Annotated in this window: 49 protein-coding genes (1 of these 49 running past the window's edge); 20 read left to right on the top strand and 29 right to left on the bottom strand. The window is 69.2% G+C overall.

Annotated features, from left to right (window positions below):
- From Ssi02_RS00565 to Ssi02_RS00550, 4 genes are all read left to right on the top strand, one after another.
- Window positions 1-3466: the 3' portion of a non-ribosomal peptide synthetase/MFS transporter gene (locus Ssi02_RS00565; RefSeq protein ID WP_204019844.1), read on the top strand. Its footprint begins 1892 nt before the window's first position; only the last 3466 of its 5358 coding nucleotides appear in the window; its start codon lies off the left edge, out of view; the stop codon is at window positions 3464-3466.
- Window positions 3467-3535: 69 nt separating this feature from the next.
- On the top strand, window positions 3536-3781 hold the full coding sequence (locus Ssi02_RS00560; RefSeq protein WP_204019808.1) for an acyl carrier protein: 246 nt from the start codon (window positions 3536-3538) through the stop codon (window positions 3779-3781).
- Window positions 3778-5148 (top strand): condensation domain-containing protein, encoded by a 1371-nt coding sequence (locus Ssi02_RS00555; protein WP_204019806.1) that lies wholly within the window; start codon window positions 3778-3780, stop codon window positions 5146-5148. Before Ssi02_RS00560 ends, Ssi02_RS00555 begins: the two co-directional genes overlap by 4 nt.
- The gene (locus Ssi02_RS00550) at window positions 5145-7109 is read left to right on the top strand and encodes a N,N-dimethylformamidase beta subunit family domain-containing protein (protein ID WP_204019803.1); all 1965 of its coding nucleotides are present in this window, start codon (window positions 5145-5147) and stop codon (window positions 7107-7109) included. The genes Ssi02_RS00555 and Ssi02_RS00550 overlap by 4 nt, the downstream gene beginning before the upstream one ends.
- Here the strand turns inward: Ssi02_RS00550 and Ssi02_RS00545 are convergent.
- Window positions 7088-7732 (bottom strand): M15 family metallopeptidase, encoded by a 645-nt coding sequence (locus Ssi02_RS00545; protein ID WP_204019800.1) that lies wholly within the window; start codon window positions 7730-7732, stop codon window positions 7088-7090. The genes Ssi02_RS00550 and Ssi02_RS00545 overlap by 22 nt on opposite strands.
- A gap of 111 nt (window positions 7733-7843) precedes the next feature.
- A complete protein-coding gene (locus tag Ssi02_RS00540; RefSeq protein ID WP_204019797.1) occupies window positions 7844-9019 on the bottom strand; it encodes an ROK family transcriptional regulator in 1176 nt (391 codons plus the stop codon).
- A gap of 214 nt (window positions 9020-9233) precedes the next feature.
- On the opposite strand from Ssi02_RS00540, the gene Ssi02_RS00535 reads away from it, so the two are divergent.
- The 4 genes from Ssi02_RS00535 (at window position 9234) to Ssi02_RS00520 (ending at window position 14045) form a co-directional block, all read left to right on the top strand.
- A complete protein-coding gene (locus tag Ssi02_RS00535; protein ID WP_204019794.1) occupies window positions 9234-10571 on the top strand; it encodes an extracellular solute-binding protein in 1338 nt (445 codons plus the stop codon).
- A gap of 2 nt (window positions 10572-10573) precedes the next feature.
- Window positions 10574-11590 (top strand): carbohydrate ABC transporter permease, encoded by a 1017-nt coding sequence (locus Ssi02_RS00530; RefSeq protein WP_204019791.1) that lies wholly within the window; start codon window positions 10574-10576, stop codon window positions 11588-11590.
- Window positions 11587-12438 carry a carbohydrate ABC transporter permease gene (locus Ssi02_RS00525; protein ID WP_204019788.1) on the top strand — a complete coding sequence of 284 codons (852 nt, stop codon included), beginning with the start codon at window positions 11587-11589 and terminating at the stop codon, window positions 12436-12438. The genes Ssi02_RS00530 and Ssi02_RS00525 overlap by 4 nt, the downstream gene beginning before the upstream one ends.
- Window positions 12439-12590: 152 nt before the next feature.
- Window positions 12591-14045, top strand: a complete 1455-nt coding sequence (locus Ssi02_RS00520) for a glycoside hydrolase family 3 protein (protein ID WP_204019785.1) — start codon at window positions 12591-12593, stop codon at window positions 14043-14045.
- A 279-nt stretch (window positions 14046-14324) separates the two neighbouring features.
- Here the strand turns inward: Ssi02_RS00520 and Ssi02_RS00515 are convergent, their stop codons facing one another.
- Window positions 14325-15677 (bottom strand): condensation domain-containing protein, encoded by a 1353-nt coding sequence (locus Ssi02_RS00515; protein ID WP_204019782.1) that lies wholly within the window; start codon window positions 15675-15677, stop codon window positions 14325-14327.
- 251 nt (window positions 15678-15928) lie between these two features.
- Window positions 15929-17107, bottom strand: coding sequence for an ROK family transcriptional regulator (locus Ssi02_RS00510; RefSeq protein WP_204019779.1), 1179 nt, complete (start codon window positions 17105-17107; stop codon window positions 15929-15931).
- Window positions 17108-17493: 386 nt separating this feature from the next.
- Here Ssi02_RS00510 and Ssi02_RS00505 point away from each other — a divergent pair, with 386 nt between their 5' ends.
- Window positions 17494-17943 carry an RrF2 family transcriptional regulator gene (locus tag Ssi02_RS00505; RefSeq protein ID WP_204019776.1) on the top strand — a complete coding sequence of 150 codons (450 nt, stop codon included), beginning with the start codon at window positions 17494-17496 and terminating at the stop codon, window positions 17941-17943.
- Window positions 17944-18333: 390 nt separating this feature from the next.
- On the opposite strand, the gene Ssi02_RS00500 is transcribed toward Ssi02_RS00505, so the two are convergent.
- The 6 genes from Ssi02_RS00500 to Ssi02_RS00475 all read right to left on the bottom strand — a co-directional run bounded on the left by Ssi02_RS00500 (window position 18334) and on the right by Ssi02_RS00475 (window position 25278).
- Window positions 18334-18687: a helix-turn-helix domain-containing protein gene (locus tag Ssi02_RS00500; protein WP_204019773.1), complete on the bottom strand. Its 354-nt coding sequence runs from the start codon at window positions 18685-18687 to the stop codon at window positions 18334-18336.
- Between the two features lie 283 nt (window positions 18688-18970).
- Window positions 18971-19483 carry a CinA family protein gene (locus Ssi02_RS00495; RefSeq protein WP_204019770.1) on the bottom strand — a complete coding sequence of 171 codons (513 nt, stop codon included), beginning with the start codon at window positions 19481-19483 and terminating at the stop codon, window positions 18971-18973.
- Window positions 19476-20063 (bottom strand): CDP-diacylglycerol--glycerol-3-phosphate 3-phosphatidyltransferase, encoded by a 588-nt coding sequence (pgsA, locus tag Ssi02_RS00490; RefSeq protein WP_204019768.1) that lies wholly within the window; start codon window positions 20061-20063, stop codon window positions 19476-19478. Before pgsA ends, Ssi02_RS00495 begins: the two co-directional genes overlap by 8 nt.
- 23 nt (window positions 20064-20086) lie before the next feature.
- A complete protein-coding gene (gene rimO, locus Ssi02_RS00485) occupies window positions 20087-21496 on the bottom strand; it encodes a 30S ribosomal protein S12 methylthiotransferase RimO (protein ID WP_204019765.1) in 1410 nt (469 codons plus the stop codon).
- A gap of 69 nt (window positions 21497-21565) precedes the next feature.
- On the bottom strand, window positions 21566-22420 hold the full coding sequence (locus Ssi02_RS00480) for a helix-turn-helix domain-containing protein (protein WP_204019763.1): 855 nt from the start codon (window positions 22418-22420) through the stop codon (window positions 21566-21568).
- Window positions 22421-22743: 323 nt separating this feature from the next.
- Window positions 22744-25278 carry an FtsK/SpoIIIE family DNA translocase gene (locus tag Ssi02_RS00475; RefSeq protein WP_204019759.1) on the bottom strand — a complete coding sequence of 845 codons (2535 nt, stop codon included), beginning with the start codon at window positions 25276-25278 and terminating at the stop codon, window positions 22744-22746.
- Between the two features lie 564 nt (window positions 25279-25842).
- On the opposite strand from Ssi02_RS00475, the gene Ssi02_RS00470 reads away from it, so the two are divergent.
- The 4 genes from Ssi02_RS00470 (at window position 25843) to Ssi02_RS00455 (ending at window position 29338) form a co-directional block, all read left to right on the top strand.
- Complete coding sequence (locus Ssi02_RS00470; RefSeq protein ID WP_204019757.1) at window positions 25843-26166, top strand: putative quinol monooxygenase; 324 nt, start codon at window positions 25843-25845, stop codon at window positions 26164-26166.
- Window positions 26167-26783: 617 nt separating this feature from the next.
- Window positions 26784-27701: a sugar kinase gene (locus tag Ssi02_RS00465; protein WP_204019754.1), complete on the top strand. Its 918-nt coding sequence runs from the start codon at window positions 26784-26786 to the stop codon at window positions 27699-27701.
- 81 nt (window positions 27702-27782) lie between these two features.
- Window positions 27783-28415 (top strand): pyridoxamine 5'-phosphate oxidase family protein, encoded by a 633-nt coding sequence (locus tag Ssi02_RS00460; protein ID WP_275410556.1) that lies wholly within the window; start codon window positions 27783-27785, stop codon window positions 28413-28415.
- A 458-nt stretch (window positions 28416-28873) separates the two neighbouring features.
- Window positions 28874-29338, top strand: coding sequence for an NlpC/P60 family protein (locus Ssi02_RS00455; RefSeq protein WP_204019751.1), 465 nt, complete (start codon window positions 28874-28876; stop codon window positions 29336-29338).
- Window positions 29339-29404: 66 nt separating this feature from the next.
- On the opposite strand, the gene Ssi02_RS00450 is transcribed toward Ssi02_RS00455, so the two are convergent.
- The 6 genes from Ssi02_RS00450 to dapA all read right to left on the bottom strand — a co-directional run bounded on the left by Ssi02_RS00450 (window position 29405) and on the right by dapA (window position 36619).
- A complete protein-coding gene (locus Ssi02_RS00450) occupies window positions 29405-30166 on the bottom strand; it encodes an ABC transporter permease (RefSeq protein ID WP_239128475.1) in 762 nt (253 codons plus the stop codon).
- A 32-nt stretch (window positions 30167-30198) separates the two neighbouring features.
- Window positions 30199-31167 (bottom strand): ATP-binding cassette domain-containing protein, encoded by a 969-nt coding sequence (locus Ssi02_RS00445; RefSeq protein WP_204019748.1) that lies wholly within the window; start codon window positions 31165-31167, stop codon window positions 30199-30201.
- Between the two features lie 364 nt (window positions 31168-31531).
- Window positions 31532-32974: an aldehyde dehydrogenase (NADP(+)) gene (locus tag Ssi02_RS00440; protein ID WP_204019745.1), complete on the bottom strand. Its 1443-nt coding sequence runs from the start codon at window positions 32972-32974 to the stop codon at window positions 31532-31534.
- Between the two features lie 27 nt (window positions 32975-33001).
- On the bottom strand, window positions 33002-33787 hold the full coding sequence (locus Ssi02_RS00435) for an NAD-dependent epimerase/dehydratase family protein (protein WP_239128474.1): 786 nt from the start codon (window positions 33785-33787) through the stop codon (window positions 33002-33004).
- Between the two features lie 171 nt (window positions 33788-33958).
- Window positions 33959-35644: a ribonuclease J gene (locus Ssi02_RS00430; RefSeq protein ID WP_204019742.1), complete on the bottom strand. Its 1686-nt coding sequence runs from the start codon at window positions 35642-35644 to the stop codon at window positions 33959-33961.
- A 57-nt stretch (window positions 35645-35701) separates the two neighbouring features.
- Window positions 35702-36619 (bottom strand): 4-hydroxy-tetrahydrodipicolinate synthase, encoded by a 918-nt coding sequence (gene dapA / locus Ssi02_RS00425; RefSeq protein ID WP_204019739.1) that lies wholly within the window; start codon window positions 36617-36619, stop codon window positions 35702-35704.
- A 310-nt stretch (window positions 36620-36929) separates the two neighbouring features.
- Here dapA and Ssi02_RS00420 point away from each other — a divergent pair, with 310 nt between their 5' ends.
- The 6 genes from Ssi02_RS00420 to Ssi02_RS00395 all read left to right on the top strand — a co-directional run bounded on the left by Ssi02_RS00420 (window position 36930) and on the right by Ssi02_RS00395 (window position 42382).
- Complete coding sequence (locus Ssi02_RS00420) at window positions 36930-37679, top strand: GntR family transcriptional regulator (RefSeq protein ID WP_204019736.1); 750 nt, start codon at window positions 36930-36932, stop codon at window positions 37677-37679.
- Window positions 37680-37784: 105 nt separating this feature from the next.
- Window positions 37785-38453 (top strand): JAB domain-containing protein, encoded by a 669-nt coding sequence (locus Ssi02_RS00415; RefSeq protein WP_204019733.1) that lies wholly within the window; start codon window positions 37785-37787, stop codon window positions 38451-38453.
- A gap of 1171 nt (window positions 38454-39624) precedes the next feature.
- Window positions 39625-40221: a GntR family transcriptional regulator gene (locus Ssi02_RS00410; protein ID WP_204019730.1), complete on the top strand. Its 597-nt coding sequence runs from the start codon at window positions 39625-39627 to the stop codon at window positions 40219-40221.
- 31 nt (window positions 40222-40252) lie between these two features.
- On the top strand, window positions 40253-40783 hold the full coding sequence (locus tag Ssi02_RS00405) for a CGNR zinc finger domain-containing protein (RefSeq protein ID WP_204019728.1): 531 nt from the start codon (window positions 40253-40255) through the stop codon (window positions 40781-40783).
- 97 nt (window positions 40784-40880) lie between these two features.
- A complete protein-coding gene (locus Ssi02_RS00400; protein ID WP_204019725.1) occupies window positions 40881-41489 on the top strand; it encodes a GNAT family N-acetyltransferase in 609 nt (202 codons plus the stop codon).
- A 23-nt stretch (window positions 41490-41512) separates the two neighbouring features.
- Complete coding sequence (locus Ssi02_RS00395; RefSeq protein WP_204019722.1) at window positions 41513-42382, top strand: 1,4-dihydroxy-2-naphthoate polyprenyltransferase; 870 nt, start codon at window positions 41513-41515, stop codon at window positions 42380-42382.
- Window positions 42383-42428: 46 nt separating this feature from the next.
- On the opposite strand, the gene dapB is transcribed toward Ssi02_RS00395, so the two are convergent.
- The 13 genes from dapB to rimP all read right to left on the bottom strand — a co-directional run bounded on the left by dapB (window position 42429) and on the right by rimP (window position 56846).
- Window positions 42429-43166 carry a 4-hydroxy-tetrahydrodipicolinate reductase gene (gene dapB / locus Ssi02_RS00390; RefSeq protein WP_204019720.1) on the bottom strand — a complete coding sequence of 246 codons (738 nt, stop codon included), beginning with the start codon at window positions 43164-43166 and terminating at the stop codon, window positions 42429-42431.
- 221 nt (window positions 43167-43387) lie between these two features.
- On the bottom strand, window positions 43388-44707 hold the full coding sequence (locus Ssi02_RS00385) for a M16 family metallopeptidase (protein ID WP_239128473.1): 1320 nt from the start codon (window positions 44705-44707) through the stop codon (window positions 43388-43390).
- Window positions 44704-47016, bottom strand: a complete 2313-nt coding sequence (locus Ssi02_RS00380) for a polyribonucleotide nucleotidyltransferase (protein ID WP_204019717.1) — start codon at window positions 47014-47016, stop codon at window positions 44704-44706. The genes Ssi02_RS00385 and Ssi02_RS00380 overlap by 4 nt, the downstream gene beginning before the upstream one ends.
- Before the next feature lie 302 nt (window positions 47017-47318).
- Complete coding sequence (gene rpsO, locus Ssi02_RS00375) at window positions 47319-47588, bottom strand: 30S ribosomal protein S15 (protein ID WP_204019714.1); 270 nt, start codon at window positions 47586-47588, stop codon at window positions 47319-47321.
- A gap of 240 nt (window positions 47589-47828) precedes the next feature.
- Window positions 47829-48785 (bottom strand): bifunctional riboflavin kinase/FAD synthetase, encoded by a 957-nt coding sequence (locus tag Ssi02_RS00370; protein ID WP_204020041.1) that lies wholly within the window; start codon window positions 48783-48785, stop codon window positions 47829-47831.
- 75 nt (window positions 48786-48860) lie between these two features.
- Window positions 48861-49760, bottom strand: a complete 900-nt coding sequence (gene truB, locus Ssi02_RS00365) for a tRNA pseudouridine(55) synthase TruB (RefSeq protein WP_204019712.1) — start codon at window positions 49758-49760, stop codon at window positions 48861-48863.
- Window positions 49757-50800, bottom strand: coding sequence for a DHH family phosphoesterase (locus Ssi02_RS00360; protein ID WP_239128472.1), 1044 nt, complete (start codon window positions 50798-50800; stop codon window positions 49757-49759). The genes truB and Ssi02_RS00360 overlap by 4 nt, the downstream gene beginning before the upstream one ends.
- Window positions 50797-51276, bottom strand: coding sequence for a 30S ribosome-binding factor RbfA (rbfA, locus tag Ssi02_RS00355; RefSeq protein ID WP_204020037.1), 480 nt, complete (start codon window positions 51274-51276; stop codon window positions 50797-50799). Before rbfA ends, Ssi02_RS00360 begins: the two co-directional genes overlap by 4 nt.
- Window positions 51277-51380: 104 nt before the next feature.
- Complete coding sequence (locus Ssi02_RS00350) at window positions 51381-51680, bottom strand: DUF503 domain-containing protein (protein WP_204019710.1); 300 nt, start codon at window positions 51678-51680, stop codon at window positions 51381-51383.
- A gap of 146 nt (window positions 51681-51826) precedes the next feature.
- The gene (gene infB / locus Ssi02_RS00345; RefSeq protein ID WP_204019708.1) at window positions 51827-54898 is read right to left on the bottom strand and encodes a translation initiation factor IF-2; all 3072 of its coding nucleotides are present in this window, start codon (window positions 54896-54898) and stop codon (window positions 51827-51829) included.
- A gap of 141 nt (window positions 54899-55039) precedes the next feature.
- On the bottom strand, window positions 55040-55345 hold the full coding sequence (locus Ssi02_RS00340; protein WP_204019706.1) for a YlxR family protein: 306 nt from the start codon (window positions 55343-55345) through the stop codon (window positions 55040-55042).
- Window positions 55329-56321 carry a transcription termination factor NusA gene (gene nusA, locus Ssi02_RS00335; protein WP_204020035.1) on the bottom strand — a complete coding sequence of 331 codons (993 nt, stop codon included), beginning with the start codon at window positions 56319-56321 and terminating at the stop codon, window positions 55329-55331. The genes Ssi02_RS00340 and nusA overlap by 17 nt, the downstream gene beginning before the upstream one ends.
- Before the next feature lie 24 nt (window positions 56322-56345).
- Window positions 56346-56846 carry a ribosome maturation factor RimP gene (gene rimP / locus Ssi02_RS00330; RefSeq protein ID WP_204019704.1) on the bottom strand — a complete coding sequence of 167 codons (501 nt, stop codon included), beginning with the start codon at window positions 56844-56846 and terminating at the stop codon, window positions 56346-56348.
- 257 nt (window positions 56847-57103) lie between these two features.
- Here rimP and Ssi02_RS00325 point away from each other — a divergent pair, with 257 nt between their 5' ends.
- Entirely contained in the window at window positions 57104-57580 is a 477-nt protein-coding gene (locus Ssi02_RS00325; protein ID WP_204019703.1) for a hypothetical protein, read from the top strand.
- Window positions 57581-57671: the final 91 nt, after the last annotated feature.

Here is a 57671-nt window from a genome sequence, read left to right as displayed (position 1 = left end):
CGGGGTGGGGGAAGGGGAGCGGTTCGGGCTGCTCCAGTCGCTCTCCTTCGACTTCGGGGTGACGGTCCTCTACCTGTCGCTGATGACCGGCGGCTGCCTGCACCTGGTGCCGTCCCGCGTCTCCGGGCTGGAACTCGCCGACTATCACGCCCAGGCCAGGTTCGACTACCTCAAGATGACCCCGTCGCACCTGGCCGCGCTCACCGCCGAGGTGGACGCGCGGCGGCTCCTCCCCCACAAGACGATGATCTTCGGTGGCGAGGGATCGAGCTGGGACTGGGCCAAGGAGCTCGCGGCGCTCGGCGTCTGCGAGGTGGTCAACCACTATGGCCCGACCGAGACCACCGTCGGCGTCACGACCTATACGGTGCGCGGCGACGACGACGTTCGCGGGCCGATCACCCCGATCGGCAGGCCGCTCGGTCACGCGCGCACCTATGTGCTCGACGATCGGCTGAAGCCCGTGCCCATCGGCGTCGCGGGCGAGCTGTGCATCGGCGGCGACCGGCTCGCCAGGGAATATCTCGGGCGCCCGGAGCTGACCGCCGAGCGATTCGTCGAGATCGACGGCGAACGTGTCTACCGCACGGGCGACCTGGCCCGCTGGTCGGCCGGCGGCGACCTCGTCTTCCTCGGGCGGCGCGACCTCCAGGTCAAGATCCGCGGCTATCGGGTCGAGCTCGGCGAGATCGACGAGGCCCTGCGCCTGCTCCCGGGCATCGCCCAGGCGGTGGTCGATGCGCGGGGCAAGCCGGGGTCGCTGGACCTCGTGGCCTATCTGGTCGCCGAGGGCGACCGGATGAGCGTGGGCGAACTGCGCGCCGCGCTCGCGGAACGCCTGCCCGAGTACATGGTGCCGACCCGCTACGTGTGGCTGCCCGAGCTGCCGCTCAAGTCACACGGCAAGGTCGACCGCGCCGCCCTGCCCGAGCCTGAGGCGGGCCGCCCCGACGAGGGCGACGTGGAACCCCCCTCGGGGCCGGTGGAGGAGATCATCGCCGCCGTGTGGGCCGATGTGCTCGATCTGCCCGTGGTGGGAGCCCTGGACGACTTCTTCGACCTCGGCGGCCACTCGCTGCTCGCCACCCGCGTCGTCGCGCGGCTCCGCCGCGAGTTGCCCGAGGACGGCACGCCCGTCAGCGTGATGGACCTCTTCCAGCACCCCACCGTGCGCGGCCTCGCCCGCCTCGCCCAGGCCGGCGACGGCGGGGAGCGGGGCCTGCTCTACCGCCTCACCCGGCCGGGCCCGACCTCGCTCAGCCTCGTGTGCCTGCCGTACGGCGGAGGCAGCGCCGTCGTCTACCAGCCCTTGGCCGACGCGCTGCCGCCCGGCGTCGCGTTGCACGCGGTCGCGGTGCCGGGCCACGACCTCGGCCTGGCCGAGGACCCGCGCCCGCTGGCCGAGGTGGCCGAGCAGTGCGCCAGGGAGATCCTCGCGACCGTGGAGGGCCCGCTGGCGATCTACGGGCACTGCGGCGTCGGCGGCGCGCTGGCGGTCGCGGTGGCCCGGCTGCTGGAGGCCGAGGGGCGTGAACTGGAGGCGGTCTACCTCGGGGGCATCTTCCCGTTCGCCCGGCCCACCAAGGGCTTCCTCGGCCTGTGGGCGAAGGTGGCGGACAACGACCGGCTTCGCAGTACGCGGGCGCAGCTCGGCTGGCTGACCTCGCTCGGGGCCGACCTCGGCGAGCTGAGCGACGAGCAGAAGGACTTCATCCTGCGCAACATGCGCCACGACGCGCGGCAGGCGGAGGAGTATTTCACCGGGTTGCTCGACTCGCGGGCCGAACCGCTGCGGGCGGCGATGGTGTCGGTGGTGGGCGGGGAGGACCCGACCACTGAGTATTACGAGGAACGCTACAAGGAGTGGCATTTCCTGACTGGGACGACGGCCTTGGCGGTGATCGACGAGGCCGGCCACTACTTCCTGAAATTTCGGGCGGAGGAGCTGGCGGCGATCGTCACCGCCGTCCACCCCGCCCTCCGGGACGAAACCCCCCGTGACACGGTGCGCGGTGAGGGCTGGGCGCTTGAAGGCGTCTCCGGCCACCAGGCCGGCCCCACCCAGGCCCCACGGGAACGGGCCGCGCCGGAGCCGACCCTCGGCCGGTTCCTGACCGTCGCCCTCGGGCAGATGGTCACGATCCTCGGCGCGACGCTCACCGAGTTCGCCATCCCGATCTGGGTCTATATGCAGACCGGCGAACTCGCCCAGATGGCCCTGCTCAACGTGCTCGCGCTGATGCCTGGCGTGCTGGCGGCGCCCCTGGTGGGCGCGATCGTCGACCGGTCGAGCCGCCGCGCGGTGATGACGGCGGGGACGGCCGCGGGGCTGCTCGTGCAGGCGGCGACCGCCGCGCTCCTGTGGGCGGACCGGCTCGAGGTCTGGCACCTCTACATCCTGCTGACCGCGCTGTCGGTGGCGCTGACCTTCCAGCGGGTCGCCTTCACCTCGGCGATCCCGCAGCTCGTGCCCAAGCGCTACCTCGGTCACGCGAACGGCGTGGCCCAGATGACCACGGGCGTCGCGCAGTTCATCGCCCCGCTGATCGCGGTCGGGCTCATGTCGGTGATCGGGCTGAAGGGCATCCTGCTGGCCGACATCGCGGGCTATGTCTTCGCGCTCGCCGTACTCGCCCTCACGGTCTTCCCGGCGACCCTCGCCCATCGCAGGCGTGAGTCGGTGGGACGGGAGATCGCGGCGGGCTTCAAGCTGTCCATCGGACAGCGGCACTTCCGCTCCATGGTGGGCTTCTTCGCGGTGCTCGCCCTGCTGATGTCGCCCATCTTCCTGCTCTACTCGCCGCTGGTGTTGTCGTTCGCGACCATCACCGAGATGGGATACGTCGCGTTGTGCGGCGGGCTCGGCGCGGCCTTCGGCGGGCTCGTGATGACGTTGTGGGGCGGGCCCCGTGAGCGGCGTATGACCGGGATGCTGCTGCTGACGCTCGTGATCGCCGGGTCGTGCGCGCTTGTGGGCATGCGCCAGGACCTGGTGACCATCTGCATCGGCGCCTTCGGGGTGTCGGCGGGGCTGGCATTGGTCAACGGCGTCTACGCGACGATCATCCAGATGAAGGTGCCGCAGCGGTTCCACGGGCGTGTGTTCGCGCTGAACCAGATGGTGGCCTGGTCGACCATTCCGCTCGGGGTCGGGTTGGTCGCACCGTTCGGCGAGCGGGTGCTTGAGCCGATGATGGCCCCCGGCGGCGCGCTCGCGGACACCGTCGGCGCGGTCGTCGGCACCGGTCCCGGGCGCGGCATCGCGCTCATGTACATCGTGTTCGGGGTGCTGATCGCCGTGCTGGTGGGGCTGGCGCTGCGCAACCGGGTGCTGGCCGGGTTCGACGCCACCGTGCCGGACGCGACGCCGGACGACCTGCTCGGCATCCGCGCCCGCAAGGACAAAAGCGCCCCGCAGCACGAGGCCCAACACAACCATACGAGCGCGCACGAAGGACGCGCGTAAGGGGACGGCTCCCTCGCGGGCCGCCCAGGCGACACCCATTTTCACAGTTCAGGATCGGCAGGACCACTCATGAACAGATCCCTCAACGAGCACGTGGCCCAACTCGTGTCGGAGGCGTCGGACGGCGCCGTCACCCCCGACGAGGCGCTGTCGGCCTCGGTGCCGCTGCCCGCGCTCGGCGTGACCTCATTGGCGCAGATGCGGCTCATCGACGCCCTCGAACGCGAATACGGAGTGGAGGTGGACCTCGGCACCGACGTCTCCCATCTCGAAAGCGTCGCCGCCCTCGCCGCGTTCGTGGAATCGAAGCGGTGAACCCGCAGGCCATCCGGGTCGCCTTCGAGGGCGGCGGCGAAGGCCGCGGTCCGCTCACCTGGGGCCAGCGGGCGATCTGGGAGACGGTCGAGGCGACCGCCCCGGACGACCACTACTTCAACTTCGGCCACGTGCTCGCCGTGCCGCGCGCCGCATGGCCGCTGACCCCGCAGAGCGCCGCCGCCGCGGTGAGCGGCCTCGTCGAGCGGCATCCGGCGTTGCGGACCACGACCCCCGAGGGTCGCGGGCAGGTGGTTCACGGGCGCGGGGAGCTCACGGCGGAGATCGTGACCGCCGAACCGGGTGAGGGCACCAAGACGGCCACCGAACTATTGGAACGTCTCAAACGCCGCCGGTTCGACTACGCGGCCGAGTGGCCGCTGCGGGCCGGCCTGGTCACCTCGCCGTCGGGCGTGGTCACCCACTTGGTGCTGGTCTACTGCCACATGGCGGTGGACGGGCTGGGCGCGGAGATCGTCCTGCGCGATCTGCGGCTGCTGCTCATCAAGGGACGAGTGGCGGGAACGCTCCCAGCCACGCCGCTGGAACTCGCGCTCTGGCAGGAGTCGGAGCAGGGACGCCGGGTCGCGCAGGCGGCCGAGGACTACTGGGAAGGCGAGTTCCTGCGGGTGCCGGCGTCGATGTTCCCGGCGCCCGCCGCCGAGGTGGAGGGACCGCCGATCTGGCGCGCCGTCCTCACCTCGCACGCCGCCGAGGCCGCGGCCCGGCACGCGGCGGCCCGCTACAGCACCTCGGCCGGCGCGGTGCTGCTGGTCGGCGCCTGCGCGATGACGAGCGCGCTGACGGGGCTGTCGAGGTGCGCGATGCTGCCCATCGTCGGCAACCGCTTCCGCGCCGACACCCGCGCGGCGGTCACCACGCTCTCCCAGGAGAGCCTGTTCACGCTCGACGTGACGGACGGCGGCCGCCTCACCATGGCCGGCCTGCTCACGACGGCCAAACCCGCTCTGCTGCGCGCCTACCGGTACGGATTCCACGATCCGGCCGGGCGGGCCGCGGCCACGGCGCGGGCGAGCGAGGCGCGGGGCGAGCAGGTCCGTCCGTACTGCTGCTTCAACGACATGCGTTTCGCCGATCCCCCCGCGGAGCTGAGCGACGCGGCCGAGGTGCGGGACGCGCTGACGCGTTCGACGCTGGCGTGGCCGCTGAGCCAGGAGCAGCTCAACTGCCGTTTCTGTGTGCACGTGAGCGGCGAGGGCGGCGCGCTGGCGCTGTCGCTGACCGCCGACACCCGTTACGTCCCTAAGGAGGCGATGGAGCGCTGGTTGAGCGGCTTGGAGATGTTCCTGATGGAGGCGGCCTTCGGTGACGGTTCCGCGGTGAGTGCACTGCGGAGGGCCGGATGAGTGTGCGGGCGTGGTGTCTGTCCACCTCGGTCGCCCAGGGGGAGACGCTGACCTTCAGGGTCGAGGCCCCCGGCCCGGTGCGGGTGAGCGTGGCCGACGCGACCGACGACCGCCGGGTGCTCACGGCCGAGGTCGGCGGCGGCGAGTGGGCGCTCGACGTGCCGCTCGACTGGCCGAGTTCGTTGTACCGCGCGCGGTTCCTCCTGCCCGGCATGTCCGACGAGAATCTGCCCTGGCCGCGTGAGCTGGCCCTGCCGGGCGAGGGGCCGGGGCCGGACAACGAGGTCTATTTCGTCGTACGGCAGGCCGTGCCCGGCTCGGCTTCCCCGATCCTGGTGTCCATCCCGTTCACCACGTGGGAGGCGTACAACCGCGCGGGCGAGCCCGGCCAGAGCGTCTACTGGAGCGAGCAGCCGGCCCGGGCGTTCCGGGTGGAGTTCGCCCGGCCGGGCGGCGGGCCGCCACCCGAGCGCTGGGAGGAGGGGCTGCTGCGGTGGCTGCGCCCCGCGGGCTACGAGGTGGAGTTCTGCTCATGCCTCGACCTGCACGAGGGGCTCGACCTGCTGTCGTCCTACCGCCTGCTGATCGTCAACGGCCACGACGAGTATTGGTCGGCGGGCATGCGCGACGCGGTGGAGGAGTTCGCCCGGCGCGGCGGCAACGTCGCGATCCTGTCCGGCAACACCGCCTGGTGGCAGATCCGCCTGGAGGACGACCGGCAGGTCATGGTGTGCTACCGCGACCCGGCGGCCGACCCCGAGCCCGATCCGCGGCTGGTGACCGCCGAGTGGTCGAGCCCCTCGGTGGGCAGGCCGGAGAACACCCTCACGGGTGTGAGCTTCCGTCAGGGCGCCGGCACCTGGGGACCGTACATGAAGCTCATGCGCGAGGAGTCCTACCGGGTGCGGTTCGCCGGCCACTGGGTGTTCGAGGGCACCGGCCTGGCCGACGGCGACGACTTCGGCAGGGGCTGCCTGGGCTATGAGACCGACGCGGCGGAGTTCGAGGAGATCCAGGGCGTGCCGCGGGTGACCTGCCGGGACGGCACCTCACCGTCGTTCGTGGTGCTCGCGACCGCCGATCTGCGGCATTGGAGCGCCTTCGGGCAGGGCGGCATGGCCACCATGGGCGTCTTCCGGCTCGGCGCGGGCACGGTCTTCAACGCCGCCACCGTCAACTGGGGCAACACCCTGCACGACCCGGTCGTGGAGCGCATCACGCGCAACGTGATCGACCGCCTGTCGGCGCCACCCGTCCCCGGACGCTGGGAGGTCATCGGCCGCCCCGCCGACATAACCGCCCTCACCGTGCACGGCAGACTCATGTACGGCGTGAGCCATACCGGTGACCTGGTCGCGCGCGAGTTGTGCGGGCAGAACCTCGGCTGGGCCCCGGTCGGCCCGGCCCCCGGTGTGCTCTGCATGGACGTGCCCCGTGAGGCGGCCGCCGGACTTGGGCTCGGCCTCTACGCGGCCACCGCGGACGGCAGGTTGTGCTACCGGGCTCCCAGCCCGCACGACGCCCCGTGGACCGGCGTCGGCGCCGTGCCGCCGGGGACGGTCGCCCTCGCCTGCGGCGACGGGGCGTTCTTCGCCGCCACCCGGCCGGACCGGCTCTGGCACATCACCATGCCGGAGCTCGCCGCAGGGCGGCCATGGCGCGAGGTGGGATCGGCGGGTGGCGCGCAGATGCTCAGCGGCATGAACGGGCGGATCTACGCGCTCGACGAGCGCGGTGTGCTGCGCACGCGGCTGCCGATCGCCGGGCCGGCCGAGTGGCAGGAGCCGCCGTGCGCGGTGCCGCCCGGGGTCACGGCGATGGTCGCGCACGCGGGGCTGCTGATCGTGGCGGGAGCGCACGGCCTGCAGTGGGTCAACGTACCGCCCGCGACGCCCGAGTCGGCCGCGCGGCGGCGGCACGAGCAGCCGGCCACCGCGGGTCAGGGAGTGTGGGGGCCGTAGATCGCGGCCTTCGCCCCGGTGGCCATGGCCCAGTAGCGGTCGCCGAAGGACCAGTGCCACCACTCGGTGGGGTAGTTGACGAGGCCCGCCTCCGTCAGAGCGGCCGACAGGATGTCGCGGTGGTGGCGGGCCTCGTCGCCGATGCCGGGGGCGGCGGTGTAGCAGGCGCCGTCGCTCTGCTCGGGGTTCGCGTTGATCTCGGTGCCCATGTCGAGCTCGGTGCCGTCCTCGTAGCAGAGGGTCAGGTCGACGGCGGCGCCGGCGGTGTGCGGGGCGACCTCGATGGGCGAGACGTAGCGGCTCGCGGCGACGTGGACCTCTTCCGGGGACATCTCGGGGAAGGCCGCGCGGAGCTCGCCGGAGTATTTGTCGAAGTAGCGCCGCTGCAGCACGGGCGGACGGTAGCCCTCGACCATCAAAAGGGCATAACCCGCGGGCAGGAGACGCTCGGCCTCCTCCAGCCGGGTGAGCACCCCTTCGCGCAGGTGGGCGTATGCACCCTCGGGGTCGGCGAGGAGTGAGGACAGCCGCAGCCTGCCTCGTGCGTCGCCCAGCGGCTCGCCGCTCTCCTCCACGGGGATGGATGTGACTCGGGGGTCGGAGATCAGGACGACATCATGCATGGGAAGCAATTCTCACACGGCTGCATGATCTGCAGTGCGGCCGGGAGCCGGTCAGGGGCTCCGGCGCGGAGAGACGTCGGCGGGGAGTCCGGGGCGCTTTCCCCATGGCTGTCAGGGACCGACCGTTCGGTCGAACAACTCCTCTCTCGCCTGCTCGACGGCCGCCATGACCGCCCCTCGCAGCACCGGGTTGCCGGTCACCTCGGTGACGACGACCCGCGGCTGGCTCGGGCAGACTCGCGCGACGGCCTCCTCGACCCGGGCGGCCAGCGCGGGACCGCCCGCCCTGCCGATGTCGCCGCTGAGGACGATCAGCCCGGGATCGAGCACGACCGCGACGGCGGCGACGCCGACCGCGAGCCGGTCCGCCAGGTCGTTGAGGAACGCGGTGGCGCCCCGGTCGACGGCGTTGCGGACCAGGCGTTCGACGGAGTCGGTGATCTCCGCCGTGAGTCCGTGGAGCTCGGCCAGCCCGGCGATGGCCTCGCTGCCCACCAGGCGCTGGAAGGAGCCCGACTGCGGCGCGCGCACGTTGACCGGTAGCGGCTCACCCGGCACGGGCAGCCAGCCGATCTCGCCGGCGCCTCCGGTGAGCCCCCGGTGGAGCCGGCCGCCGAGCATGACGCCGAGGCCCTGGCCGACGCCGGCCCACACGAGCACGAAGTCCTCGGCGGCGACGGCGGCGCCGTACGAGCGTTCGGCCATGGCGGCCAGGTTGACGTCGTTCTCTATGCGGACGGATGCCTTCAGGCTGGTTCGCAGGTCGGCGAGCACACCTTCGTGCCAGGCGGGCAGGTCGAAGGAGAAGCGGACATCGCCCGAGCGAGGATCGACCACACCCCGCGTGCCGATCACGAACGACCGCAGTTGCGACATCGTGACGTCCGCGGATTCACATGCCCGTTGCACCGATCGATGCACAATCTTTACCGGGTCGTGGTGAGATGTGGGGTCTACCATCACTTCTGCGACTATTTTACCTGTGATGTCTGCCACAGCAGCTGTGACGCTGTCTGGCAGCACCTCCAGCCCGGCCACATAAGCACAGGAGGGAACCACCCCATAAAGGGCCGCGTTGGGACCTCGGCCGCCGGCCTGCTCCCCCACGACTCCGACCAGACCCCGCTCTTCGAGTCTGGACAACAGTTGACCGGCGGTTACTTTAGAGAGCCCAGTGCGCTCCCCCAGTTCGGCCCTGGTCAAGGGGCCGATCGAGAGGAGGAGCTCCAGCGCAGCCCGATCGTTGAGCTGGCGCAGCAGCCGGGGCGTACCCGGTCGTCGGGACAAATTGGCCCCTCTCTCGTCACGATCAGCTAACAGGCGTTTCTTTTAAGAAAGTTTCTTGTTAGTTTAACGGTAGTCAACTCGCAGGCAAGCGATCAAGCCTCGGGACGACCCCCCGCCGCCCTACCCGGGCGGCATCTTCGACCAGGTGAGCGGCATGCCCGACACCCCGTTGAGCGCAACCCCGACGCGTTAGCCGGGAAGGGAGAACCCAAAAGTGAGGATTGCGAAGATCGCGGCCACTACGGCCACGACCGCCGCCTTGGCCCTGGGCCTCGCCGCCTGTGGCAGCAGTGAACCCACCGCGCAGGAGTCGCCGAACACCGGTGCCTCCCAGTCTGCAGGTGGCCCCAATTTCGCTGGTCAGACCCTGACCGTCTGGCGTCTTGGCGACCCCAATGACGTTGTGCAGAAATATCAGACTGAGCTGGACGCCAAGTTCAAAGAAGTGACCGGCGCCAGCGTCAAGGTCGAGTGGATCCCGTGGCCCGCAGTGAACGACAAGTTCACCGCCGCGGCGGCAGGTGGCGCCGGACCGGACGTCACCGAGATCGGCAACGACCAGGTCCCGATCTGGCAGAGCCAGGACGCCCTGAAGCCGATCACCGACGTCTTCAAGGCCAGCCCCGACCTCAGCCAGATCCCGGAGAACCTCCGTGGCCTGGAGACCATCGACGGCGAGATCTATGCCGTTCCGTGGGGCGGCGGCACCCGCGCGGTCCTCTACCGCAAGGACTGGTTCGACGAGCTCAAGATCGCAGTGCCCAAGACCTGGGACGAGCTGATCGCGGCCGCCAAGAAGATCCAGGACAAGAAGGGCAAGGACGTCGACGGCTTCGCCTTCAACGGCGGCACCGACGCCAACCACCTGCTCGGCTCGCTGGCGTGGTCCCTCGGCGGCGACTACGCGGTCTCCGAGGGCGGCAAGTGGGTCGGCAAGGTGACCGAGCCCGCCTTCAAGGAAGGCTTCCAGTTCTACACGGACCTCGTCGCCAAGCACGGCGTGTCCAGCAAGTCCCGCCTCGGGCAGAACACCACCGACATCCGCGTCCGCTTCTCCAACAGCAAGGTCGGCATGTACCTCACCGCCGCGTGGGACATCGCCACCATCAAGGAGGAGAGCAAGGGCAAGGTGAAGGAGGACAACCTCGCCTTCTTCTCCCTCCCGAAGAAGGACGGCAGCGGTCCGGCTCCGAGCTTCCTCGGCGGCAACGACATCGCGATGTGGAACGACACCAAGAACGAGGCGCTGGCCGCTGAGTACTTGAAGCTCGCCGGCGGCAAGGAGTGGGGCACGAAGTACGCCTTGGAGGGCGGCTTCCTCCCGGTCTACGCCGACGAACTGGCCAAGCTTGAGAGCGACCCCAAGCAGGAGGTCTTCGCCAAGAGCTTCGCTCAGGCGAAGGCGTTCCCCGCCGACTCCAACTGGACCGAGGCCAACGAGACCAAGGCCGTGCTCCAGAATGCCGGGCGCGCGGTGATCGAGGGCAAGAAGGACGTCGACACCGCCCTCGCCGACGCCAACAAGGAAATCGAAGAGATCCTTAACCAGTAGTCATGACCCAATCACCGACAATCGCGCGGGGCGGAGGCGGCAAGCCCTCCGCCCCTGCGCGGCACCGCACCCCTCACGGGCGTCAGAAGGGCAGCGGCATGCCGCCGTGGCTCATTCCGTACGCCCTACTGCTGCCCGGTATCCTGGTGATCGCGGGCCTGTTGTTGTGGCCGCTGGTCCAGGTCGTCTTCATGTCCTTCCAAAAGCTGGGGCTGCCGCAGGTTCGCGGCACGCGCCCCGCCGAGTGGGTGGGCTTCGACAACTACCAGAGGATCTTCGAAAACGATCTTTTCTGGACCTCGCTCCGCAACACCGTGGTGTTCGCGGCCGTCACCGTGACCCTCACGCTCGTGCTCGGCACGGCTGTGGGTCTGCTCCTGCAGAAGCTGGGCAAGGTGATGTCCAAGGTCCTGATCGTCGGTCTGATGGCGGCTTGGGCTGTTCCCCCGGTCTCCGCCGCGATCATCTGGCGCTGGCTCTTCGACGCCGACGCGGGCATCATCAACTGGGCGTTGAATCTGGTGCCCGACGGCCTGTCGAACGCGCTGTTCGGCCGGGCCGACTGGACCGGGCAACCATGGCTCAACGATCCCGTCAGCATCTACATGATCCTGATCCTCTGCGTGTTGTGGGCGTCCTTCCCCTTCATCGCGGTCTCGGTGCTGGCCGGCCTCAAGAGCATCCCCAGTGAGCTTTACGAGGCGGCGCGGGTCGACGGCTCGACCCCGTGGCACACCTTCAGGAAGGTCACCTTCCCCCTGCTCAAGCCGGTCTTCGCGGTCTTGACGATCTTGTCGATCATCTGGGACTTCAAGGTGCTGGCCCAGCTTCTCATCCTGGCCGGACCGACGAACCGGGAGGCTTACAACCTCTCCCTGTTCGCGTGGAGCGAGGCGTTCAATCCCCCGCCCAAGATGGGCACGGGTGCGGCGATCGCGGTCGTGCTGACGTTGATCCTGCTCGTCATCACGTTCATCCACGTCCGCCAGATGGTCAGGACGGAGGGCGACATCAAATGAAACCCACCACACGCAAGCGCCTTGGCTCGATCGCGCTGAACGGCACAGCCATCGTCGTCTTCCTGTTCGCGGTCTTCCCCGTGTACTGGATGGTCGCGACGGCCTTCAAGCCGAACGACGAGATCTTCACCACCGACTTCATCCTGTTCCCCAGGCAGCCCACCCTCGAGCACGTCACGCAGGTCTTCACCGACGGTGTGGCGGGCAACTCGATCTGGGTGTACATGGGCAACAGCGTGTTCGTGGCGCTCGGCACCGTGCTGATCGGCTCGGTGGTCGCCCTGCTCGCGGCCACGGCGGTGTCGCGGTTCCGGTTCAAGGGGCGCACGCCGCTGATGATCGTGCTGCTCATCATGCAGATGGTGCCGGCCGAGGCCCTGCTGATCTCGCTGTTCCTCATGATCAGGGGTGCCGGTCTCTATGGCCAGCTTCTCGGTCTGGTCGTGGTCAACGTCGCGCTCACCCTGCCCTTCGGCATCTGGATGCTGCGCACCTTCGTGGCCGCCGTGCCCAAGGAACTGGAGGAGGCCGCGTGGATCGACGGCGCGAGCAGGTTCCGCACCTTCTGGAAGGTGCTGTTCCCCCTGGTCGCCCCCGGGCTGGTCGCCACCAGCATCTTCTCCTTCATCACCGCGTGGAACGAGCTGATCTTCGCGTTGACGTTGATGCCCGAGTCCTCGGGCTACACGATGCCCGTGGCACTGCGCTTCTTCTTCGGCCAGAGGGGAACCGACTGGGGCGCCATCATGGCCTCTTCGACCCTGATGACGATCCCGGTCGTCCTGTTCTTCCTGATGGTCCAGCGCCGCATGGTGTCCGGCCTCGTCGCCGGCGCCGTCAAGGGCTGACCCACCCAGCCGCAGTACGGCTCCCGCCCACGAGGCGTGGGCCGTACAGACCCTGCCCACCAGCGGGGGTACGGCTCGCGCCGCCGACCACGACGGACGGCGGGCCGTGCCGGTGAAATCCCTGACAACCCAACTACCCCAGGCGAGGAGCCATGGCTGAGTTTCACCCGAGTCCCGGCGATCGCAGCCTGCATCGTCTCGTGGCCGGCACCCTGCTCGTGGCCTTCCAAGGAACCACCGCACCCGACTGGGTCCTGCGGGACCTTGAGAACGGCCTCGGTGGCGTCACCCTCTTCGGCTTCAACGTGGAGGACTCCGGTCAGCTTGCCGCGCTCACCGGACGTCTGCGGGAGTCCGGCGAACTCGTCGTCTCCCTCGACGAGGAGGGCGGCGACGTCACCCGGCTCGCCTATCACATCGGCAGTCCCTACCCGGGCAACGCCGCGCTCGGAGCGGTCGACGACGTCGAACTGACCCGCAGGGTCTACCGTTCGATCGGCGACGACCTGGTGCGCTGCGGAGTCAACCTCGACATGGCGCCGAGCGCCGACGTCAACAGTGCCGACGACAACCCGGTGATCGGCACCCGGGCCTTCGGCAACGAGCCCGACCTAGTCGCAAGGCACACCGTCGCAGCCGTCCACGGCCTGCAGGAGGTGGGCGTCGCGGCCTGCGTCAAGCACTTCCCCGGCCACGGTGCGACCCAGCAGGACTCCCATCTGGAGATCCCTGTCGTCGACGTGGACCTCGCCACGCTGCACGCCCGCGAGCTCGCGCCGTTCCGCGCCGCGATCGAGGCCGGCACCAAGTCGATCATGACCGCCCACGTCCGGGTGCCCGTCGTCACGGGCGAGGCGCCGGCGACCCTCTCCCACTCCGCGCTGACCGAGCTCCTCAGGGGTGAGCTCGGCTACGACGGTGTGATCATCACCGACGCCCTCGACATGCACGCCATCACCAAGAGCGTGGGTCTCGGCGGCGGCGCGGCACTGTCCCTCGCGGCGGGTTCCGACCTGCTGTGCCTGGGCCCGCTGCCGACCGAGCAGGAGGTGCGGGAGGTCATCGCGGCCGTCGTCGACGCCGTGAACGAGGGCAGGCTGCCGCTGTCGCGGCTGGAGGAGGCCGCCGAGCACACCGCGAAGCTGCGCGCGTGGTTCGGCGAGTCGCAGCGCGAGGCCGCGGAGGAGACCATCATCGGTCTCGACGCCGCCCGCCGGGCGGTCAGCCTCACCGGCGCGACCCGGCCGCTGGTGGAGCCGCTCGTGGTCGAGCTCGACACACCTCCCACGATCGCGGTCGGCGACGTGCCGTGGGGCTTCTCCCCGTGGCTCCCGCAGGCGGAGATCATCCGGGTCAAGCCGGCCGAGGTGGACCGCAGGGTCCTGCTTGAGCGTGCCGTGGGCCGGTCGCTGATCATCGTGGTGAAGGACGCGCACCGGTACCCCGAGAGCCGGGAACTGGTGACCGGGCTGCTCGCGGCCAGGTCCGACGCGACGGTCGTGGAGATGGGCCTGCCGATCTGGCGGCCCGAGGCCGCGGCCTACATCGCGACCTACGGCGCAGCCAGGGCCAACGCCCAAGCCGCCGCCGAGCTACTCAACGTTTAGGCGACATCGGCGACCCCGATGAACAGGCACTGAGGAAGGCCCCCGGCGCGCGACGGGGGCCTTCCTCATGTCATCCGCCACTGTCCTCCGCCACTGTCCTCCGCCACTGTCCTCCGCGCCGCTTCCGGCGGAGCCGGCGGCCACGCCACCGGGCAGCAAGGGTGTATTGCCCGCGGGCGCGGGCCAGGGCACTCACCACAGGGTGCGGCCGCATGGGACACCATCGTGTAGAGCGGCCCCCGACGGCCCGGCAGGCGCCGCCCTAGCAGCGCACGGGAGTCACCAGAAATCCCACTGCGGGAGCATGGTGAGCCGGGACACGCGGGCCTCGGGGTCGGCGATCACCGACCAGAGCAGGCGTTCCAGATGTGACGCCATCCGTTTGACCGCCACCCGCGACACCACCTCCGCGTCGTAGGTGAACATGATCCGCAGATGCCCCTGCAACCTCATCACCTCAAGCGTGAGGTCGAAGGTCGCCGGCGCGAGCCCGGAGATCACCGGGCTGGTCTCCAGGCCGCCGAAGCTGAGACCCGGCGCCGGAGGGCCGTTGAAGAGGAACATCGTGGAGATCAGCGGCTTTCCACCGCGTTCCTCCTGCAAGACGGCGTCCACCAGCTCGTAGGGCACCTCCGCGTGCGCGAACCCGCCGAGCGCGACCCGCCGCACCCTGCGGAGGAACTCCAGGAAAGGCGGATCGCCGGACAGGTCGGCACGCAGCGCCAGCGTGTTCACGAACATGCCGATCAGCGGCTCGAACTCCTCCTCGGCACGCCCCGCGACCGAGGTGCCGACACAGAAGTCCTGCTGACCGGTGTAACGCGAGAGCAGTACGGCATAAGCCGCCATGTAGAGCATGAACGGCGTGCAGCGTATACGCCTGGCGAGCAGGGCCACACACTCGTGGAGTTCTCCGGGCGAGCAGTGGATCACCAGGCCGCTCGTGCTGCGCGGTACGGCACGGGACGGCGGATCGGCCGACATATCGAGTGACGGCACCCCCGCGAGGGTTTTGGCCCAGTAGGCGAGCTGCTCGCCCGGGATACGCTCGGCACGGCGCAGCCGTACGTAGTCCCCGTATTGCCGGGTGAGCGGAGGCAGCGGGGAGGGCAGGCCGGCGGCGAAGGCCGCATAGAGCGCGGCGAGCTCGCCCAGCAGCACCCGGGAGAGCGACCAGGCGTCCCCCACGATGTGGTGCATCACCAGGCAGAGCACATGTTCGCGCTCGGCGAGGCGGAGCAGGGTGGCCCGGAACAGTGGCCCCGAGGTGAGATCGAACACGCGGTTCGCGCGCTCCTCGACCACCTCCCGCACCCTGGTGCCGGGCTCCTGGCCGAGGTCGAGCACCTCCAGCGCCGCCGTCCCCCTCGCGCGCACCCGCTGGACGGGGCGCCCGGCCGATGTGGTGAACACCGTACGGAGGATCTCGTGCCTGGCCACGATCTCGTCCAGGGCGCGGCGCAGCGCGGGGATGTCGAGGGGGCCGCTGAGCTGCTCGGCGACGACCATGTTGTAGGCGGCACGGGCGTGGAGAGCTCCGGCCGGGGTCACTTGGTGGTGTAGCCAGATCCGTTCCTGGCCGTGCGAAAGTGGCAACTCACGCACAAACGAATCTACGAACGAGTTCGACATGACGTGGTCTTTTCTCGTCGAAGACGATAGGCGCACCACGTCGTGCGCCCGCCTGCCCGGCACATAGTAAGGAAAGTTTCCTGTCAATTGGCGCCGATAGTACACAGGCTGGCCGGGCAGGCACAAGATGGGTGGGGCTCCAACTCGGCGAACGCCACAGTGATCTTGGCGACACCACCGAGCTTGTCCGGGGGGTGACTTGGGGGGACATCGGCCTCCCAAACCGCCCGCCGGCTCACTCGGCGCCTCCGTCAGGAGGCGAAGACCTCCTCGCGGGCGTGGTTGAGCGCGGCCAGCACCGCGCCCCGCAACACCGGATTGCCCTCCACCGCGCTGGTCACTACTTGAGGACGAATCGGGCAGATCCTGGCCACGGCCTCCTCGACACGTGTGGCCAGGGCGCTGCCCCCGGCTCTGCTCACCTCTCCGCCGAGCACCACGAGGCCGGGGTCCAGCACGACGCACACCGAGGCGACACCGAGCGCCAGCCGCGCGGCCACCTCGTCGAGGAGCGGCTCACCCTCCGGCCCGGCGTCCACCGCCGCGGCCACACACTCGGCCTTGCTCGAACCGGTGAAACCGTATGTCTCCGCCAGCTCTGTCACCGCCTCGACGCTGACCAGCGACTGCAGGCCACCCGCGAGCGAGGGCAGGCGGCCGGGCAGCGACCTGATGTCCTCCGCGAGCGGCACGCCGGGCACGGGCAGGTAGCCGATCTCGCCCGCGCTGCCCGAACGGCCCCGATGCAGGCGCCCGCCGAGCATGACGGCGAGACCGAGTCCGCGCCCCACCCACACCAGCACGAAGTCGTCGGCGTCCTGCGCGACGCCGGCGGCGCGCTCGGCGACGGCGGCGAGATTGACGTCGTTTTCGATGCGGACCTCGCGGCGCAGGTCGCGCGCGAGGGCCTCGTGAATGCCCTCGTGCCATCCGGGCAGGTCGAAGGAGAACCGCACGTCACCCGAGCGGGGGTCGACTACACCGGGGGTGCCGATCACGACGCCGCGCAGCCGCGACAGCGCCACCTTGGCCGAACGGCAGGCCTTGACCACGGCACTGTGCACGACCGCCACCGGGTCCTCGTGGTTGCCCGGCGAGACCGTCAGCTCCGCCACGACCTCGCCGTTGATGTCGGCGATCGCGGTCGTCACCAGCTCAGGACCGACGTCTAGCCCCGCGACATAAGCGGAAGACGAAACGATGGCATAGAGTGCCGCGTTGGGGCCGCGCCCACCACCCTGCTCACCGACCACCTCGACCAGGCCGCGCTCCTCCAGACGCGCCAGCGTCTGGGATGCGGTGACCTTGGACAGGCCCGTCATCTCGCCGATCTGCCCACGCGTGAGCGGCCCCGAGGCGAGCAGCAGGTCCAGAGCGGACCTGTCGTTGATCTCCCTCAGCAGCCTGGGCACGCCAGGACGTCGCTCCATCTCCATGCTGTTCCCGCTGCTTCCCGCCGCCATTTATCCGAGTTCAGATTAACGGGCTATTCATTAATAAAGCTTATTGATAGTTTAGCGCTAGGTGAAAGCGCCTGGTTAAAGCGGCTCCGCGGGGAGCCACGGGGGCGCTCCCCGCGTCCATCTCCCCTGGAGGCAACAGCAGACACCCCGCCGAGCATAGGGTGTGGCGTGCGCGACCGCGATCCTTTCCCCGGCCCGACTTCGAGCTGGAACGCGCCGGCCGCGCTCGCGGCCTCCGGAGCGCCGCCACACGCCCCCGAGGGCGTGATCGTTAATGGGCTCTGCCGTACCCTCTCGACCGTTCTGGTAACCCTGCGCACCACCAGTGCCCACCAGGCGAGATAATCGACAACATGCGCCTTTCTGCTCGTGTCGACTACGCCCTCCGTGCCGCCGCCGAGCTCGCCGCTGCGGGTGAAGGCCCGACTACAGTGGGTGAGCTCGCTAAAGAGCAGGACATGCCTCCCAAGTATCTTGAGAACATCTTGCTGCAGATGAGGCGGGCCGGCCTCGTGCGTGGCCAGCGCGGGCCGGAGGGCGGCTATGTGCTCGCCCGCCCCGCCGATGAGATCTCCCTCGCCGACGTGATCCGGGCCGTCGACGGGCCGCTGGCCAATGTGCGCGGGGAGCGCCCCGAGGATGTGGGCTACCGCGGCCCCGCCGAGTCGCTGCAGACCGTGTGGATCGCACTCCGTGCGAGTGAGCGGGCCATTCTGGAGGAGGTCACTCTGGCGTCGGTCGCCACCGGGGCTCTGCCCGCGCGCGTGCGTCGGCTCGCAGAGGATCCCGCGGCCTGGGACTAGAAGCCGGAGCCTGTTCGCCTCACTGAGGGGTGGGGGCCGGGGTTTGATCGCCCAGGGCCGGCAAGAAGAGGCGTTCGCGGGCGCGTGACCGGTCTGCCGGTCGGTCACGCCTCCGCCGGACGCGCTCGGTCCTGGACGCCTGTTTCAGGGACTCATGGGCGCTGTTTCACAGGGCGCCGCATCCAGGGCGCTGTTAAAAGGGCGCTGTTTCAAGGGCGTGTTTCAGGGGCGCTGTCCAAGGACGCGCCGATGTCGTGGCCCGGCGGACTCGGCCCTGGGCCACCCGCCGCACAACCGTCGGCGCCAACCGCGCAGTGCACAACCCGAGGTCGGTGCACAACCCGAGGGAACGGCCATGCCGACGGCCGATCGGTCGGGCTCGACGCCGCCTTAAGCGGCGACCATGTCCTTGACCTCGGGGAAGTCGGACATCGTGTCGGGGACCGTCTCGGGGATCGGCAGCCGCTCACGCTCAGGCATGTCGGCGGCGAGCACCGGCGCGGCCTGGAGCTCGGCCAGAGCGAACTGGTCGGACACCTCACGCAACACTTGCGACAGCGGAACCCCGAGAGCACCACAGATCGACGAGAGCAGCTCTGAGGAGGCCTCCTTCTGCCCACGCTCGACCTCGGACAGGTATCCGAGGGAAACACGAGCCAGTGTCGACACCTCGCGCAGGGTCCGCCCCTGACGCACTCGCAGCCGCCGCAGCACGTCGCCGAGTAGCTGACGAAGCAGAACCATCTGTCGCTCCCTCCCCGGAGCCGGTGCCTTCACCACACCCCGCGCGATCGATCCGTGCCGCCCGATCTTCGAACGCCCTTCCCGCATGCCTTTCGCCGTCATCGTCTTCGGTCGCCGCGACCCTCGCGACGTCTGAGGCTCGCTCGGCCCTTCCGCCGGGCTCACACCGTTGTCGATCTCTGCCGATGGCTTCCAGACCTGACTCACAGCTCCACCGTACCCGTATCGAGCGACTCCCCGGCAGACCGTGCAGAGCTTGTTCGCTGGGGACGTAACACGGTAATCACCCGAATTGTTCCCCAACGTTCGCCTCTAGCACACCTATCAGTAGATCAATCGCCGCCTCCACTGTGGCGGCCCTGACCCGATCCCGGGAGCCCCGGAACAAGAAATCCCCGTGGGTCACCCCCGAAGCACCGTACACCGCGGCGTGAACGGTGCCCACAGGCCGCCCATCCTGAGGCTCCGGGCCCGCCACACCCGTCACCGCCAGACCGTAAGAGGCCCCGCAGAGGTCGCGCACACCGGCGGCCATGGCCTCGGCCACCGCCGGATGCACCGCGCCCTCGGCCGCGAGCAGATCGCCCGGCACACCGAGCAGCCGCTCCTTGAGAGCCGTGGCATAGGACACGACACCGCCCACGAACACCGCCGAGGCGCCCGGCACGGTGGTCACCCGGGCCCCGATCAGCCCGCCCGTGAGCGACTCGGCCACGGCCAGCGTCGCCCGCCGCCCGGCGAGCAACTCCACCAGGCGGGCCGCCCGGGGATCGACACCGGACGCGGGGTCACTCACCCCGGACCCTCCTGGCCAGGCCGCGCAACCGGATCGCCCGGATCACATAGTCGACGCCTGTGATCACCGTCACCAGCACCGCGGCCCCCATGGCCGACCAGCGCAGCAGCTCGGGCGACCACGGCAGGATGTAGAGCGCGATGGCGAAGAGCTGCAGCACGGTCTTGACCTTGCCGCCGTAGCTCGCCGGGATCACGCCGTGCCTGAGCACGGCGAAGCGCAGCAGCGTCACACCGAGCTCACGGCCCATGATGACGATCGTGACCCACCACGGCAGCTCGCCGAGCACCGACAGGCTCACCAGCGCGGCGCCCGTCAGCGCCTTGTCGGCGATCGGATCGGCGATCTTGCCGAAGTCGGTGACCAGGCCGTAGCGCCGGGCCAGCTCACCGTCGAGGTGATCGGTGATGGACGCCAGCGCGAACAGCACCAGCGCCGCCAGACGCCACCCCAAGCCAGGTAGGAAAAGGCAGATGGTGAAGAACGGGACAAGCACGAGGCGGATGACCGTGAGGACGTTGGCGATGTTCCACGGGCTGACCCCGTGGCCCCCGCCCGCGGTGGAATGTGTCTCGGTCATCTTGTCGGCCCGCCCGTCCGGCCTCACGGACCGGCCTTGATGCGGGCGATGAGGTCGGCGCCCTCCGAATCGACGACGACTGCCCTGACCATCTGCCCCGGCACCAGCCCGATGCCCTGCACGGTGACCGAACCGTCCACCTCGGGCCCCTGATGCGCGGCCCGGCCCTCATAGCCGCCGTCACCGAGGTCCTCCTCGATGAGGACGTCCACCTCGGTGCCGATGCGCTCCTCCGCTCGCTGCGCGGTCAGCTCCTCGGCCAGCTCCGACAGGGCCGCGACCCGCTCGTCGACGGCGTCCTGGTCGAGCTTGCCGGGCAGCGCCGCCGCCTCGGTGCCCTCCTCGTCGGAATAACCGAAGACGCCGATCACGTCGAGCCTCGCCTCCAGCAGGAAGTCGGTCAGCTCGGCGAACTCCTCCTCGGTCTCGCCGGGGAAGCCCACGATGAAGTTGGACCGCACCCCCGCCTCGGGGGCCTTGGCCCGCACCTGGTCGAGCAGGTCGAGGAAACGCCTCGGGTCGCCGAAGCGCCGCATCCGGCGCAGCAGCGTGCCACTCGCGTGCTGGAAGGACAGGTCGAAGTATGGTGCGATGCCCTCGGTGGCCGCGATCACATCGAGGAGGCCGGGGCGTAGCTCGGCAGGCTGGAGATAACTCACGCGAACCCGCTCGATGCCCTCCGTCGCCGCCAGAGCGGGCAGGAGCGCCTCAAGCGCGCGAAGGTCACCGAGGTCCTTGCCGTAGGACGTGGAGTTCTCACTGACGAGCACAAGCTCCTTGACGCCCTGCTCGGCCAGCCAGCGGGCCTCGCCCAGCAGCTCCTGCGGCCCGCGCGACACATAAGCCCCGCGGAACGCCGGAATGGCGCAGAAAGTGCAGCGGCGGTCGCAGCCTGAGGCCAGCTTGAGGGAGGCCACCGGGCCACTCCCCAGGCGCTTGCGCAGCGGCCTCGGGCCACTCGCCGGCGCCACCCCCTCGGGCAGCTCCCCGTGGCCCGGGATCGCGGCCTTCGGTGCGACGGCGCGCTCGACGGGCGAAATCGGCAGCAACGTGCGGCGATCGCGCGGACTGTGCGGGACAAGCGATTTGCCGGCCAGCACGTCGTCGAGGCGCGCCCCGATCTCGGTGTAGTCGTCGAACGAGAGCACGGCGTCGGCTTCAGGCAAAGCCTTGGCCAGCTCCTCGCCGTAACGCTCCGCCATACAGCCGGTGGCCACGACCCTGGCCCCGGAATCGGCCGCGGCCAGAAGCGTGTCGATCGAGTCCTTCTTCGCCGAGTCGATGAAACCGCAGGTGTTGACGACGATGACATCGGGATCGTCGTCACCCACCTGCCAGCCGGCAGCCTCAAGTCGCGCGGCGAGCTCCTCGGAGTCGACCTCGTTGCGCGCGCAGCCCAGTGTGATCAGCGATGCGTTTCGGCGGGATGACATGGTGGACACTACGGTATCGGGAGTTGGCCACTGGCGTCGCACCTCCCCCGCTTCGGTGCGAGCCCGTGATCAGCTAGGACTGGCGCCCGGCGCGTCGAAACTGCGCTGCACCGTCTGCCCCATGGCCCCCGAGACTCCGAGGTCCTTCCCGTTCACCTGCAAGGAAACCGCTCCGGCGTTGCCGATGATCAGTCGCACGCCTTTGCGGATCTTCCATGATGTGGACTGCCCCGCCGACAGAGTGCCGGTGAAAACCGGTTGGCCCTCGGCGTCGCGCACACTCAGATACGAGGGTTTGCTGGCCTGCACCGTGAGATCGACCATCTGTGCTTTCTTGCGCTCGGCCTTCCGGGCGGCCTTGGCCTTACGTGCCGCCTCCGCCTCACCCGCCAGAGCCGCCGCGCCACCGCCCTGCTGGGCGCCCTGCCCCGACGCGGCGGACGTCGGCACCGGCACAACCTGGTCACCGGCTTTCCGCATCTCCTCCGAGCCGCCCATGATGCGCACGACGCCGAACACCACGACGATCGCGAGCGCCACCACCATCGCCATGGTCCAATTGGGCGAACGCCGCTCACGCAGCTTGATCGGCCGATCGGCCTGGAAGACCGACGCCGCCCGCACCGGGGGCGGCGAACCACCCCGCAGCTCGTCATAGCGCTGCACCATCATCTCGGGATCAAGCCCGACCTCCCGTGCGATGGCCCTGATGTGGCCTCGCGTGTAGAAGTCGCCGCCGCAGAGCGAATAGTCGTCCCGCTCGATCGCGTGGATCAGCGCCTCACGCACTCGCGTGCGCGCGCTCACCTGCCCCACGGTCAGACCGGCGGCCCGCCGAGCCTCGGCGAGCGCCGCCCCCGGCGTCGGCCGCTCGGCCGCCCCGTTGTCTCCGCCGGTGTTTCCCGGCTCATTTGTCTCGTTCATGAGGGCACCCGATGCCCGATTAGCCCCGTCATGACAACGCCTCCCCACCCCGACGTTGCGTAGTCAATCATATTCAAGCAGTCATCAGCGGGAGGTGGTGAGGCGGGTCACCCTCCGGGTGGATAGGGCCCCGGCCGGGCGGGGCTCATGCCGTAGTGCAGCGCATATTCGCAGGTCAGCGGGCACACGAGCAGAAGGGGGGTACGGCGGAGCCCCGCATGTCGGCGGCGGCCCGGCCGTGCTCTCACGAGGGGTGCCGGCGCATGGTGAGTCATGCGCCCGGCACGGTCTCGGCTTCTGGGGCAGGCCGGCCCTCCCCGAGGTCAGCCGCCGCGGAGGTCGGTCAGCAGGCCGTCCAGTTCGTCGGGCTTGACCAGCACCTCGCGGGCCTTGGAGCCCTCGCTCGGCCCGACCACCTCGCGGCTTTCCAGCAGATCCATGAGCCGCCCGGCCTTCGCGAACCCCACCCGCAGTTTGCGCTGCAACATCGACGTGGAGCCGAACTGCGTCGTCACCACCAGCTCGGCCGCCTGGATCAGCAAGTCGAGATCGTCGCCGATGTCGTCGTCGATCTCCTTCTTGGCGCCCGGCTGCACCGTGACGTCCTCGCGGTATTCAACCTGCATCTGCGCCTTGCAATGGCCGACGACCTCGGCGATCTCGGCCTCGGAGACGAAGGCGTTCTGCAGGCGGATCGGCTTGCTCGCCCCCATCGGCAGGAAGAGCGCGTCACCCTGCCCGACGAGCTTCTCGGCGCCCGGCTGGTCGAGGATGACGCGGGAGTCGGCCAGGCTGGAGGTCGCGAACGCCAGGCGGGACGGCACGTTGGCCTTGATGAGGCCGGTCACGACGTCGACCGAGGGGCGCTGGGTGGCGATCACAAGGTGGATGCCGGCGGCGCGGGCGAGCTGGGTGATGCGCACGATCGAGTCCTCGACGTCGCGGGGGGCGACCATCATGAGGTCGGCCAGCTCGTCGACGATCACCAGCAGGTAGGGGTAGGGCTGGTAGACGCGCTCGCTGCCGGGCGGCGGCTGGAGCTTGCCGGCGCGGACGGCCTTGTTGAAGTCGTCGACGTGCCGGAAGCCGCTCGCGGCCAGGTCGTCGTAGCGGCGGTCCATCTCGCCGACCACCCATTCGAGGGCTTCGGCGGCCTTCTTGGGGTTGGTGATGATGGGGGTGATCAGGTGAGGGATGCCCTCGTAGGCCGACAGCTCCACACGTTTGGGGTCGACGAGCACCATGCGCACCTCGTCCGGGGTGGAGCGCATGAGCACCGAGCTGATCAGGCCGTTGATACAGGTGGACTTGCCCGCGCCGGTGGCGCCCGCGATGAGGATGTGGGGCATCTTGGCGAGGTTCGCGATGATCGTGCGGCCCTCGACGTCTTTGCCGAGCCCGACGATCATGGGGTGGTGGTCGGCCTGGGCCACCTGGGAGCGCAGCACGTCGCCGAGGGAGACGAGGTCCTTGTCGGTGTTGGGGATCTCCACCCCGATCGCCGACTTGCCGGGGATCGGGGACAGGATGCGGACATCCGCCGATTTAACGGCATAGGCGATGTTCTTGGTGAGCGCGGTCACCTTCTCCACCTTGACCGCCGGGCCCAGCTCGATCTCGTAGCGCGTCACCGTCGGCCCCCGGGTGAAGCCGATCACCTGCGCGTCGATAGTGAACTGCTCAAGCACACTCGTCAGGGCGTTGACCACCACGGTGTTCGCCTTGGTCTGCGGCTTCGGCGCGCTGCCGGAGCGCAGCATCTGCAGGTCCGGCAACGAGTAGGGCCCCGCCTGCGGAGACAGCACAAGCTGCTCGACCTTGCGAGGAGCCGGTGTCGGCGCCGGAGGCTCCGGCTTGCGCTCCCCCGCCTCCTTCTTCTCCTCCTCATCCGCGAGACCCGGCACGATCTCCGGCGAGTGGTCGTTCCGCCTGGCCTCGCCGTCCGCCAGCAGCGGCGTGTCGTATGGCTTGACGCGCTCCTCGCCGGGCTCCTCGTCCTTGGCCGCCTTCGCGGGACGCCGCTGCCGCGGCTTGCGCTCACCCGGCTGCCGGCGCTGCTCCCTGCTCTCCCTGTTGAAGAGCATGTGCCGGATGTCGGCCAGCCGCTCCGGCACCCGATGCACCGGCGTCGCCGTGATCACAAGCACGCCGAACCCCGCCAACATCATCAGCAGCGGGATCGTGATGAAGGCCGGCAAAATGCTCGACGGCGGGGCCGACACGATGAATCCCACCATGCCCCCCGCCGCCGACACCTTGTCCATGCCGTCGAGCTTCGGATCACCCGACGGATAGGGCGTGCCGTGTGCCACATGCACGATGCCCAGCACACCCGCCAGCAGCGCCAGCCACCCGATGGTCAACCGCCCGGTGTCGGCGTTCTGATCGGGATGGCGGAGGAAGCGCCACGCCAGCAGGGCCAGCATCAGCGGGATCGCCCAGGCCGACGACCCGAACACCCCCCGCACCACCGCGTCCACCACCGACGCCACATCGCCCGTAGTCGTGCGCCACGTCATCGTCGCCAGCACGATCGCCCCGGCCAGCACGCCGAGCCCCAGCCCGTCGCGCCGCAACGCCGGGTCGAGCTCCCGCGCGTTCTGCCCCAGGGCCCGGGCCGCACCGCCGATGCCGTGCGCGAGCAGCAACCAGACCCCCACGACGAGCTTGCCGATCATTGTGAAGACCCAGGAGATCGGATCCTGGTGGGTCATTCCCTGACGTTTAGGGGGAGGAGCGGAACGCCTGGTACGCGGGGCACGCGCCGCGGACCCCGCCCGCTTCCCCGCGGCCGCGCGCGGCGCGGTGGTGCGCTTCGCCGGCCCCTTCGATGCGCCTTTGGACGTACGGGTGGCCATGATGCCAAAGGTACGGCGGAGGCCAACGAGGTTTCACGCCGCCACGCCGGGAAGTGACGAGATCCACTGAAGCGATCTTGTGGAGATCACTTCGTCGTCGCGGATGAATTCTCTCCGCGCCCATTCAGTGAACACAGTCCGATAGGCATGGGGCCGCACCGGCGCGGGAGGCGATTCGTGTTCTGATATCTCGCCTGGATGCAGCGGAGAAATTCCGCCCGCTGGATATTCGTCCTCACGGTTCCCGGCCGCCGGCTCGCGATTTGCCGGCAAATGGAATCGCTTTATCGTCCTGGTCGCGCAGGCGTCGCCGTACTCCCTAGAGGGCTCCCTGGAGATGCGGCGGCAGGCGCCGGCGACGGTTCTCAGCGGGACTCCGCCCCTGCGGCCCGTGAGCGAGGGTCTCCAGGATCGCGGCCGTCGGACAGCAGAAGACGTTCCGGATCGCACGGTCGCGACGTGTTGAGGAGACCGGCGCCTGGGCCACGGCCTATCTTGATCAAGGACTGGCCCGGCGTCCCGCGGGAACACATGTCTACGGAACAGTTGGAAAGAGAGCGTCTCATGATCTTTATCGCCGTCAAGTTCACGATCCGGCCTGAGCGGAGTGAGGAGTGGCTCTCACTGGTCGACGAGTTCACCCAGGCCACCAGGCGGGAGCAGGGCAACCTGTTCTTCGACTGGTCGACGAGTGTCGAGACGCCGCACCAGTTCGTCCTGCTTGAGGCGTTCCGGGATGCCGCCGCAGGGGCGGCTCATGTGGGTTCCGAGCATTTCAAGACGGCCATGGCGTGGATGCCCAAGGTGATCGCAAGGAAGCCCGAGATCATCAATGTCGAGGTGCCGGGGGAAGGCTGGTCGGAGATGGCGGAGCTCACGCCGGTCTGAGCATGCCGCGCTTCCGCGCATGTTTCGCCTCCCATCGCCAATGCGCGGGAGATTTTCGCGCCTTGACCGCCGAAATCCGGAGCATTCTTTAGCGTCCTTCACCGCCCCCTCGCCTCTCGAGGTTCGCACGACACATAGAGGGCGGGATCCAGGACCGCGCCTTTCTCTCCATGACTCCCCGCACCTCCCCGTGCTTCGCACTTTGACGGCACGAGTCCGGATACGGCGCCCCCCGGCATGCATCTTCCAATGGGACGGTGGATGGGTGGGAAAAGGCCCACTGCACGCTGAATGATGCAGGTCAAACACTCTCCGTGCGTATTGGTGGATCGACGCCGCGTAGAGGGTGGCCGGAAATCCTTACCCACCGTGCGCGCACGTGGGAGGCATCGGGTAATGTGCCCATCCGGTCAAAGATCGCTTTCATGGCCTGGGCATCCCGGGCTTGAGCCGTTCATCGAACCGAGCCCATTCCCCTCCCAGGCAAACCAGCGCAGCGTCGCGCATGTGGTGTGGGTCAGGAGGAAAGCGCTCGCCCCGGACGTAGAACCGGGATGTCGGGTGATCAATCGACCACCGAGAATGAACATTGCCCGCGAGTCGCAGGGAGCGGTGACATGGACGTCGTGGTGATCGGCGAGCCGCTGGTGGAGTTCTCCTCACGTCGTTCGTTATCGGAGGCGGATACCTTCACCCTTTCCTTCTCCGGCGACGCGCTGAACGCCGCCGTCGCCGCCGCGGCCCTCGGCGTGCAGGTAGCGCTGGTCACGCGGGTCGGAGCGGACGAGTTCGGCGAACGCCTCGTCGCGTTCGCCGCCGCCAAAGGGGTGGACACCCGGTGGATCAGCCGCGGACCTGGACCGACCGGGGCCTACGCCGTGGGTGCGGATCCCGTGGGCGCCCGGGCCTTCGCCTACATGCGCACCGGCAGTGCCGCCTCCCACCTCTCCCCCGAGGACGTCGACCGCTCCCCAGCGCCTCTCGCCTCGGTCGTCCTGCTCAGCGGCATCACCGCCGCGCTGTCCGATTCCTGTGCCGCCGCCGTACGCCATGCCGCCCATATCGCCTCCGGCCGGGTGGTGTACGACCCGAACTTCCGGTCACGGTTGACGACGCCTGAGAAGGCTCGTGCCGTACTCGCCGACGTCGCCCCGCATGCCAGGCTGCTGGTGCCTTCCTGCCCGGGTGACGCCGATGTCCTGCTGGGGACGTCCGACCCCTATGAGGTGGCGAGCACGTGCCGCGCGCTCGGCGCCCCGGCGGTCGCGGTCACCCAGGGACCGCGCGGGGTGCTGCTTTCGGAGGGCGACACGATCAGCACACTGCCCGCGATCGTGGCCACCGAGGTCGTCGACCAGACGGGGGCCGGCGACAGCTTCGCCGGCGCTCTCTCGGCCTGGCTGGCGCGCGGCGAATCGCTGGCTTCCGCAGTGCGCGCCGGCACGGCCGCCGCCGCCATCTCGCTGGCCGGACAGGGCGGCACCGGCCGTGTCGCCACAGCGGGCGAGGTCCGCGCCCTGCTCACCATGTCCTAACTTTTACTAATATGGTCGTTTCTTGGGGCGAGCGAATATCGTTGATCCGCAACCATCGTCAACGCTCGTGAGGCGGCCCATTTGACCGAGACGACGACGTACACCGAAATCACGTCCGACGCCGAACTGCGTGCTCTCCTCGGCGAGCCCATGCCCCGGGCCATCGCCAAGGAACGCCGCAGACTTCACGAACGCGACCGCGAATGGCTCGCGGTCTCCCCCTTCTGCCTCATCGCGACCTCAGACGCCGACGGCACATGCGACGTGTCCCCCAAGGGCGACCCTCCGGGCTTCACCCACATCGTCGACGACGCAACCATCGTCGTCCCCGAACGCCCCGGCAACCGCCGCGCCGACGGCTTCCACAACGTCCTGTCCAACCCGCACATCGGCCTGATCTACTTCGTCCCGGGCCGGGGAGAGACCCTCCGCATCAACGGCACCGCCAGAATTCTCCGCGACGCGCCTTTCTTCGATGAGATGACGGTCAAAGGACACCGCCCCCAACTGGCCCTGCTCGTCGAGATCGAACAGATCTTCTTTCACTGCGCCAAGGCGTTTCTCCGCTCCTCCCTCTGGAAGCCGGAGACGTGGACTCCCGACGCCCTCCCCTCCCATGCCGCCATCGTGAAGAGCGTGCTGAAGACCGAAGAGTCCCTGGAGGAGTTGGAACGTTACTACGGCCCCGCTTACGCGAAACGACTGTACGGCTGACACCCAGCGGCAAAGATTCACCACGGGCTATCCCCGACTTCTCGCTGATAGCCCCCGATTAGCGGATCGACGGCCTGCAGACAGGGGGAGTATCCGAGCTATTCATTGGCGATAGCCCGGATACATTCGTTTGCCGCGCCCAAACTTGACGGCACACACACGCGTCCCCGGCACAGACTGCATAACCCCGGCCGCGTTCTCCAGTGCCACCCCCAGCAAAACAGGTCGCGGGATCGAGACGGAAAGGTCGACCGACATACGCGAAATCTCTGCTCCACACATCGGAGCAGAGCCGACCACAGCGAAAATCTGTGGCGGGCCGTCCGGTTGATCCCCTAGCATCCAGTGCTCGTCATATCAGCGAGTGTCTCGCTCACCGTGCGGCGGCAGAAAGGGCGCATGCCCCCTGCGGGTCACGCGGCGTGCGAGCACTCACGATCACTGGGGAAGCACCGCCTGTGGCACCTGACTTCACCACTCTCACCGCCAACGCCGTCGACTGGGCGAAACAGCATCTGGGCTCCCCCGATTACGCCTTGGCGTGTCTGGGCTTCGTGGAGGACGCCTACGAGCAGTCGAACAGCGTGGAGATCTTCGGCGGCGACTACGCCACCGAGTCGGCGGAGATCTACAACGCCCGCGCCAACTCGGGCGTGCCCCCGATCGGGACCTTCGTCTTCTACGATTGCTCCGGCCCGCTGTCCGGCGAACACAAGAACTGGGGGCATGTGGGGCTTTCCCTGGGGGACGGCCAGGTGATCCACGCCTGGGACGAGGTGCGGATCGACCATTACCTGGACGTGGAGCGCCTGGAGCCCGACCAGGGGTGGGACAGCCCCGCCTACTCCGGATGGGTCCCGGTGCAGCGTGTCTTCGAGGGCCACCGCCCCCGCGAATGGTCCGCTGAAGACGACCAGGACTGATCCCGGACAGTCCCCGGTACGGCACCCGCACACCCTGCCCTACCGGCCTGCTGTTGTCCTAGGAGTTCAGATGCCGCGGCGCATGGACCGTGTCCCGATGGTCACGCCCACCGCGGCGATCAGGAGTGCGGCGGCCGAGCCGTACAGAACCGACGGGTTGGCATAGGTGCCGGCGAACAGCATGCGCTCGGCGTCGACGATGTAGGACACCGGGTTGATCCGCCCGAGCACCTGCAGCCAGGTCGGCCCGCTGTCCAGCGGCAAAAGCATGCCCGACAGCAGGATCAGCGGGAACATGACCGCCTGGGTCACCATGTAGAACAGCTCTCCCCCGGGTTGAGAGGCGATGGCGAGGGCGAAAGAAAAGGCCCCGAGGCCGACGCCCAGCACCACGAGCAGGATGAGTCCGGCGAGAACACCCGGCAGATAGAGCCGGAAACCCAGAGGCAGTGCCAGGCCGATGAGAAGCACGGCCTGGACCAGCAGGAGCGCGATCTCCTTGAGTGTGCGGCCGATCATCATGGCGGTGCGGCTCATCGGGGTCACCAGCATGCGCTCCATGGACCCGCCCACGAGCTCCATGAGCAGCATGTATCCGGCCATCATCGGCCCGGTGATGCACATCATGATGAGGATGCCCGGCACGAACCACTGCCAGGCCGACGCCTCTCCTTGAGCGGCGAACATCTCGTTGCCCGCCAGCAGCGGCCCGAAGAGGAAGAGGAAGAGAAGCGGCTGCCCCATGGTGAACAGCAGCCCGACCGGCTGGCGCAGCGCCGGGGTTATCTCACGGATGAACATGGTCCTGGTGTCGCGGATTACCTTCACGAAGGTCCCTTCAGCAAGGAGTGGGGGGCGGATCAGGCGCCCGGGGTGTCGCTTTCACGCAGGCTGCGGCCGGTGAGGGCGAGGAAGACGTCGTCGAGGGAGGGCCGGGTGCTTTCCGCGGCCAGTGCTTTGACGTCGGCGTTCTCCAGAGCGCGCAGGAGCTCGGCCATCGCGATGTCGGCCTGCGGCACCCGCACGCGCACGGTGAGCCCGTCGGCGCCGATCTCCGGGGCGGCCGAGGCGATGCGCGCGGCGACCTCCGCGGCCCGGGCGGACTCGGTGTGGTCACGCAAGGTGACCGTGACGTGGTCGCCCGCGAGGTCCTTCTTCAGCTGCTCACCGGTGCCGTCGGCGATGACGCGGCCGTGGTCGACGACGATGACCCGCTCGGCCATGTTGTCGGCCTCTTCCAGATAGTGGGTCGTGAGGAACAGCGTCATGTCGTGCTCTTCGCGCAGCCGCAGAATGTGCGCCCAGATGTCGGCGCGGCTGTGCGGGTCGAGGCCGGTGGAGGGCTCGTCCAGGAAAAGCAGGCGGGGCTGGTGGATAAGCCCGAGGGCGATGTCCAGGCGGCGGCGCTGACCGCCCGACAGGGTGTTGGATCCTCGTTTGGCGAGGTGGGTGAGGCTCAGCAGGTCGAGGATCTCGTCGGCGCGCCGCCGGGCCTCGGGCCGGGTGAGACCGTAGCAGCAGCCTTGGGTGACGAGTTCGTCGCGCACGCGGAAGTTCTCACCGGCGCTGTTCTTCTGGCCGATGTATCCGATGTGCCTGCGGACCTCCACGGGGTCTTTCACAATGTCGTATCCGGCGACGACGGCGGTGCCGGAGGTCGGGGGAAGCAGAGTGGTGAGCATGCGCAGGCTGGTGGATTTTCCGGCCCCGTTGGGGCCGAGAAAGGCGACGAGCTGGCCGGGGTCCACATCGAGGTCGATTCCGCGCACGGCTTCCACGGTTTCCCGCTTGACCTTGAAACTCTTTTTCAGTCCGCGGGCATGGATCATCGTCCCCTCCTCGGGGTGGGAGATCGGGTGGTGGTGCCCGGAGCGGTCGGCGTCCGGGGAAAGAGTTCGTCTATGGCGTCGAACGGGCAGGATGCGATAACGGCCACGCCGAAGAAGCCCCTAGCGGGGGTTCGGCGGGGAGGCGGTCAATCTTTACCCATCCCGGCCCCGCGAAGCAAACGCGAATGACACATTCACGTTTGCTCTGACCTGCGAAAACACCGTTTGACGGCGGTGCCGGGAAAGCGCCGGCGAGCGCGTTCGTGCCCTTGCCCATCTGGGGTTTCGCCGATGTGCTGAAAAAGTTTCGAAAACGCGGCGACCCCCCGTCCGGAGAAGGCGGGGGGTCGCGTAACGCCGATGTCTATGGACGTTTTCCGTCCACCCTCCTGGGGATTCCCAGCGGGTTGTCCTCTACGAGTTCGAGCGGAAGCAGCGCCGCGGGCCACTCCTGATAGGCCACGGGTGTGACCCACCGCCCGATGGCCGCCGCGCCCACGGAGGTGTGCGCGGGCGAGGTCGTGGACGGCCTGGGGCCGCCGTGGTGGACGGCCCAGCTCACGGCCACCCCTGTGGGCCAGCCGTTCCAGATCAGGCGGCCGGCGAGCCGCTGGAGCACCGCGACGACCGCTTCGGCCTCGGCCGGGTCGGCGGCGTGCACGGTCGCGGTGAGCGATCCGGCGAGCCGGGAGAGCACGGCGGGCAACTCGGCCGGATCCCGATAGGTGATGACGATCGACGACGGCCCGAAACACTCTTCACCGACGCCTGGCAACCCCTCCGCGAACTCCGCCAGACCGGTCGTGAACACCTTCGGCGCGACCGCGAGCTCCCCCTCGCCGCCGCTCCCCTCCGCTAGCACCGGGAGATGCCGGAGACGGCCGATGCCGTCGAGGTAGCCGTCCCGGATGCGCTCGGTCAACATGGGACCGCCGGACGACGCGGCCACCGCCGTACCGATCGCCTTGAGCAGCCCGGCGTCGTCAGGCACGAACAGCAGCCCCGGATTGGTGCAAAACTGCCCGACCCCCATCGTCAGCGACCCTGCGAACCCTCTGGCCAGCGCCTCCACATCACCCTTCAGCGCCGACGGCAGCACCACGACGGGGTTGGCGCTGCCCAGCTCGCCGTAGAACGGGATCGGCTCGGGCCGCTCGTCGATGAGAGCCTGTACGGCACGGCCACCCGCGATTGACCCGGTGAACCCCACAGCCACCACCGACGGATGCTTGACCAGCCACCCGCCCGCCTCAAAACCGTGTACAAGCCCAAGGAGCGCCGGATCGGGCAGGACCGCCCGCACGGTCTGCGCGACCAGTTCGGAGGTGCGCGGGTGCCCGGGGTGGACCTTGGCGACGACGGGGCAGCCCGCGGCGAGGGCCGAGGCGGTGTCGCCCCCCGCCGTCGAGAACGCGAAGGGGAAGTTGCCGGCCGCGAACACCGCGACCACCCCGGGCAGCGCCCGGTTGACCCGCCGCAGATCGGGCCGGGGCGGCACGGCGGACGGATCGGCGTGGTCGATCACGGCGTCCAGGTAGCCCCCGTCGAGGATGACCTCGGCGAAAAGCCGGAACTGCGACGCCGTGCGCACGATCTCGCCCCGCAGCCGCGCCTCCCCCAGCGAGGTCTCGGCATCGGCCGTCCGCCACAGCTCCTCGGTGCCGGCGACGAGGGCGTCGGCCACGGCGGAGAGCACGGCCGCACGATCGGCAGCCGGCATGCCGCGCCATGCCGTACCGGCCTTAAATGCGGCCTCGACCGCCGCGGCGACCTCGGACTCGGTGTGTGGTTCGGGTTCGTGGCTCAATCGTCTTTCCTTTCAGCGCGGTTGCCGTCACCAGGACGCTCCCAGTTCTCTCACGCAGAACTCCCCGCCGAGCAGGGCGTGTGCGGGAGCCGCGGGGCCGGGCTCACCGTGCTCGGCGATGAGCGCGGGCGCGAAGCGCTCCGCGTCGTCGCGCGGCACGTAGCCGATCGTGTGCCCTTCGTCCAGCGACCACCATCGGCGCGTATTGGCGGAGATCCCCCAGACGATGTGGAATCCCGTGGCCGCCAGTGCCGCCTCCACCAGCCGGGCGCAGTCGCCGGGCGACAACCATGTGCTCAACGCCCGAACGTCCGGGGGCCGCTCGTCGCACGTGCCGATGCGGAGCGCGACGACATCCATGCCGAAGCGGTCGTGGTACAGGCTGCCGAGTGCCTCCATAGCGGCTTTGCTCACGCCGTAGTAGGTGTCGGGGCGCGGGGGCAGCGTGGCCGGCACCTGTTCCCCGCGGGGGTGGAACCCCACGGCGTGATTGCTGCTCGCGAGCACGACCCGCGTGACACCGGCCTGCCGGGCGGCCTCAAGCACGACCTGGGTGCCGTGGATGTTGACATGGAGGATGTCCGCCCAGGGCTTTTCCAAGCTGTGTCCGCCGAAGTGGAGGACCGCGTCGACGCCCTCCATCGCCTCGCGGACGGCGGCTGGATCGGTGACGTCCGCTGTGACAGCCTCTTCGCGGTCACCTGGTGAGGTGGGGGTGATGTCGAGCAGGCGCATTGTGCGCCCGGGGCGCGACAGCCTTGGACGCAGCATCGCCGCGACGCGCCCGGCGGCCCCGGTCATGAGAATGCGCATATATCGCGTTACCTCTCCAGCGCGAGATTAATACAATGTCACACACGACTCACCGCGTGAAGGCTGGGGATACGGCACAGCCCCACCTGGCCGGTGATCATAGAGGCTGGGGATCGTGAAGGCCCGGAGTACGGCACAGCCCCGCCCGGCGCCGGGCGGGGCTGTGTGAGGTCACACCTCGACGACCACCGGGATGATCATCGGGCGGCGGCGGTAGACGTCGCTCACCCAGCGGCCGACGGCTCGGCGCACGAGGCGGCGCATCTGCTGAACATCCGCGATCCCGTCGGCCGCGGCCTCCTGCAAGGCCTTCTCGATCTGGGGGATCACGCGCTCGAAGTCGTCGGGGTCGATGCCCGACCCACGCGCGTGGATCTCCGGGCCACCGGTGAGTCTGCCGGTGGTGGAGTCGATCACGACGACAACGGAGATGAAACCCTCGTCGCCCAGGATGCGGCGGTCCTTCAGGGCCACGTCCGTCACGTCGCCGACCGAGGTGCCGTCCACGAACACATATCCGCACGGCACGGCGCCGACGATGGACGCCCTGCCGTCGATCAGGTCGACCACGACGCCGTCCTCGGCGATGACGATGTGCTCGTCGGGGACACCGGTGAGCGAGGCGAGCCGGGCGTGCGCCCGCATGTGCCGCCATTCACCGTGGACCGGCAGGAAGTTCGACGGGCGGGTCAGGTTGAGCACATAGAGCAGTTCGCCCGCGGCGGCGTGGCCGGAGACGTGCACCCGCGCGTTGCCCTTGTGGATGACACGCGCGCCCCAGCGGGTCAGGCCGTTGATGACCTTGTTGACGGCGGTCTCGTTGCCGGGCACCAGCGACGAGGCCAGCAGCACGGTGTCGCCCTCGGCGATGCGGATGGGATGGTCGCGGTTGGCCATGCGGGACAACGCGGCCATCGGCTCGCCCTGGGAGCCGGTGCAGATCAGCACCACGTCCTCGGGCGGCCACGACTCGATCTCGCGGGAGTCGACCATGAGACCGCCCGGCACCCGCAGATAGCCGAGGTCGCGCGCGACACCCATGTTGCGCACCATGGAACGGCCCATGAGGGCGACCTTGCGGCCGTGTTGCTCGGCCGCGTCGAGGACCTGCTGCACACGGTGCACGTGCGAGGCGAAGCAGGCGACGATGATGCGTTTGTCGGAATTCCGGAAGATCTCGTCGATGACCGGGGCGATCTCACGCTCACTGGTGACGAACCCCGGCACCTCCGCGTTGGTGGAGTCGGACATCAGCAGATCGACGCCCTCGGCGCCAAGCCTGGCGAAGCCGCCAAGGTCGGTCAGCCGCCCGTCCATGGGCAGCTGGTCCATCTTGAAGTCGCCGGTGTGGAGCACCAGACCGGCGTCGGTGCGGATCGCGACGGCCAGGGCGTCGGGGATCGAGTGGTTGACCGCCAGGAACTCGCACTCGAACGGCCCGAACCTGCGGCGCTGCCCCTCCACCACCTCAAGGGTGACGGGCTGGATGCGGTGCTCGACCAGTTTGCTCTCGATCAGCGCCAGCGTCAGCCGCGACCCGACGATCGGGATGTCCGCCCGCTCTCTCAAGAGGTATGGCACAGCCCCGATGTGGTCCTCGTGCGCGTGCGTGAGCACCACTGCCTCGACGTCGTCGAGGCGATCTCTGATGTAGTCGAAGTCCGGCAGGATCAAGTCGACCCCGGGCTGGTCGGGCTCGGGGAACAAAACCCCGCAGTCCACGATCAGCAGGCGTCCGTCGAACTCGAACACCGTCATGTTCCGGCCGATCTCCCCAAGTCCGCCAAGCGCGACAATGCGCAAGGCGCCCGTGGGCAGGACCGGAGGGAGTCCGAGGTCGGGATGTGGATGGCTCATCCCTCACCCCCCGGGTGAAGTCGTATGGACGTGCTCAAGCTTTCCGATTCCTCCCCATCATGCGTCCGCGAGCTTCACGCCGCTCGCGATCAAGTCATCTCGTAGCACCGCAACCTGGGTCTCCGTCGCGTTCACCAAGGGCGGCCGGACAAAACCACCCGGCTGCCCCAGCAGGTGGAGCGAGGCCTTCGCCATGATGGCCCCCTGCGTCCGCGTCATGATGCCGGTGACCGCGGGCAGCAACCTCCGGTGAACGGCGAGAGCCCCCGCCACGTCACCCGCTCTGTGGCGCTCGATCATCACCGCGAGATCCGCGCCGACGGCGTGCCCGACCACACTGGCGAACCCGGCAGCCCCGACCGACAACCACGGCAGGTTGAGCGTGTCGTCACCCGAGTAGTAGGCGAGCTCGGTCGCCGCCATCACCTGTGACGACGCGAAAAGATCGGCCTTGGCGTCCTTGACGGCGACGATGCGGGGGTGCTCGGCCAGCCGGATCAGGGTCTCGGTCTCGATCGGGACGCCGCTGCGGCCGGGGATGTCGTAAAGCATCACCGGCAGGCCCGTCGCGTCGGCGACCGCGGTGAAGTGCAGGTGAAGCCCCGCCTGCGGCGGCTTGTTGTAGTAGGGCGTCACGAGCAGCAGGCCGTGCGCGCCGGCGCGCTCGGCGGTCTTGGCCAGCTCGACGCTGTGGCGGGTGTCGTTGGTGCCCGCACCCGCCACCACGGTGGCACGATCGCCGACGGACTCCAGGACGGCCCGGAGAATCCGCTCTTTCTCCTCATCGGTGGTCGTGGGAGACTCGCCCGTCGTGCCGCTCACGATCAGGCCGTCGTTGCGCTGCTCATCCACCAGGTAGGCGGCGAGGCGCTGGACTCCCTCGTAGTCAACCTCGCCACTCTCGGTGAACGGAGTCACCATCGCGGTCAACATGCGGCCGAAGGGGGCGTCTGAGGTTCGAGTCGGCGATGCCATAGACCGAACGGTACCCGTGTTCGCGTGCGGCGTGGACCCCGCCACCCCGGCTGCGCCCTCCGCCGACCGGCGGCGACAGACGAAGAGGCCGCTGATATGTGCTCGGGGGTACACAGATCAGCGGCCTCTACCCAACAATCGTCACCACTTACGCGGGCGTTACAGAAGACTTTTAGGTTCTTTGAGTTCCCCGCTGGATCGGTCCGATCGCTGCAAAGTTGGAACACCAAATCGCTCTGGCTACGGTTGGCCGTCCATCAAATACGTCAGGATTGGGCAACGTCCACAGGAACACCCAGGGGATGAACACGTGGCCAGCTCCGATCCGATCTACCTGCGCATCGTCGAAGACATACGGCGACAGATCAACGACGGCACCCTCCCACCCGGCGCCGCCATCCCGTCCCGCGCTCAGCTCACACGCAAGTACGGCATAGGCGAGACGGCGGCGCGCCACGCATTACGCGTGCTCGCGTCGGAAGGACTCATCTTCGGCCTGATCGGCTCGGGCCACTACGTCAGTGAGAAACCCGAGAGGACCGCGCTTCACAGACTGCGATTCCACGAACACCAGCCGCCGTTCACCGTGGACCTGCAGGCGCAGGGGCGCCGCGCCACGTGCGACTGGCGCAGCGAGCACACCAGCGCCGGTCCCGACATCGCCCAGCGGCTCCGCGTCGAGGACCACACGCGCGTCACGCGCACGCGATATGTGTTCCGCACGGACGGCGCCCCGGCCCAGCTGGCGACCTCCTACGAGCGCACCGAGTACACCGACGGCCACCCCATGCCGGCGGAGGGCAACGAGAACGGGCGCAAGAGCCTCCTCGTCCGGCTCTCCCTCCTCGGAATCAAGATCACAGAGGTCGTGGAGAGCGTCTACACGCGGGTCGCCCAGCCGGTCGAACGCGACTCCCTCGACCTGCCCGCGGGCGCTCACGTGCTCCACATCGAACGCACCCACTGGGCCGGCGACAGCCCCGTGGAGACGAGCGACATCGTGGTGCCCGGCGACAGATTCCGCCTCGTCTACACCGCCACCGCCCCCTCGGTCGGATAACGGCCCACCACCCCGCCGGGGCCGTCACTCCCCGCACTCGCACGAGCACACATTGTCGGTGCCGCCTGGTAGAACCTAGGTCAGCCAGCCGACCCGGAGGTCTCGATGCGCGTCAAGGACATGCCCCTGAGCGACCGGCCACGTGAGCGCCTCCTCACCGGAGGGGCGGAGGCGCTCGCCGACCGCGAGTTGCTCGCCCTGCTGCTCGGCTCCGGCCACCGCGGCCAGAGCGCCATCGACCTGGCCTCCCAAGTGATCGCCCACTGCGGCGACCTGCACGAGCTCATCCACGCCGACGCCCATCGTCTGCAAAGCCTCCCCGGCGTCGGCCCCGCCAAGGCCGCCCGCCTGGCCGCGGCCTTCCAGCTCCTCCGGCGCACCCAGGAGGCCCCGGAGCGCCGCCGGGTGGGCTGTTCCGGCGACCTCGCCGCGATCGCGGCACCCCTGCTGTGGGGGCACCGCCGAGAGCGCCTGGTCGTCGTCATCTGCGACCCCGCCGGCACGGTGATCCGGCGCACCGTGCTCACCGAGGGGGGCAGCGACCACACGGCGGCTCCCGTCCGCGAGATCATCACCCTTGTCCTCGCCTCAGGCGGCGCCCTCTTCGGCATCGCGCACAATCACCCCAGCGGATCACTCGCCCCCAGTCCCGCCGACGTCGAGATCACCGAGCGCCTCCAGGAGGCCGCCTCCACCGTCGGCCTCCGCTTCCTCGACCACGTGATCGTCACCGACGCCGCCTGGAAACGCGTCTCCACCCCCGACACCTCCTAAAGCGGCGAGACCTAGCGGGGCTCCTCCCACGGCATGCGGCGCCTCACCACAACCTCACGCAGGCACGGTCACGAGGCCCAAGGCATGGTCACGGACGCCTGAAGCACGGCCAGAGGGCCTGAAACGTGGTCACGAAGCCCGATGGCGGCCCCCTCTGCTCAAAGGCGGCCGACATTCAAAGTCCTGTGTTACGGGAGGAGACACCGCCCCATGTCACCAATCGGCCTGCAGCGTGCGCTCCCCTCGCCGGCGCCCACGCGGCACAGCGGGACTCAAGCGCTTCGGTGCGTGAGACCCGAAACCAGCCGGAGCAGTGAGATCAGACCCCTGAGCGAGCGCCACCGGCAACCGCTCCCGGGCAAGCACCACTTGGAGCCAGTCCTGGGCCAATGCCACTTGGAGCCACTCCTGGGCCAGTGCCACCGAGGGCCCGTCCGGAGCAGGCGCCGCCGGGCAAGCACCACCGGGAACCCCTCTTGGGCCGGTGCCGCAGAAAGCCGGCCCGGAGCAAGTGCCGCCCGAAGCCGGTCCGGGCGAAAGCCACAGGGAAGGTGGCAGGGCGAAACGGGAAGATGGCCGGGGCGAAAGCCGCCGGGAAGGTGGTGGCCCCGTGCCACCCGGCCGGCACGGGGCCACCTGGAAACCGACAGGTGGTGTTGTGGGTGGGGCGACCTGTCGGCGAGCCCGCAGCAGGTGGGGCTGTCGAGTGGTGTGACGTGCCCGCGGCAGGAATATCGCACATACGGCCCGCAGCGCCGGGCCGGCGACCCGCCACGACGTCAACACGAGTTCACATACCGTCCCTCAAGCCGGCGCCACGGCGGCGATCATCGAACCCCATGCCTCACCTGCCCGGCGAGCGTTGACTCGTCGTGCGGGCGACGACCAAGCCCGCCGGGCTCTTTCATGACATGCCTCCGGCCGATTTCCCTCCTCGCCTTGGGCTTCGGCTGGAGCACCGGGACGGGAAGAGGCGGCCTCGTCCTCAGCCTCCACTCCGGGACGAGGCCGGCACCCGGCGCCGCCGACTCACTTCGACCGCGACAGGGGCTGTTGAGCGTTCCCACTCCCGGTGGTTTCCCTCCGGACACGATCAACTATAACCCGACTCCTATACGTAGGTCTACTACCCGTATGACTACGTCTCCTAGATGTAGTGCTTTGTGGATGCATGTCCTGTTTCGGCTACCGTGCGAGTGTGGTTGACCAAGACGGCCTTACTGAGGAACAACTCGTACGTAACGGGCCCATACCCGTCTATAAACAGATCTCCGATTGGATCGCCGGCCAGATCGCCAGTGGCCAACTGGTCCCCGGAGACCCCGTGCCCAGCGAGGCCGAGCTCGCCGAGCGCTACAACATCGCCCGGTCCACCGCGCGCCGCGTGGCCGAGGACCTCCGCGATCAGGACCTCGTCTATACCCGTCAAGGTCAAGGCACGTTCGTCGGTAGACCCGACTCCCCCCACAAGCGCCGCAAACTCACGAAATATCAGCGCATCGCCGAGGCCCTGATCGAGCGCATCTTGAGCGGCAAGATCCAGCCGGGCCGCCCCACCCCGAGCGAGAAGCTCCTCATGCAGGAGTTCGGCGTGGCGAAGGCGACCGCGCGCCAGGCGGTCGACCTGCTGGAGACCGAGGGCTGGACCCACACGGTGCCCCAGCGCGGCACCTACGTGCGGGAGCCCTCCGCCTGGCCCCGATCCCCCGAAGGCGACACAAACCACAAGCCGGACGCCCCCGAGCCCGCCGAAGAGAAGACGAGCTAGCCGCGAACCCGTGCCGGTGTTGGAGGTAGCCATGTCCGCCCCAGCGGAACTGCTGCGCGACTTCGTGAACACCCACGACATGGACACCGACACCGACGACATCGCCTCCCCCGCCGACCTGGCGGTGTGGCTGAGAGAGCGGGGCCTCGCCGGCGAGGCGGACCGGGCGGGAGACGACGATCTAGGCGCGGCCACCGCGCTCCGGGCCGGCCTCCGGGCGGCGATGGGCCACGGCGGTGGGCCGTACCCCGAGTTGGATCACGCGCTGGCGCACTTCCAGCTCCGAGTGATCTTCAAGGGAGACACGCCTGTCCTCATGCCGCTCGCCGGCGGTGTGAGCGGCGCTCTGGCACGGCTCGCGGTGGCGGTGATGGCGGCCCAGACGGACCGCACGTGGCAACGTCTGAAGGTGTGCGCCGAGGCCACGTGCCGGCGGGCGTTCCTGGACTTGTCGAAGAATCGCTCACGTTCGTGGTGTTCAATGTCTGTCTGCGGCAACCGTATAAAGACACGCGCTTATCGGGTGAGACGCCGGGCAGCGATGGGATCGCGTCGTCCGTAACTCTGAATCACCGATACGGTGTAGGAGTGCCCCCGGGATCCCCCCAACGACCCCAATCGACCGTGCGGGCACACGGCAGGCGAAGGAGCGGGCCGAAATGGCAAACGTAGGCGTGCGGGCCGCCCGGCGTGAAGACGCCGTGCTGGTGACACGCACCCAGATCCGGGCGTGGCGCTACGGATATCGCGAGTTTCTGCCCGACGGGCCGCTGCAGCAGATGACCGGCCCAGCGGCGGAGGACCTGTGGCTGCGCCAGTGGGAGGAAGCGATCTCCGCTCCGCCCAGCTCCCGGCACCGAGTGCTGGTGGCCGTCGAGCGGATCATGGACACCGATGCGTTTCCCGCGCTCGGCCCCGGCGGCGTCGCCGCGCCCAATCCGAACCGCGGCGTGGAGCGGGTGGTGGGGCTCGCCTCACACGCCCCCGCCGAAGACCCGGATCTCGACCCGGGCGCCACCGCCGAGCTGCTCAACCTCCTCGTCGACCCGGACTTCGTCCGCCGCGGCCACGGCAGCCGCCTGCTCAACGCGACCGTCGACCACCTGCGCGACGACCAATACGGTTCCGTCGTCACCTGGGTCTTCGCCGACAACTACGCGATGCTCGGCTTCCTTGAGTCGGCCGGATGGGGCAACGACGGAGCCGAGCGTGTGCTGAACATGGGGCGGGTCGTCACGATGGTCCGGATGACCACAGACATTCGTTAGATCATTAACATCGGGGCTTCGTAGTGGCATCACCTGGACAATGGCTCGCCGGCGCACGCCCACGCACGCTTCCCGCCGCCGTCGTACCGGTCGCCGTCGGCACCGCCGCGGCGGCCGACGCGGGGGCCGTGGTCTGGTGGCGGGCCCTGCTCGCCCTGGCCGTGGCGCTGCTGCTCCAGGTGGGCGTCAACTACGCCAACGACTACAGCGACGGCGTCCGCGGCACCGACAAGGCCAGAGTGGGCCCCATGCGCCTGGTCGGCTCGGATGTCGCGGCCCCCCGCGCGGTGCTCAACGCCGCTCTCCTCTGCTTCCTCACCGCCGCCGTCTGCGGCCTGGTCCTGGTGGTCGCGACCGGGAGCTGGTGGCTGATCGCCGTCGGCGCCGCCTCGATCGCCGCCGGGTGGTTTTATACCGGAGGCGACAAACCGTACGGCTACCGCGCGCTTGGCGAAGTGTCGGTCTTCGTGTTCTTCGGCCTGGTGGCCACGGTGGGCACGACTTACGTGCAAACCGAAAGCCTCACCGCGCTCTCCCTGATCGCCTCGGTGCCCTGCGGCCTCCTGGCGTGCGCCCTCCTGGTCGTGAACAACCTGCGCGACCTCCCGACCGACGGCCCCGCGGGCAAACGCACCCTGGCCGTGGTCCTCGGCGACTCGCGCACCCGGGCGCTCTTCCTCGCCTGCGTGTGGGTGCCCTTCGCGGTGGCCGCCGGGCTCCTGCCGTACCAGCCGTTCGCGGCCCTGGTGCTCCCCACGCTCCTGCTCGCGCTGCCCCTCACCCGCCTGGTGCGCCGGGGCGCGACCGGCCCGGCCCTCATCGCCGCCCTTCAGCAGACCGCGCGCCTCCAGCTGACCTACGGCCTTCTGCTGGCCCTCGGGCTGGCCCTCTGAAGGCGCTCATACAAGCGGATGGCGGGCAAGATGCCCGCCACTCCACTCAGAGCCCCAGGAAATTCTCCAGACCGACCGTCAAACCAGGTGTCTCACGCACCTTGCGCACGCCGAGCAGCACACCCGGAGTGAACGAAGCGCGGTTCATCGTGTCGTGGCGAATGGTGAGAATCTCGCCCTCCCCACCGAACAGGACCTCCTGGTGGGCGATGAGCGAGGCCAGGCGCACCGCGTGCACATGCACCCCGTCGACCTCGGCGCCCCTGGCTCCGGGCAGCTCGGTGCTCGTGGCGTCGGGCATCGCGGCGAGGCCGGCCCCGCGACGTGCCTCGGCGACCAGCTCGGCGGTGCGGCGGGCCGTGCCCGAGGGGGCGTCGGCCTTGTTCGGGTGGTGAAGCTCGATGATCTCGGCCGACTCGAAGTATGGTGCAGCGATCTTGGCGAAGTGCATCATCAGCACGGCCGCGATGCCGAAGTTGGGGGCGATCAGCGCGTTGACCCCGGGGTTGCCCGCGAGCCACCCGCGCAGCGTGGCGAGGCGGGAGGCGTCGAACCCGGTGGTGCCGACCACGGGGTGGATCCCCTGGGACACACACCACCGCAGGTTGTCCATCACGACGTCGGGGTGGGTGAAGTCGACCACGACCTCGGCACCCTTGAGCGCCTCGATCGGGTCGTCCTTGTCGACCGCCGCCACGAGCTCCAGATCCGCGGCCGCCTCGACGGCCCGGCACACCTCAACCCCGACGCGCCCTCGGGCGCCAAGCACTCCTACCCTGATCACGGCACCCAAGGGTATACGGTTCCCACCTTCGGCACCCTCCCGGTGCCTTCCTTCACCCCGGAGAGATGTACGGCGCAAGCCGCACGATCAGCGGTACCGGCGCAGGAAGACGGGGGCCCAAAAGTCCCCTAAAGGCCAAAAATCCCCCCCAATGTAATGAAAACAGCCCCGGTCCGGAACAACTCCGCACCGGGGCCAATCTCTATTACATGGGTCGGCTGTCAGGCGATAAAGGAACTGAAGTCCTTGTCACCATAAGGCCCGATCACAGCAAGAGTGAGGGGGCGCTGAAGCACGTCCCGGGCGACCTCCAGGATCTCCTCGGCAGTGACCTCCTCAATGCGCTTGAGGACTTCGTCCACCGTCAGGAGCCTGTCGTAGACCAGTTCGCCCTTACCGATCCTGGACATGCGCGAGCCGGTGTCCTCCAGGCCGAGGACCAGGCCGCCGCGCATCTGCCCCTTGCCCCGGGCGATCTCCTCGTCGGTGATGCCGTGGGCGACGACTCTCGCGATCTCGTCACGGCAGATCTTGAGCACGTCGTCGACCTTCGAGGGAAGGCAGCCGACATAGATCCCGAACTGGCCGGTGTCGGAGTATTGCGAGGTGTAGCTATATGTCGAGTAGGCCAGGCCGCGTTTCTCGCGGATCTCCTGGAACAGGCGCGACGACATGCCGCCCCCGAGTGCCGAACTCATCACCCCGAGCGCGAATCTGCGCTCGTCGGTGCGGGAGATTCCCACGGTGCCGAGGACGACGTTGGCCTGCTCGGTGGGCCGGTCGAGGACTCGCACGCCCGAGCGCTGCGGGACGCCCTCTCCGCCGGTCCTGGGCGGCACCGGGCGGTCGTCGCCGCCGAGGCGGCCGGCGCGTTCGTAAGCCGCGGCGACGAGCTCCACCACACGCTCGTGGGAGATGTTGCCCGCGACGGAGACGACGGTGCGGGTCGGCAGGTAGAACCGCCGGTAGTACTCGACGATGCGGTCGCGGCTCAGGGCGTTGATCGTGTCGGCGGTGCCGAGGATCGGGCGGCCGATCGGGGTGTCGCCGTACAACTCCGCAGAGAACTGCTCATGCACGACATCCGAGGGGTCGTCGTCGTGCATGGCGATCTCTTCGAGGATGACGCCGCGCTCGGCGTCGACGTCCTCGGCGGTGACCAGTGACGAGGTGACCACGTCGGCCAGCACGTCGATCGCGAGCGGCAGGTCCTCATCGAGGACACGCGCGTAGTAGCACGTGTATTCCTTGGCGGTGAAGGCGTTGATCTCACCGCCGATGCCCTCGATGGCCGCGGAGATCGCGAGCGAGTCGCGAGTGGGTGTGCCCTTGAACAGCAGGTGCTCAAGGAAGTGGGTGGCCCCGGTGTGCTCCGGGGCCTCGTCGCGCGAGCCGATGCCGACCCACATGCCGATCGCGACGGAGCGCACGGTCGGCATGGTTTCCGTGACCACCCGGAGTCCGCCGGGAAGGACGGTGCGCTGGACGGTGCCTGCGCCGTCCTTCCCGGGGAACAGGGTCTCTGACAGTAAATTCGTCACGAGTTGCGGTCGTCCCGTCCCGCTCCACCGCGGGTGCGGGTGCGCGTGCGACGGGGACGGTCCTCAGGCTCGTCGGCGGAGGCCGCCGGCGGCGCGGGCTGGTCGCCCTCGGGCGAGCCTTCGGCCTTGGCCGCGGCCTCCTTCTCGATGACCTCCACAGGCACCAGGGAGAGCTTGCCGCGCGAGTCGATCTCGGCGATCTCCACCTGGATCTTCTCGCCGACGCCCATGACGTCCTCGACGTTCTCGATGCGCTTGCCGCCGTGCAGCTTGCGGATCTGGGAGACGTGCAGCAGACCGTCCTTGCCGGGCAGCAGGGAGACGAACGCGCCGAAGGCGGCGATCTTGACGACCGTGCCGAGGTAGCGCTCACCGACCTCCGGCATGTGCGGGTTGGCGATGGCGTTGATCGCCGACCGGGCCGCCTCGGCCGCGGGGCCGTCGGTGGCGCCGATGTAGATCGTGCCGTCGTCCTCGATGGTGATCTCGGCGCCGGTGTCGTCCTGGATCTGGTTGATCATCTTGCCCTTGGGGCCGATGACCTCGCCGATCTTGTCGACCGGGACCTTGATGGTGATGATGCGCGGCGCCGTCGGGTTCATCTCCGCCGGGGAGTCGATGGCCTCCTGCATCACGTCGAGGATGGCGAGCCGCGCCGCCTTGGCCTGCTTGAGCGCGGCGGCGAGCACCGACGCCGGGATGCCGTCCAGCTTGGTGTCGAGCTGGAGCGCGGTGATGACCTCACGGGTGCCGGCGACCTTGAAGTCCATGTCGCCGAACGCGTCCTCGGCGCCGAGGATGTCGGTCAGCGTGACGTATTCGCCGCCCTCGTGGATCAGGCCCATCGCGATGCCGGCGACCATCTCCTTGAGCGGGACACCCGCGTCGAGGAGCGACATGGTCGAGGCGCAGACCGACCCCATGGAGGTCGAGCCGTTGGAGCTGAGGGCCTCGGACACCTGCCTGATGGCGTAGGGGAACTCCTCACGCGTCGGCAGCACCGGGATGAGGGCGCGCTCGGCGAGGGCGCCGTGGCCGATCTCACGCCGCTTGGGCGAGCCCACACGGCCGGTCTCACCGGTGGAGTAGGGCGGGAAGTTGTAGTTGTGCATGTAGCGCTTGGTGCGCTCGGGGTTGAGCGTGTCGATCATCTGCTCCATGCGGAGCATGTTGAGCGTGGTGATGCCGAGGATCTGGGTCTCGCCCCGCTCGAACAGCGCCGAGCCGTGCACCCGCGGGATCACGTGGACCTCGGCGGCGAGCTGGCGGATGTCCTTGACGCCGCGGCCGTCGATGCGGATGCTCTCGCTGATGACGCGCTCGCGGATGAGCTTCTTGGTGAGCGACCGGTAGGCCGCCGAGAGCTCCTTCTCGCGCCCCTCGAAGTCGCCGGCGAGCTTCTCGGCGGCGAGCGCCTTGACTCGGTCGAGCTCGGTCTCGCGCTCCTGCTTGCCGGCGATGGTCAGCGCCGAGGACAACTCGCTCTTGACCGCGCCGACGACCGCGTCGTAGGCGTCGTCCTGGTAGTCGAGGAAGACGGGGTATTCGGCCGTCTCCTTGGCCGCGATCCTGGCGACCTTCAGCTGGGCCTCGCAGAGCACCTTGATGAACGGCTTGGCCGCGTCGAGGCCCTCGGCGACGCTCTCCTCGGTGGGGGCGACGGCCCCGTCGGCGACGAGGCGCAGGGTGTCGCGGGTCGACTCCGCCTCGACCATCATGATCGCGATGTCGCCGTCCTCAAGCACGCGACCTGCGACAACCATGTCGAAGGTGGCACGCTCCAGCTCAGGATGGGTGGGGAAGGCCACCCACTGCCCGTCGATGAGCGCGACGCGCACGCCGCCGATGGGCCCGGAGAAGGGCAGACCGGCGAGTTGCGTGGACAGCGACGCGGCGTTGATCGCGATCACGTCGTAGAGGTGGTCGGGGTGGAGCGCCATGACGGTCGCCACCACCTGGATCTCGTTGCGCAGGCCCTTGACGAAGGACGGGCGCAGCGGGCGGTCGATGAGGCGGCAGGTGAGGATCGCGTCCTCAGACGGCCTGCCCTCACGGCGGAAGAACGAGCCGGGGATGCGACCCGCGGCATACATCCGCTCTTCGACGTCGACGGTCAGCGGGAAGAAGTCGAGGCTCTCCCGGGGCTGCTTGGAGGCGGTGGTCGCCGACAGCACCATCGTCTCGTCGTCGAGGTGGACGACGGCGGAACCCGCCGCCTGGCGCGCGAGACGACCGGTCTCAAACCGGATCGTACGCGTGCCGAAGGAGCCGTTGTCGATAACGGCTTCCGCGGTGTGGACACCCTCCACGGGGGACCTCCTTAGGTCGGTCGCCCGCATCCGGACCAACGGTCACTGCCGTACTCCTGCTCCCCGTCATGTGCAGCGCCGGTCTTCGATCGAAGCGTCCGGTGCGGAGGGCGCGTCGCCCTGCCACCGGAGGCCACTACCGAGGACCGGCCCGCAGGCGTCGCGGGTCGCGTGGTGCTGAGCGGACGCGGGGCACTTTCTCGGCTATTCAGTTTGCTCACTGTGGGTGCCCCCTGGTGGCGCGACGCGCCGAGGGCCCCCATATGAGAAGGGAGCGGCGTGGACGCCGCTCCCTTTCCCCGCTATCGGCGGAGACCGAGCCGCTCGATGAGCGACCGGTAACGCTGGATGTCGTTGTTCTGAAGGTATTTCAGAAGACGACGGCGGCGGCCGACCAGCAGAAGCAGGCCACGACGGCTGTGGTGGTCGTGCTTGTGCGTCTTCAGGTGCTCGGTGAGCTCACTGATGCGCTTGGTGAGCAGCGCCACCTGGACCTCGGGCGACCCGGTGTCACCCTCGACGGTGGCATACTCTCCGATGATCTGCTTTTTGGCAGCTGTGTCAAGTGACACGCGGCTCTCCTCAATGCGATGTGGCACGCGAATCCGTTGGGAATCCCCGAACGACCGTGCGTGCCAACAGTCGCCGTGGCGAGCCGACGTGAGCCAACGATGACTCCGCTACAAGGCCGACATGCAAGGTTACCACCTTGACAGCCCTGGAAAACTACGCTCGTTTTCTGGGGCACTGGTGTGTGCCAAGCGGCATCCAAGGGGCAAACCGGTCAGGCAATGACAAGGCAAAGCGTTTCTCTACGATGCCGTCAACACCCGCACCTGAACAACATCAGCATGGATCTGTGCAACAAGCGCCTCGATCGAGTCAAATCTCAGATTGTCCCGGAGCCTCGCCCCGAACTCGACCGCGACATGTGCGCCGTACAGGTCTAGATCATCATGGTCGAGCGCATAAGCCTCGACCGTGCGCGGCACCCCGTCGAACGTCGGGTTGGTGCCGACCGAGATCGCGGCCGGCCAGCGGGCTCCGCCGTACGCCGCGGGGATGTTGCCGACCGGCAGGCATCTCAGCCAGCCGGCGTAGACGCCGTCCGCCGGGATCGCCGTCTGCGGCGGCGACTCCACGTTGGCGGTGGGAAAGCCAAGTGTGCGCCCGCGCTGGTAGCCCCTGACCACGATGCCCTCGACCCGGTGCGGACGGCCGAGCGCCCTGGCCGCGGCCTCGACGTCGCCTTCGACCAGGTGATCGCGAACCAGACTGGAGGAGACGGTCTGTGTGCCCGTCACCAGTGGCACCCCCTCAACCGTGAAATCGTGTTTGTCACCCAGCGTCCGGAGGGTTTCAAGGTCTCCTGCGGCCATGTGACCGAAATGGAAGTCGGCGCCCACCACGACGGCGGACGCGCGCAGCCGGTCGGCCAGCACGGTCTGTGCGAACTCCTCGGGGCTGAGCCGCGAGAACTCCACCGTGAACGGCACGACGCACAAGACGTCCACCCCGAGCTCCGCCAGGAGCTCCGTGCGGTGTCTGGCCGTGGTGAGGCGCGCCGGGCGCGAACCGGGCTTGACCACCTCGGCGGGCGGCGGGTCGAAGGTCACCAGCACCAGCGGCGAACCCAGCTCGCGCGCCCGGGCGGCCCCCCGCTCGATCACCCGGCGGTGGCCGAGGTGCACCCCGTCGAACACGCCTATCGTGACGACGGAGCAGCCCCAGTCGCCGGGCACCTCGTCGAGTCCGTGCCAGCCCAGCACGTCAACCTCGTTCCTCACGTCGGATCAGCTTCCCCAAGCCTGCCATGGACATCTCCGCCGGCCGCCACCGGGGGCCTACGGCACGAACACCGCGAGTGGTTTGGCCCCTCGCGCGTCCTCCACGACGAGGGCGAGCAAGGTGCCGTCCGGGGCGAACACCCCGATGGGGCCCGTCCCCAGCCCGGCGGGGGCGAGCCGCCCGCCGTGGGACACGAGCCGCGCCTCGTCCTCGCCGACGTCGCGCCGCGGGAAGGCCGCCGAGACGGCCTCGCCGATCGGCATGATCTCGCACCGCTGAGCCAGCTCGTCCAGCGTGCGGGCCCCGGCGAGGTCATAGGGGCCGACGCGAGTACGGCGAAGCGCGGTCAGATGGCCGCCCACCCCGAGAGACGCGCCGAGGTCGCGGGCGAGCGACCGGATGTAGGTGCCGCTCGAACACGTCACGACCGCGTCGACGTCGAGGGCCTCGCCCGCCCGGCGCAGGCCGGTGATCTCGAAGGCGCTCACCGTGACCGGTCTGGCCCGCAGCTCGACCTCCTCACCGGCCCTGGCCCGCTTGTAGGCCCGCTCACCGTTGACCTTGATCGCGCTGACCTGCGGCGGGATCTGCATGATGCGCCCGGTCAGGGCCTTAACGCCCTCGGCCACGCCCTCATCGGTCACCTCGGCGGCCGAAGCGGTGGCGACGATCTCGCCTTCGGCGTCGTCGGTCGTGGTGGTCACGCCGAGCCTGATCGTCGCCTCGTAGACCTTGTCGGTCAGCGCGAGGTGCCCGAGCAGGCGGGTGGCCTTCTCGACCCCCACCACCAGCACCCCGGTGGCCATGGGATCGAGGGTGCCGGCGTGCCCCACCTTGCGGGTGCCGGCGATGCCGCGCAGTTTGGCCACCACATCGTGCGAAGTCCAGCCCGCGGGCTTGTCGACGATGATCAATCCGCTCGGAGGCGGGGGGCGACGGGGCCTCTGGCTGGTCAATGCGGAGTCCTCAGCAAATCGCGGAATCTGGCCATGGTGGTGTCGACGGTCTCATAGGAGGTGAACCCCGCGGCGGAGACATGCCCGCCGCCGCCGAGCTCGGTGGCGATCCTGGCGACGTCCACCGCGCCCTTGGAGCGGATGGACACCTGCCAGGCCCCCTCGTCGTCCTGTTTCAGCACGACCGCCACATCGGCCTCGTCGGCCCGCCGTACGACGTCGATGATGCCTTCCACCTCGTCGTACGGAAGATCCTGGGCGATCCGGTCGGCATGGGTGACGTAGGTCCACACCAGCCCCTGTCCCCCCGCGGCCTCGGGTTCCAGGACGACCCTGTCGAGGGCCGCCCCGAGCACCTTCAGATAACCGTAAGGGGAACGGTCCCACAGATCGCGGGCGATCTGCTCGGGCCTCAGCCCGGTGGAGATCAGCCGGCCTGCCATGGCGTGCGCGGACGGCGAGGTGGAGGAGTATTTGAACGATCCGGTGTCGGTCGCCAGGCCCGTGTAGAGGCACGCCGCGATCTCGGTGCTCACGGGCACACCCAGGCGGTGGATGAACTCCTCCACCAGCACCGCCGTGGCCGCCGCCGCCGGATCGACCAGCCCCAGCGTGCCAAAACCGGTGTAGGACGGGTGGTGGTCGACCACGATCAGGGCCTCCGCCAGGGTGGCGCTGCGGGTCAGCAGGCCGAGACGGTCGACGGTGGAGGCGTCGAAGGTGACCATCAGCGCCGGGGCGGCGGGATAGGCGGCGGGTGGCACCAGCAACTCCTGGCCCGGCAGGAAGCCGAGCAGCCGCGGCACGCGGAAGACGCGGTCGCCGAAGGAGGCGACCACGCGCTTGCCGAGCGCGCGCATCGCCTGGCCGAAGGCCAGCATCGAGCCCAGAGCGTCGCCGTCCGGCGCGACATGGCACGCCAGGGCTATCTCGTCCGCCGATGTGACCAGCTCGACCGCACGCTCCCAGTCACCTTCGGTGATCTTCCACTCGGGGTGCCGGGTGCCTGCGGCCGGGCCTCCGCGTGCCGAGGCCGTCACGTCGCCGGGGATCCCGCGCGGCCGGACGGCTCGTCCTCCGGCTCCTCATCTCCGTCGAGCTCGGGCTTGCGATAGGGGTCGGCCTCGCCCGCGTGGCTCGCACCCTCGGCGCGCTTGGCGATCTCGGCGTCCCTGGCCTTCGCCTCCGAGAGGAGGTCGTCGATGTGCTTGGCGCTGTCGGGCAGCGGGTCGTGGGTGAAGGTGAGGGTCGGCGTGTGACGGAGCCCGGTCTGGCGGCCCACCTCGGAACGGATCACACCCCTGGCGCTGTCGAGCGCGGCGGCGGTGTCGGCACGCTCGGCGTCCGATCCGAACACGGTGTAGAAGACCGTCGCGTCGCGCAGATCGGCCGTGATGCGGGTGTCGGTGATGGTCACGAACCCGAGACGCGGGTCCTTGATCCGCCGCTCCAGCATTTCGGCGACAACCTGCTGGATGCGGTCGGCGAGTTTGCGCGCACGTGCGGCGTCCATAATCGCTCCCCCTCTATTCAGAGTATGCGAGGCAGGAGGACGCCCGGGTGCGCGTCCTTCTCCCCCTCGCGGGGCCGGTGTGCAGGGCGGCTCCACACCGGCCGTGGTCATTCGTCTTCGTCGTGGAAAAGCCGCTGCCTGGCGGACAGTAGTTCGATCTCCGGGTGGAACGCCACCGCGCGTTCGCAGGCGGCGAGCACCTCTCCGCAGTTGGCCGCCGTGGCGGACACCACGGCCACGCCGATCTGAGCCCGGCGGTGAAGGTCGAGATGGCCGGTCTCGGCGACGGCCACGGCGGGGAAACGCCGCTTCAGCTCGGCGACGAGCGGGCGGACTACGGAGCGCTTCTGCTTCAGCGACCTGACGTCGCCGAGCAGGATGTCAAGAGACAGGGCACCGACATACATCGTGGGTGACCACCGCGTGGGTCGGATCTCGATAGGGGACGCGCGGACGGAGCCGGACGGAGGGCCGCGGTGGAAACCCCGCATGTGGCCGGCCCCGGCGCGTGAGTGGCGTCCGGCGGTTGCCCGCCGGACGCCGACGACAGCCGTCAGGCCCTCGGCTTCTCCCGCATCTCGAACGTCTCGATCGTGTCCTCGATCTTGATGTCGTTGTAGCCGACCCCGATGCCACACTCGAAGCCCTCACGGACCTCGGTCGCGTCGTCCTTGAAGCGGCGCAGCGACGTGACGGAGAGGTTGTCGGCCACCACGACACCGTCGCGGATGATCCGGGCCTTGCTGTTGCGAGTGATCGTGCCGGAGCGGACGATGCAACCCGCGACGTTGCCGATCTTCGGCACCTTGAAGACCTCGCGGACTTCGGCGGTGCCGAGCCTGGCCTCTTCGAACTCGGGCTTGAGCATGCCCTTGAGGGCCGCCTCGATCTCCTCGATCGCCTGGTAGATGACCGAGTAGAACCGCAGCTCGACGCCCTCGCGGTCGGCGAGCTCCTGGGCGTTGCGCTCAGGCCGGACGTTGAAGCCGATGATGATGGCGTCACCGGTGATGGCCAGGTTGACGTCGTCCTGCGTGATCGCGCCGACGCCGCGGCGGATGATGCGCAGGCCGACCTCCTCACCGACGTCGATCTTGACCAGCGAGTCCTCCAGGGCCTCGACCGAACCCGACACGTCACCCTTGAGGATGAGGACGAGCTCTTGCGTCTCGCCGCGCTCCATGTCCTTGAAGAGGTCTTCAAGGGTGCGGCGGGCGCGGCGCGAGGCCATTTCGGCGTTGCGCGCACGGGCGGTGCGCTGGTCGGCGATCTGGCGGCCGGTCCTGTCGTCCTCGACGACGAGGAAGTTGTCACCGGCGCCGGGCACGGCCGTGAGGCCGAGCACGAGCACGGGACGGGACGGCGTGGCCTCGCTCACCGGGTTGTTGTTCTCGTCGAGCATGGCGCGGACGCGGCCGTAGGCCTGGCCACAGACGATCGAGTCGCCGACCTTCAGCGTGCCGCGCTGGACCAGCACGGTCGCCACGGGGCCGCGGCCCCGGTCGAGGTGGGCCTCGATCGCGATGCCCTGAGCGGACTGCGTCGGGTTGGCCCGCAGGTCGAGCTCGGCGTCGGCGGTGAGCACGACGGCCTCGAGGAGGGCGTCGATGCCGGTGCCGCGCAGAGCGGAGATGTCGACGAACATGGTCGAGCCGCCGTATTCCTCGGCGACCAGGCCGTATTCGGTGAGCTGCGCCCGCACCCGGCTGGGGTCGGCGCCCTCCTTGTCGACCTTGTTGACCGCGACCACGATCGGCACACCGGCCGCCGTGGCGTGGTCGATGGCCTCGCTCGTCTGCGGCTTCACACCGTCGTCGGCGGCGACCACCAGCACCACCAGGTCGGTGGTCTCGGCGCCGCGGGCACGCATGGCGGTGAACGCCTCGTGACCCGGGGTGTCGATGAAGGTGATCTTGCGCTCGGCGCCGTCGACCTCCGTCGCCACCTGGTAGGCGCCGATGTGCTGCGTGATGCCGCCGGCCTCGCGCGCCACCACGTTGGTCTTGCGGATCGCGTCGAGCAGCTTGGTCTTACCGTGGTCGACGTGACCCATGACGGTCACGACCGGCGGGCGCGCGATGAGGTCGGAGTCGTCGCCCTCGTCCTCGCCGAACTCGATGTCGAACGACTCGAGCAGCTCGCGGTCCTCGTCCTCGGGGCTGACCACCTGGATCGAGTAGTCGAGCTCCGCGCCGAGAAGCTGAAGCGTCTCCTCGTTGACCGACTGAGTCGCGGTCACCATCTCGCCGAGGTGCATCATGATCTGCACCAGCGACGCCGGGTTGACCCCGATCTTGTCGGCGAAGTCGCTCAGCGACGAACCGCGCGGAAGACGGATGGACTGGCCACCGCCACGCGGGATGGAGACGCCGCCGATCGCCGGCGCCTGCATGTTGTCGAACTCTTGACGACGCTGGCGCTTGGACTTGCGACCGCGGGTCGGCCGACCGCCCGGTCGACCGAACGCGCCGGCCGTGCCGCCGCCTCGGCCGCGGCCACCGCCGCCACCGGGACGACCGCCGAAACCGCCGCCACCGCCACCGGGACCGCCGGTGCCGGGAGCACCCGGACGACCGCCGCCACCGCCACCGGCGCGCGGGGCGCCGACGCCGCCGCGACCGCCGCCGCCACCCGGACGCCCGGCACCGCCGCCGGGACGGCCACCGCCGCCACCGGGACCGCCGGGACGGCCGCCGCCGCCACCCGAGGCCGGGCGCGAGGGCATCATCATCGGGTTGGGACGCGGACCGCCGGGGCGAGGACCGCCGCCGCCACCCGGACGGGGACCGCCCGGAGGAGCCGGACGCGGGCCACCCGCACCGGGCGGGCCACCGCGGCCGGCCGCCGGACGCGGGGGAGCGCCGTCGCGCGGCCCTCTGTCGTCACGCCGCGGCTCGCGCGGGCCACCGGGCCCGCCCTCGCGCGGCCCCCGGTCGTCGCGACCGGGACGCGGCGGCCGGGCCTGGCCCATGCCGCTCGCGGTGGAAGAGAACGGGTTGTTGCCGGGCCGCGGGCCACGAGGGCCGGGACGCGGACCGGGCTTCGGACCACCGGCACCCGGGCGCTGCTCACGCTCGCGAGGAGCCGCGGGCCCCTGCCTGCCCGAGTCGCCCTGCCCCCGCTCCGGACGGCCGGGACCGGGACGCGGACCCGGCCTGGGGCCGGGGCGCGGACCCTGGGACGCGGGACGCGGGGCGTCGGCGCGCGGCACGTCGCCGCGGGGCTGCTGCTGCTGCGCCTCGGGGCGCGGCTGCGGGGCATGCGGCATCGGCACCGGAGGCCGAGCGGCCGCTGCGGCCGGGCTCGGCGCCTGCGGCGGCGCCGGCGGCGCCGGCTGCGGCCGGGGTCCCGGACGCGGACCCGGCTTGGGGACATTCTGTCCCGGAGGGGCGGGAACCGGGGCCGAACCATGACCCCCCGGACGCGGGCCCGGCCTCGGCTGAGACCTGCCCGACGAACCCTTGGACCCGCCTTGGAAAGCTTCCGTCAGTTTACGGACGACCGGTGCCTCTATCGTCGAGGACGCCGATCGGACGAACTCGCCCATTTCTTGGAGCTTGGCCATTACGACCTTGCTCTCGACCCCGAACTCCTTGGCGAGTTCGTAGACCCGGACCTTCGCCACTGCACTCCCTAACTCGGCCCGGGAGGCTCGCAGTGCCGCCGGACCGTCGCTACATGGACGTCTTCATCGCCGCGTGCTCATCAGGCGCTCATCGCAATCTGACCCATCAACTCGGCGTCCTACATGACCGTTGGCAACCACTCACCCGGCTTCTCCTTCACGTTGAAGCTCCTCAAGGCACACCCGCACCCGCGACGTGTCAAGGGCCTCGGCGACACGAAACGCTCGCGAGAAGGCCCGGCGTCGCTCGGCGAGCTCCAGACACTTCAGGGTGGGATGCACCGAGGCACCTCTCCCGTGAAGCCGTCTTCGCAGGTCGGGGACTATAACGCCCTCAACCAGCACCAGGCGGAGCAGCTCGGACTTAACCGTGCGAACCCGACAGCCCACGCACGTTCTCAACGGGGCTGTCTGGCCACCATATTCCAGCTTACCTTGTGGACGCATCTGCGGAACCGGTAGCGCCCTCCGCTTGGGCATCCGAGCGGATGTCGATCTTCCATCCGGTGAGCTTCGCGGCAAGCCGAGCATTTTGCCCTTCCTTGCCGATGGCCAGCGAAAGCTGGTAGTCGGGCACGGTCACCCGGGCCATCCGCGCGTCGAGGTCGACCACCTCCACACGCGACACCCTGGCGGGTGAAAGCGCGTGGCCCACGAACTCCGCGGGGTCCTCCGACCAGTCGATGATGTCGATTTTCTCGCCGTGGAGCTCGGTCATGACGTTACGCACCCGTGACCCCATCGGGCCGATGCACGCGCCCTTGGCGTTGACCCCGGCCCGCCGCGACCGCACGGCGATCTTCGTGCGGTGGCCGGCCTCCCGCGCCACCGCCGTGATCTCCACGGTGCCGTCGGCGATCTCGGGGACCTCCAATGCGAAGAGCTTCTTCACGAGGCCGGGGTGGGTGCGCGACAGCGTCACCGACGGCCCCTTCGACCCCTTCTTCACCTGGAACACGTAGCAGCGGATGCGCTCACCGTGCACGTATTCCTCACCGGGGACCTGCTCGTTGCTCGGCAGGACCGCCTCGATCTTGCCGAGGTCGACCAGCACGACGCGCGGATCGCGCCCCTGCTGGATCACACCGGCCACCAGCTCGCCCTCACGGCTGGCGAACTCACCGAAGTTGATCTCGTCCTCGGCGTCCCGCAACTGCTGAAGGATGACCTGCTTGGCGGTGGTCGCGGCGATGCGGCTGAAGTTGCCGGGAGTGTCATCGAACTCCCGCACCACGTCGCCGCTCTCGTCGAGCTCTGCCGCCCAGATCGTCACATGTCCGTTATGCCGGTCGAGCTGCGCCCGTGCCTTGGGCGCGGCACCTTCCGTGCGGAAATAGGCGATCAGCAGTGCGTCCTCGATCGCCCTGACGACCAGGTCGAAGGAGATGTCCTTCTCCCGCTCCAGGCTGCGAAGGACACTCATGTCAATGTCCACGAGGCTCTCCCCTTAGCCTTCGTCGCCGTCGTCGTCCGCGTCATCGGCGTCGCCCGCGCGGCGGAATTCCACCTGAACCCGGCCTCGGGTCAGGTCTTCGTAATCGAATCTGCGGGGCGATCCCGCGACGTCCAGGTCCACACCGGACTCGTCGGCCGCCGACACCCGTCCCTCGACCGTGCCGCCGTCGCGGAGGTCGGCCTTGATCAGCCGTCCCGTCGCGCGGCGCCAATGGCGGGGCAGGGTGAGCGGGCGGTCCACTCCGGGGGAGGTGACCTCTAGGACGTAGGGGGTCGCTCCCATCGCGTCTTCGGAGTCCAGCGTCTTACCGACCGCCTGACTGACCTCGGCGACGTCGTCGAGGCTCACGCCGCCGTCGCGATCGACGACGACACGCAGAAGACGCCGCTTGCCGGCCGGGGTGACCGTGATGTCCTCAAGGTCGAACCCCTCCGCGCCGACAACGGGCAAAAGGAGCTTCATCAGGCGCTCCTGAGAGAAGGCGCTGCCCACCTCGACCTCCTCTTGTCACAATCTTCGAAGGGCGTCTCTCGCCCATGCGGTAAACCCTATCCACACCCAGGCATGGAAAGAGCGCCACTCGGTCAGCCATGGGCTGGCGAGCCGTACGATGCTGTGTGGCACTCCACGCGCTGACGCACCTCCCGGCCCATGCGCGGGCCGGGCCACACGAGGCCACACCGCACCGTGTCACATATGTCCCACGAGACCCAAAAGTCCAGCACATCTCAGGCTTGGGAGGCCAGCCCGTGTGTCCGCGCATCTTCACCAGACGCGCATTGTTGGCCTCCGGCGCCGCGCTCGGCCTGACAACCGTCCTCGGCGCCTGCTCGACACCCACGGCGGCCCCACCCGCCGCCACCCCCACGCCCGACCCCGACGCCACACTCTTGCGCGAGCTGGTCGCGGGCAAGGCCAACATCGTCACGCTCTACGCCAGAGCCGGCGCGGCCAAGGACCCGGAGCTCCAGCCCTTCCTCCAGCGCCACCAGGCCCACCTGACCGAGCTGCGCCGCCGCCTCGGCGGCCCCTCCCCCACCCCGAGCCCCTCCCCCACCGCCTCGGCCGCCAAGGTGACCCTGTCCACCCTCCGCGAGGCCGAGCGCCGCGCCGCCGCGGGGCGCCCCCAGCAAGTCACCGAGGCCACCCCTTCCCTCTCCCAGCTCATCGCCTCCATCGGCGCCTGCGAGGCCGCCCACGTCCTGGCCTTGTCGAGGCTGCTGTGACGTCCACCGCATCGCATGAGGCCCGCTCGGGACGCCCGGCGCGCTGGGGAGCCTCGGCCCCCTTGGGATATTCAGCACACACGGGTTCTTC

Source organism: Sinosporangium siamense (genome assembly GCF_016863435.1).
GTDB classification, from domain to species: Bacteria; Actinomycetota; Actinomycetes; order Streptosporangiales; family Streptosporangiaceae; genus Sinosporangium; species Sinosporangium siamense.
This window is presented reverse-complemented; position numbering and strand designations above follow the sequence as displayed.

What these genes read in the sequence shown, in the direction of transcription:
- Ssi02_RS00530 (WP_204019791.1), top strand. Translation starts at nt 10,574, where the DNA reads ATGACCCAATCACCGACAATCGCGCGGGGCGGAGGCGGCAAGCCCTCC.
- Ssi02_RS00435 (WP_239128474.1), bottom strand. Translation starts at nt 33,787, where the DNA reads ATGCGCATTCTCATGACCGGGGCCGCCGGGCGCGTCGCGGCGATGCTG.
- Ssi02_RS00470 (WP_204019757.1), top strand. Translation starts at nt 25,843, where the DNA reads ATGATCTTTATCGCCGTCAAGTTCACGATCCGGCCTGAGCGGAGTGAG.
- nusA (WP_204020035.1), bottom strand. Translation starts at nt 56,321, where the DNA reads ATGAGTGTCCTTCGCAGCCTGGAGCGGGAGAAGGACATCTCCTTCGAC.
- Ssi02_RS00550 (WP_204019803.1), top strand. Translation starts at nt 5,145, where the DNA reads ATGAGTGTGCGGGCGTGGTGTCTGTCCACCTCGGTCGCCCAGGGGGAG.
- Ssi02_RS00430 (WP_204019742.1), bottom strand. Translation starts at nt 35,644, where the DNA reads ATGAGCCATCCACATCCCGACCTCGGACTCCCTCCGGTCCTGCCCACG.
- Ssi02_RS00520 (WP_204019785.1), top strand. Translation starts at nt 12,591, where the DNA reads ATGGCTGAGTTTCACCCGAGTCCCGGCGATCGCAGCCTGCATCGTCTC.
- Ssi02_RS00350 (WP_204019710.1), bottom strand. Translation starts at nt 51,680, where the DNA reads ATGTATGTCGGTGCCCTGTCTCTTGACATCCTGCTCGGCGACGTCAGG.
- Ssi02_RS00480 (WP_204019763.1), bottom strand. Translation starts at nt 22,420, where the DNA reads ATGAACGAGACAAATGAGCCGGGAAACACCGGCGGAGACAACGGGGCG.
- Ssi02_RS00525 (WP_204019788.1), top strand. Translation starts at nt 11,587, where the DNA reads ATGAAACCCACCACACGCAAGCGCCTTGGCTCGATCGCGCTGAACGGC.
- rimO (WP_204019765.1), bottom strand. Translation starts at nt 21,496, where the DNA reads ATGTCATCCCGCCGAAACGCATCGCTGATCACACTGGGCTGCGCGCGC.
- Ssi02_RS00410 (WP_204019730.1), top strand. Translation starts at nt 39,625, where the DNA reads ATGTCCTGTTTCGGCTACCGTGCGAGTGTGGTTGACCAAGACGGCCTT.
- Ssi02_RS00415 (WP_204019733.1), top strand. Translation starts at nt 37,785, where the DNA reads ATGCGCGTCAAGGACATGCCCCTGAGCGACCGGCCACGTGAGCGCCTC.
- Ssi02_RS00445 (WP_204019748.1), bottom strand. Translation starts at nt 31,167, where the DNA reads ATGATCCATGCCCGCGGACTGAAAAAGAGTTTCAAGGTCAAGCGGGAA.
- Ssi02_RS00510 (WP_204019779.1), bottom strand. Translation starts at nt 17,107, where the DNA reads ATGGAGCGACGTCCTGGCGTGCCCAGGCTGCTGAGGGAGATCAACGAC.
- dapA (WP_204019739.1), bottom strand. Translation starts at nt 36,619, where the DNA reads ATGGCATCGCCGACTCGAACCTCAGACGCCCCCTTCGGCCGCATGTTG.
- Ssi02_RS00515 (WP_204019782.1), bottom strand. Translation starts at nt 15,677, where the DNA reads ATGTCGAACTCGTTCGTAGATTCGTTTGTGCGTGAGTTGCCACTTTCG.
- Ssi02_RS00560 (WP_204019808.1), top strand. Translation starts at nt 3,536, where the DNA reads ATGAACAGATCCCTCAACGAGCACGTGGCCCAACTCGTGTCGGAGGCG.
- pgsA (WP_204019768.1), bottom strand. Translation starts at nt 20,063, where the DNA reads ATGACCGAGACACATTCCACCGCGGGCGGGGGCCACGGGGTCAGCCCG.
- Ssi02_RS00500 (WP_204019773.1), bottom strand. Translation starts at nt 18,687, where the DNA reads ATGGTTCTGCTTCGTCAGCTACTCGGCGACGTGCTGCGGCGGCTGCGA.
- Ssi02_RS00505 (WP_204019776.1), top strand. Translation starts at nt 17,494, where the DNA reads ATGCGCCTTTCTGCTCGTGTCGACTACGCCCTCCGTGCCGCCGCCGAG.
- Ssi02_RS00340 (WP_204019706.1), bottom strand. Translation starts at nt 55,345, where the DNA reads ATGCGTCCACAAGGTAAGCTGGAATATGGTGGCCAGACAGCCCCGTTG.
- Ssi02_RS00400 (WP_204019725.1), top strand. Translation starts at nt 40,881, where the DNA reads ATGGCAAACGTAGGCGTGCGGGCCGCCCGGCGTGAAGACGCCGTGCTG.
- Ssi02_RS00475 (WP_204019759.1), bottom strand. Translation starts at nt 25,278, where the DNA reads ATGGCCACCCGTACGTCCAAAGGCGCATCGAAGGGGCCGGCGAAGCGC.
- Ssi02_RS00545 (WP_204019800.1), bottom strand. Translation starts at nt 7,732, where the DNA reads ATGCATGATGTCGTCCTGATCTCCGACCCCCGAGTCACATCCATCCCC.
- Ssi02_RS00465 (WP_204019754.1), top strand. Translation starts at nt 26,784, where the DNA reads ATGGACGTCGTGGTGATCGGCGAGCCGCTGGTGGAGTTCTCCTCACGT.
- Ssi02_RS00405 (WP_204019728.1), top strand. Translation starts at nt 40,253, where the DNA reads ATGTCCGCCCCAGCGGAACTGCTGCGCGACTTCGTGAACACCCACGAC.